The 57671-nt window shown below is 36.7% G+C and carries 44 protein-coding genes and 4 tRNA genes (1 of these 48 running past the window's edge); 28 read left to right on the top strand and 20 right to left on the bottom strand.

Translation table 11 applies throughout. The annotated features are described in order from the left end of the window. From ACFSAH_RS06570 to ACFSAH_RS06540, 7 genes are all read left to right on the top strand, one after another. On the top strand, positions 1-355 hold the final stretch of the coding sequence (locus ACFSAH_RS06570) for a T9SS type A sorting domain-containing protein (RefSeq protein ID WP_379661915.1). It extends 665 nt beyond the left edge of the window; only the last 355 of its 1020 coding nucleotides appear in the window; its start codon lies off the left edge, out of view; its stop codon occupies positions 353-355. A gap of 311 nt (positions 356-666) precedes the next feature. Next, complete coding sequence (locus ACFSAH_RS06565) at positions 667-4281, top strand: pectate lyase family protein (protein ID WP_379661914.1); 3615 nt, start codon at positions 667-669, stop codon at positions 4279-4281. Positions 4282-4611: 330 nt separating this feature from the next. After that, a complete protein-coding gene (locus ACFSAH_RS06560; protein WP_379661913.1) occupies positions 4612-6405 on the top strand; it encodes a response regulator in 1794 nt (597 codons plus the stop codon). A gap of 228 nt (positions 6406-6633) precedes the next feature. Next, positions 6634-8280 carry a glycoside hydrolase family 43 protein gene (locus ACFSAH_RS06555; protein WP_379661912.1) on the top strand — a complete coding sequence of 549 codons (1647 nt, stop codon included), beginning with the start codon at positions 6634-6636 and terminating at the stop codon, positions 8278-8280. Between the two features lie 14 nt (positions 8281-8294). Next, complete coding sequence (locus tag ACFSAH_RS06550; protein WP_379661911.1) at positions 8295-9293, top strand: pectinesterase family protein; 999 nt, start codon at positions 8295-8297, stop codon at positions 9291-9293. 248 nt (positions 9294-9541) lie between these two features. Then, positions 9542-10714 (top strand): heparin lyase I family protein, encoded by a 1173-nt coding sequence (locus ACFSAH_RS06545; RefSeq protein WP_379661910.1) that lies wholly within the window; start codon positions 9542-9544, stop codon positions 10712-10714. Between the two features lie 109 nt (positions 10715-10823). Beyond that, entirely contained in the window at positions 10824-11654 is an 831-nt protein-coding gene (locus ACFSAH_RS06540; protein WP_379661909.1) for an SMP-30/gluconolactonase/LRE family protein, read from the top strand. Positions 11655-11672: 18 nt separating this feature from the next. On the opposite strand, the gene rfbC is transcribed toward ACFSAH_RS06540, so the two are convergent. From rfbC to ACFSAH_RS06525, 3 genes are read right to left on the bottom strand one after another with little or no spacing between them, the layout of a single operon-like run. Then, a complete protein-coding gene (gene rfbC / locus ACFSAH_RS06535; RefSeq protein WP_379661908.1) occupies positions 11673-12221 on the bottom strand; it encodes a dTDP-4-dehydrorhamnose 3,5-epimerase in 549 nt (182 codons plus the stop codon). Continuing rightward, complete coding sequence (locus tag ACFSAH_RS06530) at positions 12222-12527, bottom strand: DUF4286 family protein (protein ID WP_379661907.1); 306 nt, start codon at positions 12525-12527, stop codon at positions 12222-12224. It abuts the gene before it with no gap. A gap of 27 nt (positions 12528-12554) precedes the next feature. Next, a complete protein-coding gene (locus ACFSAH_RS06525) occupies positions 12555-14366 on the bottom strand; it encodes a tetratricopeptide repeat protein (protein WP_379661906.1) in 1812 nt (603 codons plus the stop codon). Between the two features lie 335 nt (positions 14367-14701). Between ACFSAH_RS06525 and ACFSAH_RS06520 the strand changes: the two genes are divergently transcribed. From ACFSAH_RS06520 to ACFSAH_RS06510, 3 genes are read left to right on the top strand one after another with little or no spacing between them, the layout of a single operon-like run. After that, complete coding sequence (locus ACFSAH_RS06520; RefSeq protein ID WP_379661905.1) at positions 14702-16420, top strand: alpha/beta hydrolase family protein; 1719 nt, start codon at positions 14702-14704, stop codon at positions 16418-16420. A 2-nt stretch (positions 16421-16422) separates the two neighbouring features. After that, positions 16423-18099, top strand: coding sequence for a sensor histidine kinase (locus ACFSAH_RS06515; protein WP_379661904.1), 1677 nt, complete (start codon positions 16423-16425; stop codon positions 18097-18099). Position 18100: 1 nt separating this feature from the next. Continuing rightward, positions 18101-18787, top strand: a complete 687-nt coding sequence (locus tag ACFSAH_RS06510) for a response regulator transcription factor (RefSeq protein WP_379661903.1) — start codon at positions 18101-18103, stop codon at positions 18785-18787. 120 nt (positions 18788-18907) lie between these two features. On the opposite strand, the gene ACFSAH_RS06505 is transcribed toward ACFSAH_RS06510, so the two are convergent. From ACFSAH_RS06505 to ACFSAH_RS06485, 5 genes are all read right to left on the bottom strand, one after another. After that, entirely contained in the window at positions 18908-19762 is an 855-nt protein-coding gene (locus ACFSAH_RS06505; RefSeq protein ID WP_379661902.1) for an N-acetylglucosamine kinase, read from the bottom strand. 7 nt (positions 19763-19769) lie between these two features. Further along, the gene (locus tag ACFSAH_RS06500) at positions 19770-20162 is read right to left on the bottom strand and encodes a response regulator (protein WP_379661901.1); all 393 of its coding nucleotides are present in this window, start codon (positions 20160-20162) and stop codon (positions 19770-19772) included. A gap of 66 nt (positions 20163-20228) precedes the next feature. Then, complete coding sequence (locus tag ACFSAH_RS06495; RefSeq protein WP_379661900.1) at positions 20229-21533, bottom strand: TolC family protein; 1305 nt, start codon at positions 21531-21533, stop codon at positions 20229-20231. Then, the gene (locus ACFSAH_RS06490) at positions 21530-24637 is read right to left on the bottom strand and encodes an efflux RND transporter permease subunit (protein WP_379661899.1); all 3108 of its coding nucleotides are present in this window, start codon (positions 24635-24637) and stop codon (positions 21530-21532) included. The genes ACFSAH_RS06495 and ACFSAH_RS06490 overlap by 4 nt, the downstream gene beginning before the upstream one ends. A gap of 6 nt (positions 24638-24643) precedes the next feature. After that, positions 24644-25720 (bottom strand): efflux RND transporter periplasmic adaptor subunit, encoded by a 1077-nt coding sequence (locus ACFSAH_RS06485; RefSeq protein ID WP_379661898.1) that lies wholly within the window; start codon positions 25718-25720, stop codon positions 24644-24646. A 200-nt stretch (positions 25721-25920) separates the two neighbouring features. Here ACFSAH_RS06485 and ACFSAH_RS06480 point away from each other — a divergent pair, with 200 nt between their 5' ends. Beyond that, positions 25921-27657: a M61 family metallopeptidase gene (locus tag ACFSAH_RS06480; protein WP_379661897.1), complete on the top strand. Its 1737-nt coding sequence runs from the start codon at positions 25921-25923 to the stop codon at positions 27655-27657. A gap of 76 nt (positions 27658-27733) precedes the next feature. Here ACFSAH_RS06480 and ACFSAH_RS06475 read toward each other — a convergent pair whose 3' ends face one another. From ACFSAH_RS06475 to ileS, 3 genes are read right to left on the bottom strand one after another with little or no spacing between them, the layout of a single operon-like run. Then, positions 27734-28336, bottom strand: a complete 603-nt coding sequence (locus tag ACFSAH_RS06475; protein ID WP_379661896.1) for a lipoprotein signal peptidase — start codon at positions 28334-28336, stop codon at positions 27734-27736. 7 nt (positions 28337-28343) lie between these two features. Beyond that, positions 28344-28727 carry a TraR/DksA family transcriptional regulator gene (locus ACFSAH_RS06470; RefSeq protein ID WP_379661895.1) on the bottom strand — a complete coding sequence of 128 codons (384 nt, stop codon included), beginning with the start codon at positions 28725-28727 and terminating at the stop codon, positions 28344-28346. 4 nt (positions 28728-28731) lie between these two features. Next, complete coding sequence (gene ileS / locus ACFSAH_RS06465) at positions 28732-32130, bottom strand: isoleucine--tRNA ligase (protein WP_379661894.1); 3399 nt, start codon at positions 32128-32130, stop codon at positions 28732-28734. Between the two features lie 147 nt (positions 32131-32277). Between ileS and ACFSAH_RS06460 the strand changes: the two genes are divergently transcribed. The 10 genes from ACFSAH_RS06460 (at position 32278) to ACFSAH_RS06415 (ending at position 36028) form a co-directional block, all read left to right on the top strand. Then, positions 32278-32469, top strand: a complete 192-nt coding sequence (locus ACFSAH_RS06460) for a hypothetical protein (protein ID WP_379661893.1) — start codon at positions 32278-32280, stop codon at positions 32467-32469. 91 nt (positions 32470-32560) lie between these two features. Next, on the top strand, positions 32561-32836 hold the full coding sequence (locus ACFSAH_RS06455; protein WP_379661892.1) for a hypothetical protein: 276 nt from the start codon (positions 32561-32563) through the stop codon (positions 32834-32836). 26 nt (positions 32837-32862) lie between these two features. Next, entirely contained in the window at positions 32863-33588 is a 726-nt protein-coding gene (recO, locus tag ACFSAH_RS06450; RefSeq protein WP_379661891.1) for a DNA repair protein RecO, read from the top strand. A 199-nt stretch (positions 33589-33787) separates the two neighbouring features. Further along, positions 33788-33865, top strand: a tRNA-Val gene (locus ACFSAH_RS06445). A 56-nt stretch (positions 33866-33921) separates the two neighbouring features. Next, a tRNA-Val gene (locus tag ACFSAH_RS06440) sits at positions 33922-33996 on the top strand. Positions 33997-34041: 45 nt separating this feature from the next. After that, on the top strand, positions 34042-34293 hold the full coding sequence (locus ACFSAH_RS06435; RefSeq protein ID WP_379661890.1) for a GIY-YIG nuclease family protein: 252 nt from the start codon (positions 34042-34044) through the stop codon (positions 34291-34293). Continuing rightward, a tRNA-Glu gene (locus ACFSAH_RS06430) sits at positions 34274-34343 on the top strand. Before ACFSAH_RS06435 ends, ACFSAH_RS06430 begins: the two co-directional genes overlap by 20 nt. A gap of 45 nt (positions 34344-34388) precedes the next feature. Beyond that, positions 34389-34640, top strand: a complete 252-nt coding sequence (locus ACFSAH_RS06425; protein ID WP_379661889.1) for a GIY-YIG nuclease family protein — start codon at positions 34389-34391, stop codon at positions 34638-34640. Next, positions 34621-34690: transfer RNA gene (locus ACFSAH_RS06420), tRNA-Glu, on the top strand. The genes ACFSAH_RS06425 and ACFSAH_RS06420 overlap by 20 nt, the downstream gene beginning before the upstream one ends. 477 nt (positions 34691-35167) lie before the next feature. After that, positions 35168-36028, top strand: a complete 861-nt coding sequence (locus ACFSAH_RS06415; protein WP_379661888.1) for an OmpA/MotB family protein — start codon at positions 35168-35170, stop codon at positions 36026-36028. A gap of 70 nt (positions 36029-36098) precedes the next feature. Here the strand turns inward: ACFSAH_RS06415 and ACFSAH_RS06410 are convergent, their stop codons facing one another. The 5 genes from ACFSAH_RS06410 to hemW all read right to left on the bottom strand — a co-directional run bounded on the left by ACFSAH_RS06410 (position 36099) and on the right by hemW (position 40719). After that, positions 36099-36974, bottom strand: a complete 876-nt coding sequence (locus ACFSAH_RS06410; RefSeq protein ID WP_379661887.1) for a UbiA family prenyltransferase — start codon at positions 36972-36974, stop codon at positions 36099-36101. An 18-nt stretch (positions 36975-36992) separates the two neighbouring features. Further along, a complete protein-coding gene (locus tag ACFSAH_RS06405; RefSeq protein WP_379661886.1) occupies positions 36993-38228 on the bottom strand; it encodes a metallophosphoesterase in 1236 nt (411 codons plus the stop codon). A gap of 95 nt (positions 38229-38323) precedes the next feature. Continuing rightward, positions 38324-38722 (bottom strand): response regulator, encoded by a 399-nt coding sequence (locus ACFSAH_RS06400; protein ID WP_379661885.1) that lies wholly within the window; start codon positions 38720-38722, stop codon positions 38324-38326. 79 nt (positions 38723-38801) lie between these two features. Continuing rightward, positions 38802-39596: an SDR family oxidoreductase gene (locus ACFSAH_RS06395; protein ID WP_379661884.1), complete on the bottom strand. Its 795-nt coding sequence runs from the start codon at positions 39594-39596 to the stop codon at positions 38802-38804. Next, complete coding sequence (gene hemW, locus ACFSAH_RS06390) at positions 39586-40719, bottom strand: radical SAM family heme chaperone HemW (protein ID WP_379661883.1); 1134 nt, start codon at positions 40717-40719, stop codon at positions 39586-39588. Before hemW ends, ACFSAH_RS06395 begins: the two co-directional genes overlap by 11 nt. Positions 40720-40833: 114 nt before the next feature. On the opposite strand from hemW, the gene ACFSAH_RS06385 reads away from it, so the two are divergent. From ACFSAH_RS06385 to porN, 7 genes are all read left to right on the top strand, one after another. Further along, positions 40834-42507, top strand: a complete 1674-nt coding sequence (locus ACFSAH_RS06385; RefSeq protein WP_379661882.1) for a POTRA domain-containing protein — start codon at positions 40834-40836, stop codon at positions 42505-42507. Position 42508: 1 nt separating this feature from the next. Further along, complete coding sequence (locus ACFSAH_RS06380; RefSeq protein ID WP_379661881.1) at positions 42509-43480, top strand: DUF4271 domain-containing protein; 972 nt, start codon at positions 42509-42511, stop codon at positions 43478-43480. 12 nt (positions 43481-43492) lie between these two features. Beyond that, positions 43493-44260: a uroporphyrinogen-III synthase gene (locus tag ACFSAH_RS06375; protein ID WP_379661880.1), complete on the top strand. Its 768-nt coding sequence runs from the start codon at positions 43493-43495 to the stop codon at positions 44258-44260. Between the two features lie 322 nt (positions 44261-44582). Further along, the gene (gene porK / locus ACFSAH_RS06370; protein WP_379661879.1) at positions 44583-45935 is read left to right on the top strand and encodes a T9SS ring complex lipoprotein PorK/GldK; all 1353 of its coding nucleotides are present in this window, start codon (positions 44583-44585) and stop codon (positions 45933-45935) included. A 45-nt stretch (positions 45936-45980) separates the two neighbouring features. Further along, positions 45981-46787, top strand: a complete 807-nt coding sequence (porL, locus tag ACFSAH_RS06365) for a type IX secretion system motor protein PorL/GldL (protein WP_379661878.1) — start codon at positions 45981-45983, stop codon at positions 46785-46787. A gap of 39 nt (positions 46788-46826) precedes the next feature. Further along, the gene (porM, locus tag ACFSAH_RS06360; RefSeq protein ID WP_379661877.1) at positions 46827-48371 is read left to right on the top strand and encodes a type IX secretion system motor protein PorM/GldM; all 1545 of its coding nucleotides are present in this window, start codon (positions 46827-46829) and stop codon (positions 48369-48371) included. Positions 48372-48375: 4 nt separating this feature from the next. Beyond that, positions 48376-49263: a type IX secretion system ring subunit PorN/GldN gene (gene porN, locus ACFSAH_RS06355; protein WP_379661876.1), complete on the top strand. Its 888-nt coding sequence runs from the start codon at positions 48376-48378 to the stop codon at positions 49261-49263. Between the two features lie 36 nt (positions 49264-49299). Here the strand turns inward: porN and uvrC are convergent, their stop codons facing one another. From uvrC to porW, 4 genes are all read right to left on the bottom strand, one after another. Then, a complete protein-coding gene (uvrC, locus tag ACFSAH_RS06350; RefSeq protein ID WP_379661875.1) occupies positions 49300-51111 on the bottom strand; it encodes an excinuclease ABC subunit UvrC in 1812 nt (603 codons plus the stop codon). A gap of 96 nt (positions 51112-51207) precedes the next feature. Next, positions 51208-52269 carry an NAD(P)H-dependent flavin oxidoreductase gene (locus ACFSAH_RS06345; protein WP_379661874.1) on the bottom strand — a complete coding sequence of 354 codons (1062 nt, stop codon included), beginning with the start codon at positions 52267-52269 and terminating at the stop codon, positions 51208-51210. 166 nt (positions 52270-52435) lie between these two features. Beyond that, complete coding sequence (locus ACFSAH_RS06340; RefSeq protein WP_379661873.1) at positions 52436-54685, bottom strand: penicillin-binding protein 1A; 2250 nt, start codon at positions 54683-54685, stop codon at positions 52436-52438. A gap of 1 nt (position 54686) precedes the next feature. After that, complete coding sequence (gene porW, locus ACFSAH_RS06335; protein WP_379661872.1) at positions 54687-57500, bottom strand: type IX secretion system periplasmic lipoprotein PorW/SprE; 2814 nt, start codon at positions 57498-57500, stop codon at positions 54687-54689. Positions 57501-57671 lie beyond the last annotated feature (171 nt).

The following is a 57671-nucleotide window of genomic DNA, read 5'->3' as shown; positions in this document are numbered from 1 at the left end:
TACTTATACTGATTATAATGCTCTTTCAGGAAAGGCTTATTACCGTTTGAAGCAGTTGGATCATGATGCTAAATATCAGTATAGTGATGTGGTTGTGGCTGAACTGAAAAAGGGGCCTGTACTTTCTGTATATCCTAATCCGGCACAAGATGTATTGAATGTACAAATTGGGGACAAGAGTATAACTGCTTTACAGATTTTAAATACCCATGGCCAGAAAGTGCTTTCTATTCATGTTTCTGAAGAAGAAAGCAGTAAGGCTATTAATATAACTTCTTTGAATGCGGGGGCTTACATTTTACAACAGGTGGCTGGTACTATAGTTAAAGACCGGTATAAGTTTATTAAAGAATAGGTTATGCAGCCTTTCATTAATAAGATAGGAGTTCGATTATAAAAAAGCTATGAGCGTAGTGCCAAAAGAGATTGCTTCGTCATGTATTTGAACCATTTAGGTTATCCCAAACTTGTTTCGGGACCTTAAATACAGTTGTTTGGCTCTGTGAAGAGACCCCTGAGGTAAATTCAAAGCTTGCTCCAATTACTGGAGGAGACAACTAAGATAGTCTCATGGCTTTGTTATGCCTGTTGTTAACCTGTTTTGCAGTTCTTTTCTATTACAATTAGAACCTATTATATCAAATAAATCACTCAAAATAATCAAGTATGAAAAAAATCAGACAGTTAATCTATTTCTTATATTGTTTTGTGCTGTTAGGAATAGTAACACCCTTAAAGGCACAAGATGCTTATTGGACAGAAGGTTTTGAAAGTACCAATATAACCGGTTCATCGGGCAGTGCTTATACTACCCCTACGTCTATTACCACAGAGACAGGGAATTGGACATTTTACTATGCATATAGGGCAGGGAGTTTTTGTGAGGGATCAAAAGGCTTGCGCTTACTAAAAAGCCAAAATGCTTATGCTGTTACGCCTGTTTTACCGGATGGACTTAGCAGGTTAACTTTTAAAGAACCAGCCAATCAGGTACGCACTTTCCATATTTATGCTACACCTACAACTTCTGGCGATATGGACTGGAAGCTGTTAACTACTGTAGTAACTAATAGCAGTAATACCGCCTGTACCAATCTATATGAAGTAAATACATCAAATTATGCTTCTGTTATTGCTCCAGCTGCAATAAGGAGAATTAAAATTGTAAACGAAGGAACGGGTGATGCTAATTTAGATGTGCTTACTTTGTACAAAGCAACCCAGGGAGTTAGCTCTGATGTTGAAGTTTTGTCTTTCAAAATAAACGGACAGATAGGGCAGGAAAACATCAGTTATGGCAATGGAACAATAGATATAAATGTTGCTTCGGGAACTAATCTTAACACAGCGCCAACTGCTATTACATTATCCAGTGGTGCTACTATTACTCCGGCCAAAGAGGTTGTTCAGGATTTTAGTTCGCCTATAACTTATACTGTGCTGGCAGAAGATGGTACTACAACTAAAGACTGGGTAGTTACGGTACATCAGATTTTATCGTCGGAGAAAGAGATTACTGATTTTAAACTATCAGCAGATCAGATAGGTAGTGCTGCTGTTAATTCTGCATCAGCAACTATATTGGTAACTATGCCTATAGGGATTTCTGTTACTAACTTAATACCGCTTACACTGGGGGTTTCTGCCCATGCAACTGTTAATCCTGCTATTGGGGCAGCTCTTGATTTCTCTTCAAATGTTGTTTATACGGTAACTGCACAAGACGGTACCACTAAAAACTGGACGGTCTCTGTAGTATTTGTAGACCCTAATCAAACATTTACAACTTACGAAGCCGAAGATGCCGATTTTACAGGGAAAGTAGATACACAGCATGCCGGTTTCTCAGGATCGGGGTTTATTGATTTCTTATCGGGAGGAGATAATCAGATAACTTTTGCAGTCTGTCAGCAAACTACAGGGGTACAAACTATGAAAATCCGTTATGCCTTTGCAAAGGATGACGACCGTACGGCTGAACTTTATGTAAACAATGTCTTTATACAAAATGTATCTTTCCCTAAAACGGGGGCATTATTTACAGATTGGAGCGATGTGCTTGTTGCGGTAAATTTACAGGCAGGGGTTAACAATATTCAGTTAACCTGGGATTTAACAGATGGACCTAATCTGGATAAGATAGAGCTTTCTGGTGCTCCATGTACGTCGTATACTGTTAATGTAACCACAGATAATGAAGGTATAGTGAGTTTTTCTCCAAAAAGAAGAGGTAATAAATATTATGATGGTGAAGAAGTAACCTTATTGGCTGAGGAAAAAGCAAACCTTAAGTTTTTGCATTGGGGAGGTGATATCCTGGGTACAGAGAATCCTAAAACATTTAATGTAGATGGCAATAAAAACATTACCGCTCAATTTCAGCAGATACAAACTTATAAGGTAAATGTAACTGTTAACGGAATAGGAGAAGTAAGCTTATCTCCTGCAGGGGGCGAATATACTGCGGGTACAGAAGTTACCCTTACAGCAAAATCTATTCTGGGTTCAACATTTGAGAATTGGGGAGGAGCTTTGTCTGGTAGTACAGCTGTACAGGTAATTACTGTTTCTGATAATAAGAACATTATAGCAAACTTTAGCAGTGATGATATTCAGATTGATTTTAAAACACCTGTAGGTTTTGCAGCAGCTAATGGCGATGGTTTTAACGGGCCAACTACAGGTGGTGATGCTAACGGAATAGGTACAAAAAAAGATACGGTTTATATTAACGGACCATCTGAGTTTGATAAACTCTGCCAGATTCTGAAAGACAGAATAAAATATAAAGGAATAAGCAATAACCCTTTAACTATTGTACTGGAGACCGGTGTTTACCCAGATGTTCCTGCAAATGGTATTAGCGTTTGGGGAAATCACATGCTGGATATTCAGGAACAGGCTAACCTAACTATTATTGGAAGAAAAAACGTGGTATTAAACTTTGGTATCAATGTTAAACGAAGCCAGAATATCATTATCCGTAATATCACATTCCAGGATTATTATGATGACGGAATCAATATTGGAAATACCGAAACAAACCATATATGGGTAGACCACTGTACCGTGGGGCATCCTACAACTATGCCTGTTAACACAGAGCACCCTGATGGAGGTATTGATATTAAAGATGGAGCAAGCTATGTAACAGTATCATGGACTATTTACAGAAACAGCTGGAAAACAGGATTGATAGGCCACTCGGACAGTAATGGAGCTAAAGATATAGGACGCCTGAAAGTAACTCATTACGCCAATCATTATTTACATACCAATTCAAGAAACCCAAGAGTCCGTTTTGGCGAAGTACATGTTTTAAATTGTTTAGGAGAGAATATTATGCTATACGGCATTGCAGCATCAAATCTGTCACAAGTATATGCAGAAAATAACTTTTACCTGAATAGCCGGTGGCCAATGTATGCAGACAGAGCTTCGGCAGATTTTAATGCATTGTATCAGCCAGGTAACGATGCTACGTTTTCTTCAAAAACAGGAAATAAAGTAGCAACGGGGTTGAAACAAATAGGTAATGAATATGATGACTCTGGATTACCGGTAATTACTTCGAAGATAAATCCTGCAATGTTGAACCCTGGTGGACGGTCAGTAAAGTTTGATGAGTTTAACCCAGAGCAGGTTTTTGATCCAAAGACATACTATTCTTACACCGCTTTTCCAGCCTCGGCAGTAAAAACCCTGATACCTATGTTTGCCGGAGCAGATAAAATAGATTGGTTTCCTAACGAGACACTGCCTATTGAGTTTACAGACTTTAAAGCGCAGGTAGAGAAAAGTACAACAGGAGTACAACAGGTAAGGCTAAGCTGGAAAGTGCTTAATCAGGATAAAGCAGATAGGTTTGAAATAATTAAAATACAACAAGATAGAGAAGAGGTTGTACAATCTGTAAAAGCAGATGGAAGTGCGTTTTACACTGCTATAGATAAACAACCTTATGATGGTACCAGTTATTATAAACTTAGACAGTACGATAGAAATGGAGAGCGTTTTGAGAGCGACTTAAAAGTTGTTAAGATAGAAGGTTTAAGCAATCTGACTTTATATCCAAATCCGGCAGAAGACTTTGTAATGATAGGAGCCAACACAGGAAGCCAAATTAATATATATAGTATTGATGGTAAAATAATGCAACAGGTTAATGAGACCTTAACCAATCAGGTAAAAGTAGATGTTTCTGCCTGGAAACCGGGGGTTTATTTAGTAGAAGTTGTGTTTGAAATGAAAAAAGAAATCTTTAAGATGATTAAGAAGTAGAGTTAATTAATACATTTTAGTTTATAACAAGGGGTTGTATCAAAAGAACCTTGTCATCCCGAACGCAGTCAAAGGATCTCTTTAAGAAGTGCTTAGAAAAGAGATTTCTCGTCGCTGTACTCATCGAAATGACAATGTCCTTATTTTGATGCAGCCCCTTTTTTCGTTATTATCAAAAGATTATGAAGTACTTTTATGTCTGTCAGAAAGTTCCTGAAATCAAAGAAACATAATTATAGGAATAATAAAAATATTATGTTTTATTTACCAGATAAGAATTAATATATTGAAAGGTATAAGCTGGTTGGCTTTGCCTAATTTCAAGCAACAATGATTACACTCTCCAAAAAGATAGAGGGCTTTATAGGAAAGATGGTGTCACGGGAAACCGACCCGATAAACCAGGCCCGGGTACGTATGCTGTTTTATCTTCTTGTAGCTTATGCTGTATTTGGGTTAACATTAATGTTTGCGTATTTCTATAATTATCAGTTTCTGAAACTGATAAGGGCAAGTACTATCTTTTTCTTCTCTTCCCTTTTTATAGTATTTATGTACTATGCTAATGTATGGCGGGCATTGTCTCATGCCGTACTTATTTTAATGACATTATTGGGAGCCTGGGGTAATCTGTTAATTTTTGTGCATGGTATAAATGCAGCTACGCTGCAATATATCTGGATGGCATCTGCTTTGGGCTTTTTCATGAAAGGGCCAAGATGGGGGTGGTTCTACTCCACATTAAATTCGCTGCCCGTTATTATAGATGTGGCATTTACAGATAAAGATTACTTTTTATTAAAGGTTGCTCCGGAAGTTGTAGTAAAACCTGTTTATGTCTATGTATTGCTATTTGATTTCTTCCTGATTACCTTTCTGCATTATTTCTTCTTTAAAGCGTATAGCAAGAATATCAATAACCTTACCCAAACTAAGAACGAACTGAAGGAGACAAACCTAAAACTAAATGATACCATACAGAGTGTAAACGAGCTGTCTAATGCCCGTATGGAGTTTTTATCGACCATGTCTCATGAACTGAGGACACCGCTAAACGGAGTAATTGGACTTACAAATGCACTTATTGCACAATCTCCGAGGAAAGACCAGGAAGAAACCTTATCTGTGCTTAGGTTTTCCGCAGAGAACTTACTTCATCTGATTAATGATATCCTGGATCTCAATAAATTAGATTCGGAGAAGATGGAACTGGAATATGTACCTTTTAACTTGAATCAGTTAATAAAAAACATATACGCCAGCATAAAGATTAAAGCAGTAGAAAAACATATAGATATACAATTGCATCTCCCAGAAGAACTGCATGATAAATATTTGTATGGCGATCCAACGAGGCTTACGCAGGTTTTACTCAACTTATTGAATAATGCTATAAAATTTACCGAAAAAGGAATAGTAAGCATATCCTGTGAGATCCTTAACCAGACAAACGATAAAGTGAAGATTAGGTTTCTGGTAGAAGATACCGGAATAGGTATAGAGGAAAACCAACAAGAAAAAGTTTTTGAAGCATTTGTACAGGCTTCGCCAAGTATCAGCAGACATTATGGAGGTACGGGTTTGGGGCTCTCTATTGTAAAAAAGGTTTTAGCGCTTTATAACACTACTATAACACTGGAAAGCAAACCTAGCGAAGGCACCCGGCTTACATTTGATATAGAGTTTCCTTATACCACGGTGCTGTTGGTCCCCAGTTATATATTGCCAGAAGCTGTATTAACAGGACTTTCGAATTTAAAAGTGCTTGTTGTAGAAGATAATGCAGTCAATGTACTTGTTATGAAAAAGACATTGGAACAGCAAAACATTAAACCAGATATAGCAGAGAATGGGAAAATAGCACTGGATAAAGTTACGTCGAATAATTACGATATCGTTTTTATGGACTTGTTTATGCCTGAAATGGACGGTTACGAAACTACTAAAAAAATAAGAGAGCTTGCAGATAAGACCAAATCCAGCGTACCCATTATTGCCCTTACCGCCACTGTAAATGATAAGGTAATTAATGAAGTGTTAAGTGTAGGTATGGATGGCTATATAGCAAAACCTTTTAGGCCAGAAGATTTATTTGGGCAATTGCGGAAAGTAATGGGAAGATAGTTGGAGTCCGGAGTCCGAAGACCGGAGTTGGATTGTTTATAGTTCATCATTATTCGTCTTTCGTTTATCGTTCATCGTCTTTCGTTCATCATTCCTCGTTCAAAAGCTCCTCATTTAAAACGTTGCCGGCATCGATTGCGTAGATTTAGTCCCTGTATTTTTTAAGGGTTATCGCTTAATTCCTTAGACTTGTATTAATTGTAACCCTATTAATTACTAAGAGTCTAAATGGAAATCTTTAAGAAAGGACTTATTTTATTGACGTTGGCAACTCATCAGCTGCTTGCGCAAGAAGTAGAGAAGTCAGCAAACTATTTATCTAAGGTATGGTCTCCGGATTTAGGTAACGGGAAATATAAAAACCCCATTATAAATGCAGACTACTCTGATCCGGATGCCATTAGGGTAGGGGATGATTTTTATATGACCGCATCTAGCTTTAACCATGCCCCCGGCTTACCCATTTTGCATTCGAAAGATTTAGTAAACTGGACAATAATTAATCATGCCTTGCCACAGCAATACCCTACAGCTGTTTTTAATAAAGTTCAACATGGTAATGGGGTATGGGCACCTTCTATAAGATATCACCAAGGTGAATTTTATATCTATTATGGCGATCCTGATTTTGGAATCTATATGTTAAAAACCAAAGATCCAAAAGGGGATTGGAGTGAGCCGGTATTGATTTTTGAAGGAAAAGGATTGATAGACCCATGTCCTTTCTGGGATGAGGATGGTCAAGCTTACTTGTCTTTCGCCTATGCAGGAAGCAGAGCGGGGTTAAAAAGTGTAGTTTTAATTGCCAGATTAAACGAAGCCGGAGATAAAGTTTTAGATAAAGGAGTAGTGGTTTACGATGGTCACGAGCTTGATCCAACTATTGAAGGAACCAAACTGCATAAACGAAACGGATATTATTATATGTTCGCTCCTGCAGGTGGCGTATCTACCGGATGGCAATTGGTATTAAGGTCAAAAAGTATCTTTGGACCTTTTGAAAGAGGGGTTGTTATGGATCAGGGAAAATCTCCAATTAATGGCCCGCACCAAGGTGCCTGGGTTGATACTCAGACAGGTGAAGATTGGTTTATACATTTTCAGGATAAAGACGCCTATGGCAGGGTAGTGCATTTGCAACCTATGAAATGGGTGAATGATTGGCCCGTAATAGGTATAGAAAAAGGGAAAAAAGGGACAGGGGAGCCAGTATTGGAATACAAAAAACCAAACGTAGGTAAAACCTATCCTATGGCTAACCCTGCTGAATCTGATGAGTTTGAAACCCCACTTTTAGGCAAACAGTGGCAATGGCAGGCAAATCCGGATGGAACATGGTTAATGCCAGGTAACAACGGTGCTTTAAGACTATACACTAAAAAGATACCAGAGGGAACAAAAAATCTATTAGATGTACCAAATATTCTAACACAGAAGTTTCCTGCCGATAACTTTATGGCTACTGCCAAAATAAAACTGAAGGGTAACGAGAAAATAGATAACGAAAGAGCTGGTTTTGCTGTAGTAGGAGAGGATTATAGTCAGCTATTTATTAAAAATACCAAGCAAGGGCAGAGTCTGATTTTTGGTGTTTGTAAAAAGGGACTAACTACCGGTAAAGAAGTAGAACAACAGATTACTTCTATTAAACCAAATGAATATATTTATCTGAGAGTAAAGGTTACTGATGGAGGTAAATGTAACTGGTTTTACAGTTTAGATGATAAGAAATATACTGGGGTGGGAGATACTTTTGTAGCAAAACCAGGTAAATGGATTGGTGCAACATTAGGATTATATGCCATTAGAGATACACAAATCAATGATTCTGGTTATGCGGATGTAGATTGGTTTAGGGTTGAAGCTGTGAAATAAGAAAAATTTTAGATATGAAAGGTGTTATAAGTATCATATTTATGGTTTTTGCAGGGTTTATGGGTGTTGCGCAAACGACTGATAATAGGTTCGAACTGGTTGTAGCACAGGATGGATCAGGTGATTTTAAGACCATACAGGAGGCGGTAAATAAAGTTAGAGATCATGCAGAGAAACGGGTAACTATTTTTATCAAAGCTGGTGTTTATAAAGAGAAAATAGTTATTCCTTCTTTCAAAAGAAATGTGACTTTAAAAGGAGAAGATAAAGATAAGACAATAATTACTTACGATGATTTTTCTGGTAAGCCTTTTAGAGGAATAGATGTAACAGGAAATGCAAAATTTAGTACCTATACATCCTACACCGTTTTAATAGCTGCTAATGATTGCAGTTTAGAAAATCTTACCATAGAGAATGCTGCTGGACGAGTTGGGCAAGCAGTGGCTTTACACACCGAAGGAGATCGTATAGCTGTAAAAAACTGCAATATTCTGGGAAATCAGGATACTTTGTATCTGGCAAAAGCGGGAACCAGAAACTATCTCGAGAACTGTTTTATTAATGGGACAACCGATTTTATCTTTGGGGCAGCTACCGTCTATTTTTACAATTGCACTATAGAAAGCTTAACCAATTCATACATCACAGCAGCTTCTACGGTAAAAGAAAATCCATACGGTTTTGTATTTGTAAACTGTAAGCTGGTAGCTAAAGATGCTTCTGTTAGTAAAGTGTTTTTAGGTCGTCCGTGGAGACCTTACGCTCAAACTGTATTTATCCATACAGATATGGGAGCACACATTGTGAAAGAAGGATGGAACCCATGGAAAGGAGATAAGCAGTTTCCTGATAAAGAAAAAACGACCTATTATGCGGAATATGGAAGTTTTGGAGAAGGCGCAAAAGATCTTTCGCAAAGAGTGAGCTGGTCTCACCAACTTAAAAAGACCAACATCAAAAAATACAGTATAGAGAAAGTTTTAAACGGATGGATGGTTGATGGTCGATAGTTCATTGTTTATCGTTATTCGTTTAAAAAGAGTTCATCCATTCATAGTTCATCATTCATAGTTCATCATTCATCATTTATTGTTCATCGTTTATCATTCATAGTTCAAACGCTCATCATTCAAAAACAAGGTCAATAATTTAATCAAAATTGAAAGTAATTAGCATAATTTAGAAATAGGAAAAAGTCTTTTTGGGATAGCTTTGATTAAACTAAATCTTATTGTTATTGTCTTATCCCAAAAAAATTATGAAAACAAGAGTCCTATTTTTATTAATTGCTCAGTGCTTTGGATATTATATATCTGTTCAGGGGCAGGGTTTAAAACCCATCTTAACGCGGGTAAATGTTCAGGCAGATACTGCAAAAAAAGCAGATATAATAGATAACGAGTGGGTAGCAGTAGGGATTAACAGACCTTACGCCGTTCAGTATGATTATACTCACTTATTTAATGGTAAACCATCTTATCGGTTCGAGCTTAAAAACGAGGATAATTCTTTAGAAGGGTATGCAAAGGGTGATACCAAAGGAAGAATAGAGTTTTCTTATTGCTATGCTACGCATGATGATTTTGCAAGTCTTCCTGTAAAGAGTTTTGCTAATGCTCAGAAATTAAAAACCGTTTATCATTACGGAAAAGGAGCAGCTCCACAAGCCAGCTCTAAAAGCTATACATTTTCTATATATGTTCCGTCTGACTTGCCAGAGAATGTGTCTTCAATTTTTGCCCAGTGGCATGGTATGCCCAACCGGACTTTAGTTTCTACTCCAGAAGGGGAGATAAAGACTTTAAGTACGGAGGAGTTTATTGATTTGTATGATAAAATGATCTTTAAAAAGAATATTGCTCACGACAAAGTGGAAAAGAAAGATAAGGATGGAAACGTGGTGAAAGACAAGAATGGTAATATTGTATATACAGCGGGCAAACCTAATGGCTGGCTGGTTGAACAAGGAGGTTATCCGCCATTAGCTTTTGGTTTTTCAAAAGGATATTTTTATATCAAAGCCAATTCTGATAGTAAATGGTTAACAGATAAAACGGATAGAAATAATGCCGACCCTACCAAACATGCTATTATGGAAGAGGTAACATCGGATTATAAAACATCAACAATTGCTTATAAAATGCCTTTTAGAGAGTTTCCAAAGGATTGCTGGGTTACTTTTTTAATAGATATTGATTGGACAAAGTATGGCAAAGAGGCAAATAATGTGGTTAAACCGGGTAAGCTGGATGTGAATATGAACTATACACAGCGTGGGAAAATTGAACGTAAACATATTGTGAATAATCAAAAGATATTGATTGGTCGGAATGATGACGATGGTTATTACTTTAAGTTTGGTATTTACAGGGTAGGTAGCAGTGCTCCGGTATGGTATAATCTGGCAGGTTATAAAGAGCATACGAAATAAAAAGCTAAACAGACTGATTATGGTGCAGCTGATGTAAATATGGCTTAATAAATAGCTGGTTTAGTTTAGTACAGGTTTTGTATCTTTAGAGAAATCTATTAAACACGAAATGGAATTTAAGAAAACTTTATTGTCTACAGCATTTGGTCTTATAACTGTGTTTTCGGCCAATGCTCAACATTCTTTGGAGAAAGTATGGGAAACTAAAGAAACCATTCCGGTGCCGGAATCTGTTCTCATTCATGAGAAGACAAAAACTTTATATGTGTCTTTAATTGATGGTGAGGGAAATGTGAAGGATGGTATTGGAGGTGTGGGACAGTTAAATATGGATGGTTCTGTAAAAAACCTGAATTGGATAACAGGTTTAAATGCACCAAAAGGATTGGGAATGTATAAAGACAAAATGTATGTGGCAGATTTAGATGTTGTGGTGGTGATTGATATAAATAAGGGAAAAGTATTAGAGAAACTGGAGGTACCTGATGCTATTTTCTTAAATGATATTACTGTAGATAGTAAGGGGACCGTATATGTTTCTGATACCAGAAAAGGCTTTATTTATAAAATAATAGGTAACAAAGTGGAGCTTTATATGGAGAAAGTGAAAAGTGCTAACGGACTAAAGGCTATTGGGACAGACTTGTATGTGTTGGCCGGACCGGAATTATGGAAGATAAATGCAAATAAAGAAATAACTGTTATTGCTAAAGGATTTGAAAAAGGCGGCGATGGGATAGAACCTGTTGGTAATGGTGATTTTTTAGTAACCTGCTGGCCAGGTATCATATACTATGTTAAGGCTGATGGTACTTTTGAGAAAATGTTAGATGTACAGGGGAAAATGAATACGGCAGATCTTGCTTATGATGCAAAAAGTAAAATGTTGTATGTCCCTACATTTAATGCAAAATCTGTAGTGGCTTATAAACTGAAATAGAACTTTGAAAGTCCCTTTTTAAAAGGGACTTTCAAAGTGTTTAAAGTTACTCAGCTGTTTATCTTTATCTGATAAGATAACTTCGTTGTTATCTATCTTCCAGTCAATATTGAGGACTTTATCATCCCACATTACGCCAATTTCTGAGTTTTTATCATAGAATCCTGTTACCTTATAGGTAAATATGGTTTGATCTTCTAAAGTTACAAAGCCGTGTAAAAAACCAGGAGGTACCCAAAACATACGGAAATTGTCGCCGGTAAGTTCTACTGAATAATGCTGACCATAAGTAGGTGAGTCTTTTCTAATATCGACCGCAACATCCAGTACTTTACCCTGTATCACTCTTACCAGTTTTCCCTGCGCAAAAGGGTTTGCCTGTGCATGTAAACCTCTTAAAGTGCCTTTTTGTGAGAATGATTGGTTGTCCTGTACAAAGCTGTAGCTTATTCCAAATTCTTTAAAAAGCTTTTCGTTATAGCTCTCGTAAAAATATCCTCTATCGTCTTTCCAAACTTTAGGTTCGATAATAAGAAGATCTTTTATAGGGGTTTCAATAATATTCATTTAAGGTTGGGTAAGTTCTAAAACACTGGAGAAAACGACAATTTTCTCTGGAAACTGTTTCATTAATCTATGATGCAGTTCGGGTAAATATTCATTTCTGTAAACTTCCAGATCTGCAGGAGAGTGTGCCGTATATTGTGCGCAATAGGTTACTCCTTCGTTTACAGGTTCGGTTAGTCTGAAAAGTTTGGCGTCAGCAAATTTATTGGAAGCCAGAACAGCAGGCATATATATATCATGCATGAAGTTGTAGAAATCCTGATGAACGCTATCTTCTACAATAGAAGTGACATTAAAGATAATCATTCGGCAAATTTAAATTACTTTCTTGTATTACAGAATATCTCCGCGTAATAAACGATATCTTGTTCTGGCATCGGCTACAAAAAGACTTCCCGGAAAGTTGTTTATAAGCTGTTCGAAATATTGAATAGCCTTGTTTTTATCGTTCAGATTGTCCTGATAAATGATGCCTAGAGAATAAAGCGCATCATCTGCCCAGATACTTTCAGGGAAGTCGTTTATCAGCTTTAAGAAAGACTGTGTTGCCAGTTCAAAATTATTCATAGAGAGGAATATTCTGGATTTAGAGAGCATAACATCGTCAGTTAAAGATGTTCCCGGATAAATTAAGAGAATGCTGTCCAGTATAGGCAAAGCTTTTTCAAATTGTCTTTGTTCTCTAAAAAATTCGGAACGGGCGTACATATTTAGTGCTGTATTGGTACTGTCTTCTTCCAGATGTTCCTGAATAATCAGGCTTAAATCCAGGGCATCATTAGCGATAAGTTGAGACGTGGATGCTTTAAGAACATCCAGTTGCGCTTTAGCCCATTTGAAATCGCCATTATAAAAAGAAAGCCTGGCGTTCCTAAATTTAGCTTCCTGTCCAACCGGTGTGTTAGGGTTAGACTTCTCGATCTGGCCATATAGCAAAGAGGCCTCCCAGGGATTGCCTTTTAATATGTTTACATCAGCAAGGTCAAATTTAAGATTGCTAATTTCATCAGGCCTTAAAGCTTTGAATTCCAAAGCTTCCAATAATAGTTTTTCTGAGTTTTCGGTATCGTTCAGGTAATTGGCTTTAATCTTTGATAGTTCTCTGATAGCGAATAAGGTGCGTTCATTTTTTCCGTATTCGGCAAGTAAAGTTTCATAATCTTTTGCCAATACCAGAGCTTTATCTTTGTTAAGTCCACTTTTTTCTAATTGCAGTTTCTTTACGTTTAGTAATGCTATTTTAGCATTTACATAATAGGGAGAATTATTCCCTTTGGATAAAATGTATTCGAGTCCTTTTTGGGCATTTTCGAAATCGCGGTTATCCATCAATATAGAAATAATGTCATATACTTTTGAACCATTGCCATTTAAACGGCTGTCTAAAGCTATAAACTGATTCAGAGCCGATGGATATTCTTTAAGCTGCATATAAGTCCATCCCAGTAGCTCATAGAAGTTGGTAATTGCCGGGGTGTTTTTCTGCACTCTCTTAAGTAAAATGCCTTTTAGTGTTTTGTAGTCCTCATCATTTTCATAAGTTCTTGATAAATTCATCTTTGCAGTAGGCAGATAATCTTCTCTGCTTTCCAATAGATTAAGTATTTCCTGGGTAAGCTGGTCTTTCTGACGTAAATATCTATGCAGGTTAATGAGCTCGTAAGAGAATAACGAATGATTGTTTAGCGCTTTTCTGCCGTTTAAGAATACTTTTATGGCAAGTTCGTAATCTCTTGTCTCAAAAAAACTATTGGCCAGTTGGCTAATGGCAAATTCGTCGGCAGGTAAATTCTGGACAACATTGTTGAGTAGTTTATTGTATTCAGTATTGTTCCCCTTTTTCTGATATACTCTGGCCAGAGTTAGCAAATACTGGCTTTCTTTAGGATTATCTTTAACAGCCTTTTTAGCAATCTTTTCTGCCTCGTTAAAGTCATTTAACGCTAACAGGGTTTTTATATAATTATCAAGGATAATTTCCTTGAAATCGGTATCAAGATATAACTTCTCATATAGGGTTTTGGCCTGTGCGTAATTGCCATTTATAAAAAGTTGATTGGCAGTTCTAAAATTTTCCCTATTTTGGGAAAAGGAAGGTAATACTCCCAAAGATAGCACCAATATAATTGACAAGATTTTTTTCACAGTGTATTAAAATATAAAACTTTTTTAAATTGGTACTAACTTAACTTATTTGTTACTAAAAATATTGTTAAGCCATAAAAAGTTTTGGTTATTTTGATAGATTGTAAATAGGATACCACATATTATCGCAATTGGATTTTTTGGAGAAAAGAAGTAGGTTGTTATATCTGTTCACTGTGTTCTCATTAGTGATGGGGGGATGTATTGATAATTCTTCTCACAAAAGAATTGCGATTGAGACATTTTTTAAAAGATCCGAGTCGTCTTCTTTTAAAATATCACCGAATGGATTTTTAATTTCATTTTTAAAGTCTAACGAACGGGGCGAACTAAATTTGTTTATCAAGAGCCTGAAAACAAACGAAACTTATGCTTTAACTACCTTTGAAGGGAAATCTATAAGGGATTACTGTTGGGTTGGCGACCACTATTTAGTGATGATTGCTGAAGATATTGCCTGTAAGGAGTTTGGTCTTTATACTTCTACTGTTAATGGAAGCAGACAGGAAGAAATAGTATTGAGTAATACAATTAGTAAGCTGGATTTTATACAGAACAATAATAAAAGTGGCGATAAGGAGATTCTTTTCTGCATGAATGAGCGTACACCGGATAACACGGATGTTTACCGTTTAAATGTAGAAACATCGGTAAAACAAATGATTATTGAGAACCCGGGAAATGTGATTGAGTGGTATGCTGATGAAAATAATAATATTCGTTTAGCAAGAGGAAGTAAGGGGACAAATGAGGTTTGGTATTACCGCTCTGCTAACGCTAATGCTGTGTTTAAGCAGATGATGTCCAATTATTTTACGACCTCTATTCAGCCTATTATGTTTATTAGGAATAAGGAGCATAGACTGTATGCCCTGTCTAATATTGGTAGGGACAAATATGCGCTTGTTGAGTTTAACTGCGATGAGGGAAAGGAAGAAAAGCTGATTTTTGAATGTAAAAAGGCTGACCTGATTAAGGCGGCATTTTCCAAAAAACTGAATACTATTACCTACGTATCTACTAATCTGGATAAGCGTAAAACCTTTTTTCTGCAGGATACGACCGAAATGCATTACAAAAACATACGTAAGGCTTTAAAAAGTGAAATTATAGAAGTAAAGGATCATGACGAGGATGAGAATAACTATATCCTGTTTGGATATACTGATAAAACCCCCGGAGCCTACTATCTTTATAATCTCGAGAAGAAAAGTTTGCTAAAAATAGGAGAGGTAAACTCAGATATTATTAGTTCCGATATGGCCGATATGCAGCCTGTTAGTTATAAAAGCAGGGATGGACAACAAATACATGGATACTTAACTATTTCTAAAGCTAATGTCCATAGGAAACCACCTTTGGTGGTGTTGGTGCATGATGGACCTTATTGCAGAGATGTGTGGGGCTATAATGCTGAAGTACAGTTTTTAGCAAATCGTGGTTTTGCAGTCTTTCAAATGAATTTTAGAGGGTCTACCGGTTATGGTAAACAATTTTATGAGGCCGGTTTTGGACAATGGGACAAAGCTATCCAGAATGATATTGAAGACGGGGTTAAATGGCTGATGTCACAGAGTTTGGTTGATCCCGATAGGATAGCGGTTTATGGGAAAGGCTTTGGCGGTTTTTCGGCCTTTAACCAGTCTATACAATTACCCGGTTTTTATAAATGTGCAGTTTCCTATTCTGGATTTCTGAATCTGTTTACCTATATGAAAGGGATTCCTGCGTATTATAACCCGCATCATCAGATTATAGAAAAAGTAATAGGAAGTCCTATTAAGAATGTGGAGCAAATTAAAGCGGCTTCACCAATTTTCCAAAGTGATAAAATAGGTATCCCTATTATGATTTTTCAGGGAGGAAAAGATTCAAAGGCTAATGCAAACGAAACCAGCCAGTTTGTTAAAGAGCTTAAAAAACAGCAAAAACAAGTTACCTATATTTTGAAAGAAGAAGAAGGTCATCAAATCAGTAATCTCAACAATAAAGTCTATTTTTATAAACATTTAGAAAGCTTTCTGGAAAAAAATATGTCCCAGAAAATTCAGTAGACATGAGAGCTGATAAACTGAACTTCAAGAGAAATCTGCTTTTGATTATCATTTTTTTGATACTGTTGTCGGTATCTTTGATAGTGGCTTTAGGTCTGGGACATAACCTGATCAAAAAATATGTTGAAAGCGAGTTTTATTCGTTGAAAATAGATGTTCTGGAGGAAACAATGGAACCCTACGAAACTTTCTTTCAGCAAGCTATTCCTGAAGTTTCTTATTACCAGGGATATCTGGATTCTCTTTCTGCCTCTAATTATGCAGATTCTGTTCTGGAGAAATATCCGTTTGTAGATCATATGATTTTCTATGATTCCTATATCAGCGACAGGGGAATTACGCATGGTATAACCATTAGAAATCTAGGAATTGGTATTAAGAACATTTATAGGTTTGGGCGTAATCTACCGCCCGATTCTACAGTAATTTACCAAAGAAAGAAACCGGGAGAACTTAGTCTTAAAAATTCGGATGAGTTTAACAATATAGGACTTAAGGTAGCCTCTTTTATTGAGTCGGCAGATACCACTAAAAACTTTTCTAACGAAACTATATTTAAGGTATTTTACAATATTACTTCTAATCGTATTAGTTACCTGAATGTACCCAGGCGAGAAGAAATAGCTTTATTTCAGGATTTGATGAATAGTAAAACGGAAAAGGCTCCGGAGTACGAAATGGATCTCTTCTCGTTTGAACTTAATCCTTATAAACTTAGGATAGCTAATAAACACCAGAATATTTATCAAAAAACAACTATCAGAGAGTTGTCTTATGATCCTATTCTGGAGCATACTAATATTTTGCAGACCAGTATTCCCCTTTCAGGAGCTTTTTCTGATTATAAGCTTTATTTTTCTACAGATAAGAACTATTTACAGGGAGAGGTAAACCGAAGGTTTTTACCATTGGCGTTTGGGGTCTTCTTTATTTATTTTATTATCATATTCATTACTTTTCTTATATATAGGAATTTTAGTATCAGTCGTAAGCTTTTTAAGCTGCAATATGATTTTGTGAATAACCTCACTCACGAATTTAAAACACCGGTATCTGTTATTAAAATAGCAGGAAACAATATTAAAAGTGCGCAAAAGCTAAGTTTGGAAGAACAACGGCATTACGGAAAAATATTGGACGAGGAAGCGGATAAGCTTAATGACTTAATGAACAAGTTGCTTTCTTTTACCCAGATAGAGAATAAAACTATTAAAGTGAAACAGGAGGAAATAAATCCTGAAATATTTTCACAGAATATTATTGATGGCTACCAACTTAAATATCCTGATTATGAGATTGAGCTGGATATTAAGAAAAATGTGAAAACATTTTTATCGGATCCGGTGTTATTAACCAGTATTTATCAGAATTTAATTGAAAATGCATATAAATACTCGAAACCGGGTACTAAATACCTTAAAATTACCATATCAAGAAGCCGGAAAAATATAGTTTTCAGTTTTAAAGATAAAGGAATTGGTATCTCTCCAGCAGAGATGGACAACATTTTTAAGAAGTTTTACCGGATAGAGAGCGAGTACAATCAGCAAGGAAGTATTGGTTTAGGTTTGGCTTTTTGTAAAGAATTAATTAATTTAATGAAAGGAGACATTACTGTCAAGAGTAAAGAAAAGACAGGGTCTGAATTTAAGGTGGAATTACCCTATATAAAAAAATAAGATGTATAAAGACAATAAAGTAGCATTAGTTGAGGATGATGAAAACCTAAGGTTTTTAGTCGCTCATCGTTTAAAATCTGAAGGGTATACTATTGTAGAAACAGGAAGTGGAAGCGAAGCGGTGGAGCTGATTCTAAAAGAAGAACCTTTTGTTGTATTACTGGATTGGATGCTTCCGGGAATGCAGGGGTCTGAAGTTTGTAAGGAATTAAGGGCAAAAGGCTACGAGGGATTGGTTATTATGATGACGGCAAAAGCACAGGATTTGGATAAAATAGATGCTTACAATTTTGGTGTTTCGGATTATCTGACCAAACCTTTTAATATGGATGTGTTGGTGGCTATGTTAGATAATAAAAAGAAATTTGCTGCCAATGCAGATAAACATGAAATATCTAAGTTTGGTGATATGGAGCACCATCCACACACCCACTCTATTCTTAAAGACAATAAGAAAATAGAATTAACTATTCTTGAAAACAGGATTTTACTTTATTTTCTTAAAAATGTTAATCAGGTGATTAGTAGAGAGGATTTGATGATGGAAGTATGGGGTTATAATTCTGATGTGAATACCCGTACATTAGATATGCATATTGTAAGGTTAAGAAAAAAGATTGAAGAAAACCCAGATAGACCAGAGTTTTTACAAACAATAAGAGGTGTGGGGTATAAATTTAATGCTTAATCATACTTAGACTCAAAAAGTCTATAAAGTTCTTGTTTCTTTGCACCGTCTTTTGATAAGGGCGGTGCATGGTGTCGTTTATAAGAAGATATAGTTGTAGTACCGATTTCCCCTTTCCAACTAATCGAAGTTTTCTTTTTCTCTTACGTAGTTAAATAACTCTATAATAGGTTTTTCAAGAATAACTCCTATACTGACATCATTTTTTTTGCATACAATTCTTAGTATATCCTGAAATACAAAGGCTGTTGGACCAACGAAATTACAGTTTAACTCTTTGTAATTTTTGTAGGGGAATATATGTGTAATTACAAAATTGTTAAGCCCCTCTGTCACTATGTTTTTGCAATAAGGGTGTGTTATGTGCTTATGCAAAAAGTTTTTATGCAAAGCCAGATAAAAATTAGGTAAAGGTTTCTGATAAATATTCTCTATTACTTTTTCTTTAGTGATGCCAAATGTGTTAAAAAAGTCCTGAGCTAAATCATCAGGCATTTTGCCATATAAAAAATCGGTAATCAACCTCTTGCCGAATAAAGTTCCCGAGCCCTCATCGTCAAAAATATACCCCAGACCATGTACGCCGTCGTATAAATCTTTTCCGTCATAATAAGATATGTTAGAGCCCGTTCCCAGGATACAGTTAAGTCCCGGTCGATCTTTACAGGTTGCATAAGCCGAACCTAAAACGTCGTTTTCTACATTAACAAATGCATTTTTAAATTTAGTAGAGAGGGCATTAGCTACAGATTCTCGTCTGTCGGGGCTATTACAACCTGCTCCAAAGAAATGTATTTCTGTCACCTGATCTATATAAGGTTCAAGTTGCTTTATTCCATTAAGCACTTTTAATATCTCTTTCTCAGAAAGAAAAAAAGGGTTCATACCCGGGCTGGTAAACTCCAGTATATCCTTGTTTTCAAGCAATAAAATCCAATCTGTAATGGCAGAACCACCATCAGCAACAAGTAGCATTTCTATATTAAATATTCTTTAAAGTTTCTTCTGTTAAGGGTTTTCCGTAGAAATCTGAAACGTTGTTAAATTCTACAATCTTTTTATGGTCTGTTGGATCCAGAGAAGAAGATAACATAATTATTTTTACGTCTTCTATGTCCTGATGTGGTAATTGTTCAAATTCAACTAGAAAATCAAACCCCGTTTTTATGGGCATCCTGATATCTACAAAAATCACTTCAGGAATGTTCATTTTGTCATCAATCAGCTTTTGAAGAAAACGTATGGCGTCTTCACACGACTGCTCGATATAAATCTTTTCAGCAAAATCCGCTGCCACCATCACTTTCTGGTTAATTACATTGTCTATGTAATTGTCGTCTATCAATAGAACTGATTTGTATTTATATGATGACATATTATTTAAGATAGAGTTTATTTAAACAAATATAGAAAAGTTGAATTAATATTGAAATTACCGGATCTACAGATCTATATTTCCGGCAATCTCTTTTAATGAAACTTCTGCAAGCTTAGCCTGATATTGCGCGTCCATATACCTGGCATTTGCATTTACATAGTTTCGTTGAGCTTCTCTCAATTCCAGCGGTACTATGCTTCCTAAACGATATTTTTCTAGTGTAATATCCAGATTCTCTTTTGCTACATCAATATTACGTTGTTCAACAGCAACCAGTTTTAAGCTGGTTTGGTAATTTTGAAATGCGTTTAAAAGCTGTGCATTAATATTCTGGATTAACTTCTCCTGATTGATTTTTGAGTTTTCTACTTCCAATCGGGCATTTTTTTCGTTCCTATTCTGCTGTAGCCCATTAAAAATGTTGAGGGAAGCTGTTAAACCGTAGTTGAAGCCATGTGAATTAGACTTGATAGAAAAACCAGTAGGAGGAGATGTTGTTTTAGCAAAGTTATAACCCGATGTTAGGGCGACGGTTGGATACCTGGCTCCTTTAACTTCTTTTAAATTAAGTTCGGCAATTTTCTGATTAATAACTGCTGTCTGTAAAAATGGATTTTGAGAATCTGTTAAAGTTTTCAGATTCTGATAATCCAGATTCTGATCAATAATAATAGTATCTGCAACCTGAAAAGTTATATCTAAGCTACGGGCAAGCAGTTCATTCAGTTTAGTTTTGCTGCTAGAGAACATATATTCCTGTTTCAATAACTGAGAGCTGTCTGCACTTAAATCAACTTTAGCAGCCAATAACTCTAGTTTTGATCCCTTGCCCATTTTATATCTGCTATCTGCATTTTTTAATCGTATATGCGAAACTTCCAGTGCTGTATGGGTTGCCTGTAATTGCTGTTTTTGACTAACAAGATCGAAATAAGCGGCTATAATATCAGCAATAGTGGTTTGTACACTCAATTTTACATTTAGCTCTCCCAGCTTATCAAACTCTTTCAATCTGTCGTAATTGGTAAACATTTGTAAGCCATCAAAGATTTTCCAGTTTAAACCGGCTCCATAGTTTAGTGCAGTGTTTTTAGCATTGGTAGCTGTTCTGCTTCCGCCGGCGGTAAGTTCAACATCAGAGCTGGTAATGTTATTGACATCGGTAAGGTTTCCGGTAACTGTAGGCATCATGCCCCACACACCATAGCGTAAGTTGTTTTTACTTGTTTCTGCTGTATTTTCGCTCAGTTTAATATCGTAGTTATTTGCTAAGCCAATTTGTATGGCTTCCCCCAAGGTAAGCATCTCCTGAGCGCTGACACTTATTGCTGATAATATACAGCATATAAAGACTATTATCCTGTTCATAACGAAGAGTTCCTTTCCGCCAATTCAATTTCTTTGGCTGCCAGTTCGGCCTTACTAACTTTATGTTCTTTGGACCAATAAGAATAAATAGCAGGGATTACAAATAGTGTAAGTATTAACGAAAACATTGTTCCACCAATAATAACTGTTCCCATGCTCATTCTACTTTTTGAAGCAGCTCCTAATGCCATAGCAATAGGTAGTGCGCCTAATGCAATAGCTAAGCTGGTCATGAGAATAGGTCTTAAACGGGCTACTGCCGATTCTCTGATGGCTTCTGCAACGGTTTTTCCTTGTTCTTTTAATTGATTGGCAAACTCAACAATTAAAATACCATTCTTGGTTACTAGTCCAATAAGCATAATGGTTCCAATCTGACTGAATATATTCCAGCTTTGACCTAAAAACCAAAGGGAAAAGAAAGCTCCTGCAACTGCAAGAGGAACCGTTAATATAATAATTACGGGATCCATGAAACTTTCAAACTGTGCCGATAGAATAAGGTATACAAGCAATAATGCCAATCCAAAAGCGAAGATGGTATTAGAGTTACTTTCTGCAAAATCTCTTGATTCTCCTGAAAGATCGGTAGAGAATCTTTCATCCAGGACTTTGTCTTTTGCTCTTTCCATAGCGGCAATACCATCGCCCATTGTTTTACCCGATGCCAAACTTGCTGAAACTGTAGCTGAAGCAAAACGGTTGTTACGGAAAAGCTGCGGAGGACTACTTTTTTCCTCTATATTAACCAGATTGTCTAACTGTATTAATTCGCCTTTGTTGTTTCTTACAAAAATAGAGGTTAGAGAACTTGGGGAATCACGCTTGTCGCGATCAAATTGACCAATAACCTGATATTGTTTACCGTTCATGATAAAGTAAGCAAATCGCTGGGCGCTTAAAGAAAGTTGTAAGGTTTGGGCAATATCCAATACAGATACACCTAAATCCTGAGCTTTGTTTCTGTCTATGGTTACACTTAATTCGGGTTTGTTGAATTTAAGGTTCACATCGGTATTTACAAAAGTTGGATCTTTTGAGATCTCGGCCATAAAAGCAGGAACTTTTTCACGAAGCTCTTCAAAATTATTAGCTTGTATAACGTATTGTACAGGTAATCCTCTTACCCGTCCTACAGATATGGTAGGTTGTTGTATCACAAAAGCTCTTGCTTCGGGTAGTTTTTTGGTGATTTTTGTTAACTGCTGAGCTATTGCCTGTTGTGAACGGTGACGGTTCTCTGGGTCAACCAATCTCAACCTGATGGTACCTGTATTTGTAGCTCCTGAACCCGAAAAACCGGGTGCAGTTATCGAAATATGGCTGAGTATTTCGGGAACCGAATCCTGAATGATTTTATTTACCTTTTGTATAAAGTGGTCTGTGTATTCAAAAGAAGAACCTTCTGGAGCTGTAATAGTGAGCGTAATGCTGCTTCGGTCGTCTAAAGGAGCTGTTTCTTTCGGTAACATCCCCCATAGAAAGCCAATCATTGCAAAACACAAAATAATTATAGGAAATGCCAGCCACCTTTTATTCATAAACTTGTTCAGATATTTTTCATATCCTTCGTTCATTTTTACAAAGTAGGGTTCGGTCTTATTGTAGAAATTGGTTTTCTTATGCTCGCTTTTCATAAGATAAGCGTTAAGCATAGGAGTTAAGGTTAATGATACAAATGCAGATATAAGTACTGCGGCACCAATAACCACTCCAAATTCTCTAAATAATCGTCCTACGAAGCCTTCCAGGAAAATCACAGGTAAGAAAACTGCTGCAAGAGTTATGGAGATAGAAATAATAGCGAAGAAAATTTCATTGGAACCTCTTATGGCTGCCTCGAATGGGGACATCCCATCTTCTACCTTTTTATAAATATTCTCGGTTACTACAATCCCATCATCAACAACCAGACCTGTTGCCAAAACAACGGCCAGTAAAGTAAGTACATTAATGGAAAACCCCATCAGGTACATGATAAAGAATGTAGCTATTAACGATACAGGAATATCTATTAAAGGTCTAAAGGCAATGCTCCAATCCCTGAAAAAGATAAATATAATGGCAATAACCAAGACTAGCGCAATAAGTATTGTTTCTGCAACTTCGGTCACAGATCGTTTGATAAAAAGGGTGTTATCAAGAGCAATACTAAGCGTATAATCTTCAGGAAGTTCTAGTTTCAGGTCGTCGTACCTTTTATAAAACTCTTTAGCAATTTCGAGATAATTAGCTCCAGGTTGTGGTACTATAGCCGTGGCCACCATGGGTTTGCCGGATGATCTTAGGATGGTTTCTTCATTTTCCGGACCAAACACTGCAGTACCTACATCTTTAAATCTGATGATATTGGTGCCGTCATTTTTAATGATAAGATCTTCAAATTGTTCTTCGGTACCTAAATTACCTGCTGTTTTTACAATAAGCTCCGTATTGTCACCAGATATTTTACCGGAAGGGAGTTCTACGTTTTGTTTTTCTAGTGCATTTCTGACATCAAGTGGAGTTAATGCATACGATGTCAGTTTTTCGGGGTTTAACCATAATCGCATGGCATATTTTTTCTGCCCCCATATTTGTACACTGGATACACCCGGAATAGTTTGTATACGTTGGGCAACCACGTTTTCTGCAAAATCACTAACCTCCAAAATATTTCTTTTGCTGCTCTGAATTGTCATCGAGATGATAGCATCAGAATTGGCATCGGCCTTAGATACAATAGGTAAACCATCTATGTCTTTAGGTAAGTAACGAGCTGCCTGAGAAACTTTGTCTCTGACATCATTTGCCGCCTCTTCCATGTTTTTGTTGAGGTTAAACTCAATGGTAATTACGCTGCTTCCCTGGTTGCTGGAGGAAGAGATGTTTTTAATACCGTCTATACTATTTATGGATTTTTCGAGAGGTTCTGTAATCTGGGACTCGACAATGTCGGCATTAGCCCCGGGATATGATGTTCTTACAGATACTACCGGAGGATCTATGGAAGGATACTCTCTAACCCCCAGAAAGGTATAGCCAATAATACCGAATAATATAAGTACCAGGTTCATCACTATGGCAAGAACCGGTCGTTTAATACTGGTCGTAGATATACTCATAAAGCCTTACTGATTTTTCTGTACTATTTTAACTTTAACTTCCTGATCTGGAGCCATGGACATTAAACCGGATATAAGTACCGTATCTCCTTTATGAAGACCAGAGGTTATTAATACCTCTTTGTCAGTTCTGATATCAGTATAAACATCAACAGCTTTTGTTCTTCCGTTTTCTACTTTATATACTTGCTTACCCTTTAGTACAGGCACAATGGCTTCTGAAGGAACTAAAATAGCATCGTTAATGGTTTCTAACGGAAGCTGAATATTGGCAAAAGTACCCGGTAAAAGCTCTCCACTTTCATTTTCTGCTTTAGCTCTTAATAATAAGGTTCTTGTGTTAATGTCTATGGCGGGTTCAATAGCGTAAATGGTAGCTGTAAATAATCTGCTATTACCAGCTACAGAAAAACTTAAATGCGTTCCTGCTTTAACTCTTCTTGCATATTTCTCGGGTATAGAAAAGTTAAGTTTTACAGGGTTTACGCTTACCAGATTGGCAATATCTGAGGTAGGTGTGATGTATGCCCCGGCAGATACACTCCTCAAACCTATTTTTCCAGAGAATGGTGCCCGAATTTCTGTTTTTGATAATTGTGCTCTGATAAGTTGTGTCTGCGCTTTTAACGATTTTAACTCAGCTAAGGAATTATCATATTCTTCCTGACTTATGGCCTCTGATTTTAATAGTTTACTAGCCCGGTCTTCAACTTCCGAAGCCAGATTTTCTTTAGTAAGTGCTTGTTCCAGCTGTGCTTTTAACTCCCTGTCGTCTATTTTAATTAAAACAGCTCCTTTTTGTACAGTTGTGCCTTCGGCAAAATTAATCTCGCGAACCAGCCCAGATATTTCACTTCTTAATTTTACCTGTTCGTTAGGTTCAATAGTGCCAGAGACTGTAATGTTATTGTAGAACTTTTCTGGTTGTATTATAATAGCACTGATTACAGAGGATGAACCGCTGCTTTTTGATGAATCACCTTTGGTGTTTTTTTCTTTTTTGGCGTCCTGCGATATTCTGTTGTAGATTAGATATCCAAAGACTAATACGAGTAAAATGTAAACAAAATACTTTATCTTCATTGTGTTAGGTTGTTGTAGGAAAGAAAATAAGTTTAGTGGATTGCATGGGATAAATTAAAGTCCGGTATCAATCAAGTTACAATAATAATTAACTTGGACTGCTATTCAGAGATAAAGTTTAATTTTGACCGGATTTAAACAGGATTTTTATGCGTTTTAAATTAATATTTCTAAGTATCATAACAGTTTTAGTTTGTAAGATGTCAGATAGTTTCGCTCAAAACAGCCCTAAGATAAGATTTACTTTGTCTTTTTCACAACCACAGACACATTATATTAACGTAGAAATGCACATAGATGGTATTTCTAAAGAAAATTTAGACGTATTTATGCCCGTATGGGCTCCAGGGTCTTATCTGGTTAGAGAGTTCTCTAAAAATGTAGAAGGTGTGGTTGCAAAGGGAATACAAGGAGAAGAACTTGCAGTTAACAAAATCAGAAAAAATGGCTGGAGAATTGAAACTAAAGGTAGTAAATCTGTAACACTGAACTATCAGGTATATGCTTTTGAAATATCTGTCAGGACAAGTTTTGTCGATAAAAATCATGCATTTGTTTCTCCTACTGGTGTCTTTATGTATGTGAAAGAATCGTTTAATAACCCGGTTACCGTAAAGGTAATTCCACATCATAGTTGGTCTAAGATATCAACGGGGTTAACACCTGTAAATGATAAAACAAACGAATTTGTAGCTAAGGATTTTGATTGGTTGTTTGATTCGCCCATAGAAGTTGGTAATCAGGATGTTTTTGAATTTACCGCTGCCGGCGTAAAGCATGAAGTGGCTATGGTAGGGGGTGGAAACTACGATAAGGTTCGTCTGGCAAAAGATATGACGAAAATAGTAGAAGAAGCCACTGCAATATTTAAAGAAAATCCTAACGATAGATATGTTTTTATTGTGCATAATTATAAAAATGGTGGTGGTGGATTAGAGCACCTGAATTCTACTGTTTTAGGAGCTAAGCGCATGGAATATGATAAGGAAGAAACCTATGCTGCTTTTCTGGGCCTGGTTGCTCATGAATATTTTCACGTTTGGAATGTAAAGAGGTTACGCCCTGTTGCTTTAGGTCCGTTTGATTATGATAATGAGAATTATACTACTGATTTATGGATAGCTGAAGGCTTTACGGCTTATTACGATAATCTGGTTACCAAACGGGCAAAATGTATATCAGAAAATCAATACCTGCAATTGTTGGCAGATGATATAGAAACTCAGATTAATTTACCGGGAGATAAAATACAGTCTGTTGCCGAGTCGAGTTTTGATGCATGGATTAAGTATTATAGACAAAATGAGAATAGTTCTAACTCTATGGTATCCTATTATACGAAGGGATCTTTACTGGGCCTTATCCTGGATTTGAAAATTCTGGATAAAAGTAAAGGAAAACACTCTCTGGATGATGTTATGCTAAAGGCCTATAACCAATTCTATAAGACCGAACAAAGAGGTTTTACGAGTGATGAGTTTAAAGAAACATTAGAAAGTGTATTGGGCAGTAAACTGGATGATTTTTATACAGATTATGTATACGGGACAAAGAGTATTGACTATGCTACGCTGTTAGATAAAGCTGGTTTAGAGCTAATGATTAACCCGGGTAATGATAAGCCTGCTTTGGGTGTTTCCGTTAATAAAAGTAATATAATAACCAAGGTGGTGAGGGATGGCTCTGCCTGGCTAGGAGGTTTAAATGTAAATGACGAACTGATAGCTATAAATGGCATACGGGTAGATGAATTATCTAAATTGGTACAAGGCTATAAAGTGGGTGATAGTTTAGATGTTTTGGTAAATAGGGATGGGGTTATAAAAACTTTCAACATGAAGTTGCTGGCCGATAATAGTAAAAAGGTACTTCTTGTAAAGAAAGGTACAATGTCTAAACAAGAACAAGCCATCTACAATAAGTGGTTACGGATGTAAGAAAATGATATAATATAAGAAAGGCCAGATAATTAAGTCTGGCCTTTCTTATATTATTTGTTGTTAAAGAAAGAATTTATTCTTCTACCACTTCGCTGTTTGGTGAAGGAACCTCTTTAATTTCCTCTTTAAAGTAAACCTTTTGGTTAAACAATATAATCATTACCCCAATAGAGATAGCGGCATCAGCAATGTTAAAAACAGGTCTGAAGAAAATGAAATCTTCGCCACCCCATACAGGAAACCATTGTGGGAAATTGCCTTTGATGATAGGAAAGTAGAACATATCTACCACACGACCATGAAAAAGCTTTTCGTAGCCATAGATTAATCCATAAAAAACAGAGTCAATGATATTACCCAAAGCACCCGCAAAAATAAGTGCTACGGAAAGTATAAGTCCTCTGTGGTATTTATGTTTAATCAGATGATGCAGTCCATATCCAATACCGGCAACAGCAATTATCCTGAATAATGATAGGGCAAGCTTTCCTGCTTCGCCACCAAATTCCATCCCAAAAGCCATTCCGTTATTCTCTGTAAAGTGAATAATGAAAAAGTTTTTGATAATGTGAAACTCCTGCCCAATGTACATGTTCGTTTTAATCCACGTTTTCAACAACTGATCGGCAATTAATACGAGCAGGATGAGTATAATAGGTTTAGTATAACCCTTCATTATAATGTTAGTTCTGTTTTAGTTTAGCCTCCATACTTAATGTGGCATGAGGTACGGCTCTTAAACGTTCTTTCTGAATAAGTTTACCTGTTTCCCTGCAAATGCCATAAGTTTTATTTTCAATTCTAACCAAAGCAGCTTCAAGATTTTCGATGAATTTCTTTTGTCTTGCTGCCAATTGATTAATTTGTTCTTTCTCTAATGTTGCAGAACCATCTTCTAATGTTTTGTATGTACCGGCTGTATCATCGGTACCGTTAGCATTAGGATTGCTTAATGAATTTGCCAATAGGGCAAGCTCTTCTTTTGCACTGTTCAGTTTTGACGTAATTAGCTCTTTGAACTCTTGTAGTTCTGCATCTGAATAACGGTTTTTCGCAACATTTTCCATAGTCCTAATTTTTCTTTAGTAAGATAAATAATTTTTCGCTCTCTATTTCTATGCTGTCACCTTCTTTAATATCCGATAGTTCTAATTCTTCGGAAAGGGTCTCTGCACAAATATATAATTTATTTTTATCTACAGAATTAGCTATCAGAGGGCTACTTTGTAATGTTACCCGTATTTTATCAGTAACCTCAAAACCTTTTTCTTTTCTAAGATTTTGAATGCGGTTAATGATTTCACGAGCAATACCTTCCTCTTTTAGCGTTTCGGTAATGGTAACATCTAAGGCGACTGTTAATCGTCCTATATTGGTTACCTGCCATCCCGGTACATCTTCTGCTATAATTTCAACATCTTCAACCGAAATATCAAATGTTTGTCCATCAACATCAAAAACAATGTGTTTGTTTGTCTCTAATGTATTTATTTCTTCGTCGTTGAGGTTAACCAGGTAGTTACCAACGGCTTTCATATTTTTTCCAACTTTTGGTCCTAAAGACTTAAAGTTTGGTTTGGTTTTTTTCTTAATAATGCCAGCCGTATCTGTAATATACTCAATTTCCTTGATATTTGTTTCAGATAAAATAAGCTCTTTTACATTTTCTACCTTATCCTGAAAACTGCTGTCTAATACCGGTAATAAGATTTTATTGAGTGGTTGACGCACATTGATACCTACTTTTTTACGTAGAGATAACACCATTGATGAGATGTCCTGCGCAAGTTGCATCCTTTCTTCCAGCTCCTTATCTACCAAAGCAACATCGTCGTACTTAGGGAAATCTGTTAAATGTACAGATACTACGTTTTCTTTCTTGGTTTCGTTATTAAGATCATTAAATAACCTGTCCGAGAAGAACGGAGCTATAGGCGACATTAACTTGGTGATAGTGGTTAAACAGGTGTAAAGCGTCTGGTATGCAGAAATTTTGTCTTCCGAATAGTCACCTTTCCAAAAACGTCTTCTGCTTAAACGCACAAACCAGTTACTTAAATGCTCATCTACAAAATTCTGAATCGCCCTTGCAACTTTGGTTGGTTCAAAATCTTCATAGAAAGCATCAACATCTTTAGTTAATGTATTTAATAGAGAAATAATCCAACGGTCAATTTCCGGGCGGTTTTTAATGTCAATTTCCGCTTCGGTGTATTTAAAACCATCGATGTTGGCGTATAATGCAAAGAAAGCGTAGGTGTTATATAGTGTACCAAAGAACTTTCTTCTTACTTCGTCTAAACCTTCAATATTGAATTTTAGATTGTCCCAGGGCGATGCATTACTAATCATGTACCAACGTGTTGCATCTGCGCTGTATTGTTCTATGGTTGAAAAAGGATCAACAGCATTGCCCAATCGCTTAGACATTTTGTTGCCGTTTTTATCCAGTACCAACCCGTTGGAGATAACGTTTTTAAACGCTATTCCCTGATTGCCTATGCTTAAGTTTACTGCTTTTATTTCCGGAGAGCTTTCGCTCAATAAAGCTGCTATAGTGTGTAGGGTGAAAAACCAACCCCGTGTTTGGTCTACTCCTTCTGCAATAAAATCTGCAGGATAAGCTTTGGCAAACTCTTCCTGGTTTTCGAAAGGATAATGCCATTGTGCATAAGGCATGGCGCCCGAATCAAACCAGACATCTATTAAATCCGGTTCACGGAACATTTTCTCTCCTTTTGAAGATACCAGTACAACATCATCCACATAAGGGCGGTGCATGTCTTTTAATCGGAAACCTTCTTGCATAAATCCCACTTTTGCGGCCTCGTCTATTTTTTGGTTAAGCTCTTCAACAGAACCAATGCAAATTTCTTCAGATCCGTCTTCAGTTCTCCAAATAGGTAACGGTGTTCCCCAATATCTGGAACGTGAAAGGTTCCAGTCTACCAGATTCTCCAACCAGTTGCCAAAACGGCCTGTTCCGGTCGATTCCGGTTTCCAGTTAATGGTCTTGTTAAGCGCAACCAGTTTATCTTTAATAGCTGTAGTTCTAATAAACCAACTATCTAACGGATAATAAAGAACCGGTTTATCTGTTCTCCAGCAATGTGGGTAACTATGCTCGTATTTTTTAACATCAAAAGCTTTGTTGTCTTCTTTTAATTTGATGGCAATCAACACATCTGTTGGTCTGAAATCTTCGGCATTACGTTCCTCGTCAGAATAATATTCCTCTTTAACATATTTGCCCGCAAAATCTGTAACCTCGTCTACAAATTTACCCTGTTTGTTAACCAAAGGCAATTCATTTCCGCGATCATCTCTGATCATAATAGACGGAACACCATTTTCTCTGGCTACTCTAAAGTCATCGGCACCGTACACAGATGCGATATGCACTATACCGGTACCATCATCCGTAGTTACAAAATCGCCAGGGATTACTCTAAATGCATTTTTCTCTATTTCTTCATTACTTACATAAGGGAGTAACTGGAAATAGCGTAAACCTATTAATTCCTGCCCGGTAAACTCATCGGCAATTTCCCATGGAATTAATTTATCGCCACCTTTATAATCCTGAAAAGATAGGTTTTGTGCTTCTACTTTGAAATGTTTAGCGATTAAATCTTTGGCTAAAACCACGCTTACAGGTAAGTGTGTGTATTGATTGAATGTTCTTACTTTTACATAAGTAATATTAGCCCCAACAGCCAAAGCACAATTAGACGGTAATGTCCAAGGGGTGGTTGTCCATGCAATAATAGCGGTGTCTTCTTCGGCTGTTTCGAAAAGACGGGCAGTTAACGGATGCACCTGATCTTTTTTTAACCTAAACTCTGCAACAATGGAAGTGTCTTTTACATCTCTGTAAGTCCCAGGTTGGTTAAGTTCATGCGAACTTAATCCGGTTCCTGCGGCAGGAGAGTAAGGTTGCACGGTATAACCTTTGTAAAGAAAACCTGCTTGGTGAAGTTGTTTCAATATCCACCAAAGTGTTTCTATATAATCGTTTTTGTAAGTGATATATGGATTTTCAAGATCAACCCAGTAGCCCATTTTTTCGGTAAGGTCATTCCACACATCTGTATATCGCATCACCTCCTTTCTACAGGCGTCGTTATATTCCTCAACGGAGATTTTAATGCCAATATCTTCTTTAGTGATGCCTAAAGATTTCTCTACAGCAAGTTCAATAGGAAGTCCATGGGTGTCCCAACCACCTTTTCTTTTAACCTGAAAACCTTTAAGTGTTTTGTATCGGCAAAAAATATCTTTAATAGAACGGGCCATTACATGGTGTATCCCCGGCATTCCATTTGCAGACGGTGGACCTTCAAAAAAGGTATATGGTTTTGAATCAGGACGATTAGTAATACTTTTTTCGAAAATGCTATTGTTCTTCCAGCTCTCTAAAACTTCTTTTCCAATCTGCGATAGATTGAGTTGTTTATATTCTTTATACATCAGCTAATTATCTCCAAAATTTAAGGTTGCAAATTTAGGAAATTTGAAGCTTAATTTCATTTTTGTTTTGAAAATTAAGAGTTTATGTCAAAATTTATAAAAAGAAGCAAATGCGCACAGGGGTTTAAGTTTGAATTTTAGGTAGATATGTTAAAGAAAACTTTTTTAGTTTTGAAGCTGGCCATATTGGTTATTCTTGTAGGGGTAGTTTTTTATGTTTTCGAAAGTTATTTGGGAAAATATATTCTGGGAGCGGGATTAATGATGTTGGCATTCGCTACTGTGCTTTACATTATATTCTTATTCAGGAGATATGGTGACAAAACACCTGTCGATTAAATAGAGGTTTTTAGGTAATTAATTTTAAAAGTTGATGATGATGAGGTGTTATGCTTGTTTAATGTTGATGTTTTTTCTGACATCCTGTTCCATGCAAAAGGTCAGTAAAATATCTTCTGATAACGTAAAACTGGGAATGACTAAAGAAGAGGTTATTGCTATCTTAGGGAAGCCTTATAAAGTGTCTTTTAAGGAAAATGATCAAGGAGTTTTCTGCGAAGAAATGTATTATAAAGAACAATTGTGGAACGCAGGTTATTACTGGATAACCAGTGTTTTGCAAATGGAAAACAATAAACTGGTATTGTTAAAGCAAAATGAAGAAGAGTATTACAGAACGGTAAGCGATAAACCGGAACGCAAATAAAATAGCAAGGCTAACCGTTTAGGACTATGTTGCATAAAACCAGAGGAATTGTATTGCGTGTTACCGATTATTCGGAAAGCAGTGTTATTGTTAAGATTTATACAGAAAAACTTGGTGTACAATCTTATCTGGTGCAAGGTGTAAAAAAACCTAAGGCAAAAATAAAGATGAATATGTTGCAGCCCCTTCACTTGCTGGATATGGTGGTTTACCATAAGCCCAATGTGGGGTTGCAGAAAATATCTGACGCCAGAAGCTTTCCAATTTTGTCGGATCTACCATACAATATTGTCAAAAGTTCTATCGCTATTTTTCTTAATGAAATCATTCATAAATCTGTAAAAGAACAGATAGATGATGCGTTATTATTTGAGTATATCTATAGTTCAGTAGTGCTTCTGGACAATACAGAAGAAAGTGTCTCCAATTTTCATTTAGTTTTTTTAATGAAGCTTTCCCGGTTTTTGGGATTTTATCCAGATGTAAGTTATGCCGATACAAGTAGCTATTTCGATTTGAAAGAGGGAGCCTTTGTACGTTATCAACCACCACATGTGTTCTTTATTGAGCCAAAATACCTATCTGCTTTTATAGAAATGTTAAGATTGCCCTTAAGGGATTTTGGTCAATGGAAAATAGATGCTGCAACTCGTAAATATTTGCTTAATAGTGTGTTGGGTTATTTTTCTCTACACGTCGATAGTTTTGGAGTGATGAAGTCGCAAGAGATACTGGAAGAAGTTTTAGGATAATTCAAAAAAAATTTTGGATTTATCGAATAAGGTTTTACTTTTGCAGTCCCCAAAAGGGAGTAAGTTCTTTAAAAGCAAAACAAAATTAAAAGTATAATAGTACTTAGCTGGTTCAGAGCATTCCGTCTTTCAGTCGGAAGGTGGGCACTGATTCAGACTGAACTTAACACTTTTTAATGTTTATAAATAAAAAATAAATGGAGGCTTAGCTCAGCTGGTTCAGAGCATCTGCCTTACAAGCAGAGGGTCACTGGTTCGAATCCAGTAGCCTCCACCATTTAAACTTTGTTTTGCATGAGTTTAGTTTTTAATTACTAAACACAAAAGATATTAGGAGGCTTAGCTCAGCTGGTTCAGAGCATCTGCCTTACAAGCAGAGGGTCACTGGTTCGAATCCAGTAGCCTCCACTAAAGCACCTTTGTTGGTGCTTTTTTTGTTAATGACCAATTTTGATGTTCACTGTTTACGTATTATATTCCCTTACAGCTAATCGTTATTATATTGGAGTTACGTCTGATGTAGCAGGGCGTTTGCGTCGTCACAAGAGTAACCATAAAGGATTTACGGGTAAATCCTCAGATTGGCAATTGGTTTATACAGAAATTTATGAAGAAAAGTCAGAAGCAATGAAAAGAGAGAGGGAATTAAAGTCCTGGAAGAGTCGTTCTCGTTTAGAAGCATTGATTAGCTCCGCTGGTTCATAGCATCCCGCTTTCATGCGGGAGGGTCACTGGTTCGAATCCAGTAGCCTCCACTAAAGCACCTTTGTTGGTGCTTTTTTTGTTAATAGTCAATTTTGATGTTCACTGTTTACGTATTATATTCCCTTACAGCTACCCGTTATTATATTGGAGTTACGTCTGATGTAGCAGGGCGTTTGCGTCGTCATAACAGTAGCCATAAAGGATTTACGGGTAAAGCCTCAGATTGGCAATTGGTTTATACAGAAATTTATGAAGAAAAGTCAGAGGCAATGAAAAGAGAGAGGGAATTAAAGTCCTGGAAGAGTCGTTCTTGTTTAGAAGCATTGATTAGCTCCGCTGGTTCATAGCATCCCGCTTTCATGCGGGAGTGTCACTGGTTCGAATCCAGTAGCCTCCACTAAAGCACCTTTGTTGGTGCTTTTTTTGTTAATGACCAATTTTTGATGTTCACTGTTTACATGTTCTGTTTTTTTAGACTTAGTGTATTATTTAATAGGAAAAGTGATTTCTGATAAAACTTCAAAAAACTGCTAAAACTAGTTTGATTTACCCAGAAAACGACTTCTTTTTCTGCTATGGTGATGCTAATAGCCTCCTTTTTCTCTAAAAGTCTAAAATCAACAAGGTGAGAGAAGAGTATGAGAAGGGTTGAAGATGCTTTAGAGATGTGTTGAAGTATAGTTGAATAAGAGGTTTTTAACTAACTAGGCTTAGTGTGAAAAACGCCTTGGTCTGGGAGTGCTTTTTATTGGTGTTTAGTTATTATGGTTCACAGCTTAAGGCGACTTTAAAGCTCTCTTATAAAAAGCACTATTATCTAAAACATTTCTCATCAAAAAGCGTTGTATTAATCTAAAACCAAAAATGAGATTATATGAAACGTTACGTTCCATTATATGCTATTATAGCAGCTGCTTTATTAACACAAAGTTGTGTGAGTAATAAAAAGTATAACGAATTGCAGTCTAAGTATAACGATTTGGAGTCGAGAAGCAGGGCGCTTAATCAGGATTTTCAAACCAGTCAGCAAGGACTATCAGGTTCAACATCAAGGGTGAAAAGTTTGGAAGAACAGATTGCTTCAGAAAAAGCTAATTCAGAGGCATTGCAACGGGCATTAAATAAATGTTTGTCGTCCAGTAGTCAGGGAAATATGAATATTTCGAAACTAGTAGATGAAATTAATGCTTCTAATAAATATATTCAGCATTTGGTGAATACAAAGAATAAAAGCGACTCTTTAAATTTGGTGCTGACCAATAATTTAACACGTTCTTTAAGCAGGGAAGAACTGCGGGATGTAGATGTTCAGGTACTTAAAGGTGTAGTTTATATTTCTCTCTCAGATAACATGCTTTATAAGTCAGGAAGCTATGAAATATCTGACAGGGCAGATGAGATATTGGGTAAAATAGCAAAAATCATTAATGATTATAAAGGTTATGGTGTGCTAATAGAGGGAAATACAGATAATGTACCTATCTCGCAAACGAACATCCGTAATAATTGGGATTTAAGTGCGCTCAGAGCTTCTTCTGTAGTACAATCATTGCAAAGTAAATATGGTGTAGACCCTAAAAGACTTACTGCTGGCGGACGGGGAGAATATAATCCTATAGCCAGTAATGCTACAGAAGCAGGAAAAATGAAAAATAGACGTACACAGGTTATCATTACTCCTGAACTGAATCAGTTTATGGATTTAATAGATAAAGCACCAGAAACGAAAGAGTAGCTATTAGAGTTTATTATATAAAAAGGGAAGCTTTCTTTAGGTATTTATATACATCTGGAATCTTCCCTTTTTATATGATGAAAGAAAATATATAAAGGATAAAGTATTGCAGGATCATGGTTCCGTCCATGAAAAAGAAATAGTAATACTCGTTTTTTTTAAAGTTAGATCTAAATATTAACCATCCGGTTAAGGCTATGGTTGCTGTTAATCCGAAAAAATTCAAGTCAAAGCCTTTGTTAAACATAAACAATAACACAACGTATATCAACAGCAAAAGCTGACAGAATAAATAGGCTTTTCTTTCTCCCAATAGGGTAGGGATTGTTTTAAGCTCATTTGCTCTGTCCTGATACAAATCTCTGATGTCAAAAGGAACAGTGATAGCTGTAATAAACAAAAATCGTTTAACGGTTAAAATAAATGTATCTGACAGGCTGATTGGTGTAAGATTGCCTGCATTAAGTTCCAGAATAGGGACGGTGACACAGCTTACTGCCCAAACCAGCGCAATCAGGAATAGTTTTAACCCGGGTATATTCCTGATGCCAAATCTCCTCTTTTTTGAGGTGAATATAGGTAATGAATATCCTATGGATAAAAGACCCATAATACATAAAGTAGCCTGCGATTGAATGTTTAGTGCAAAGAATAAGGGGGTTAATGATAAAAATGCCACCAGGGTGATCGCCCGACAAAAACTTTGATGCCAGTAAATCCATCTTATTCGCCTGAAGCGAGACCTTTTTTTGATAGCCTTCCTTTGTATGAGTATACTAAAGTTATAGGTGACCAGCGTAGAAGAGAAAAGGAATGCCAGTATTATTGGATTGGGTGATGAGTTAAGGAGATGATAGGTTACCAGGCCTTGTGCTACGGCGCACAGGCTGATGAATATATTGCTGAATATGAAGAAGTCTATTATTTTACGAACATAATATTTCATTAAAACATTAAGGGTTTATTAGCCTTTCTTTAATTCAAATATCGTTATTTCGGGTAATATACCAACCCTCCCCGGATAACCTAAAAATCCGTAGCCAACGTTAACAAAAAGCTGTTGATGCCCTTCCTGGTAAAGTCCATCCCATTCATCGTAAACATACTGGATAGGACTCCATTTGAAATGTTCGCTTTCAATACCAAACTGTGCGCCATGGGTATGTCCGGAAAACATAACGTCAATGTCCGGGTATTCTTTTAATATTTGTAATCGCCAATGCGATGGGTCATGAGATAAGAGTAGTTTTATAGGTAAGTCCTCCGTGTTTTGTACGGCTTCTGACATTTTTCCGAATTTAGGAAAACGACCACCGCCCCAGTTTTCTACACCCAGAATTCCTATTTCTTCGTTATTGACTTTAATGCGTTTGTTGGTGTTATTTAACAACTGCCAGCCCATATTCTTGTGAGTTACCTTTAAATCATCAAGATTTTTAAGTCTGTCTGCCTCGCTGTTCCATTTGGCATAAGTGCCATAATCATGATTTCCAAGAATAGAAAATACGCCTAGGGGAGCTTTAACTTTTGCAAAGATATCCTGATAGTCTCGCATTTCTGATGCCTTGCTGTTTACCAGATCTCCTGTAAAGAAAGCAATGTCCGGTTTTTCATTTAAAAGCATTTCTACTCCTCCCAAAACAGCTCTTTTGTTGTAAAAACTACCGGAGTGAACATCAGAGATCTGGGCTATTTTAATGCCGTCAAACGAAGAAGGAAGGTTGGGTAATATAAGAACTTGTTTTCTGACTCTGTAATCGTAAGCGCCTTTAGCAATACCCCAGGTTAATGTCCCAAAAGGAATAGCAGCTAATGCAACACCTGCTTTAACCAGAAATTCGGAACGGGGAATGGTATTTTCTTCTTTAGCTTCTTCTGGTTGAAGGTCTTTTTTGCGTAGCTTTTTGATAAATCTGCGTAAATCGTCTATTAATAACAATGGCAAGAAAAAGAACTTACTGGAAAAGGTAATGAAAAAAGCGACCATAATGGTAGTTCTTAACCAGGAATAAATATTGAAAAATACGCTCAATGTAATGCCTAAAAACAACAATAGGCTATAGCTCCACCATATAGCGGTAAAAGCTTTTCGTCTTTTTGTACTCCAATTTTTAAAGCCGTTTAAAATAGCTTTGTATATGTAGTAGTCAAAGGTTAATAAAAGCAGAGCCAATAATATAACCGATACTGTTTTTCCCATTTCCGTAATTTATAACATCATGAAATCTAATCGACTACAAAGTTAAGGCATATCAATGGTTATAGAAATGGCTTTAGGTTGGGTAGATGTCATTTTTAAGGTGTGAAAATCTCAATAAGTATATCCAGATTAATAGGTTTGATGAGATATTTAGTTACTTCAGGGATATTTCCAGCTTTTTCTAAATCATCAGGGTCTATAGATGAGCTAACCATGTATAATTTGGTGTTCTTTCTGTGTTCGGGAGCAAATTCTTTAAACTTTTCCATGAATTCCCATCCACTCATTAAGGGCATGTTAATATCTAATAAGATAATCTCGGGAAAGTCTTCACCCTGTTTAATACTGGCTTCCAATTTACTGATGGCTTCTGTAGCACTATTGAAAATGGTAAGCTGTTCACACAAGCTCTTGATCTGTAAGAGTTTCTTTATTCCAAAAATATAAATATCATCGTCGTCAATTATGAAAGCATTGCGGATTGGTGTGTTCATTAGGGGCTCAGCAAGTAATTTTTAATTTTGTGTGTGCTAAATATACTCAAAATATTTATAAAATGTGGGCGGGGTTAAACTAAACTACCGCTCTTTTTTTCAATACCTTATGAAGGTAAGACGGAGATAATCTTTTTAGAAGAACAGCCCATTTTTCTTTTCTGGCAATGATAATTTCTTTTTTACCTTTTTTTACAGCAGTCAATATCTTTTGAACACACTCTTGTACAGGGATGCCATTTAATTGATTTTGATCCATTTTATCATATAATGTACCGTTACCCATAACAGAGTTTTTGGTGATTTCGGTGTTGATAAAGCCGGGACATACAATAGAAATCTGAATGCCTTTATCCTCTACTTCATATCTTAAAGATTCGAAATATCCATGTAGGGCATGTTTTGAAGCAGAATAAGATGTTCTAAACATGGTTCCAAATTTACCCACTACGGAGCTGATAACTACTATTGAGCCACCGCCATTCTCAATCATCTGTGGGATTACATACTTGCTTAAAAGAACCGTTCCCCAGTAATTGGTGTCAAAAATTTTCTCCTCTATTTCTGGTAAAGTATCTAACCCAAGAGATCTTTGGCTAATTCCCCCGCAATTGAATAGAAAATCTATTTTGCCATATATTTTTATAGCCTCAGCAGCTTTACTCGCAAGATTAGCTTTGTCTTCTAAGTCTAATGGTAATATATGGGTATTAATCAAATCCGTTTTTAGAGATTGCTTCAGCTCATACAGTTTTTCTCTCTTTCTGGAGGATAATATCAATTTAGCCCCTGCTTTTTTTAACTGTACGGCCAGCTCCCGTCCAATTCCAGACGAAGCCCCAGTTATCCATACAACTTTGTTTTTAAAACTCATCTTCTATAAATAATTCCGAGGAAATGTAATCTGCATACAGTTTTCCTTCGGTTGTTAAACAAATGCTTTTTTCGGTTTTGTTGACCCAGCCTTTGTCAATAAATTGCTGGGTGTATTTTATTATTTCGGGATAAACATGGCTAAATTCTTTTTCCAGTTTGCTTATCTGAATGCCCCACATAGTACGTAACGAAGTCATAATATACTCGTTAACCCTTTCTCTATTTGTTAAGATTTCTTTTTCTGCCGGAATTTCTCCCTTTGATAAAGCCGTAATGTAATGTGCATTGTTGGCGATATTCCATTGACGGGTACAGCCATCAAAGGAATGTGCAGACGGACCTATTCCAAGATATTTTACACCTTTCCAGTAATTAGTATTATGCATGGAATACTGAGCGTCTTTTGCGAAATTAGAAATCTCATAATGTTCGAAACCTGCATTCTGTAGTTGAGACGTAAGCGTTAAAAAGTGCTGTGCGCTTTGTTCGTCGTCCATTTTGGGTTGTTCGCCCTTTCTGATAAAAGCGGCGAGTGCGGTTTTAGGTTCAACCGTCATCGAGTAACAGGAAATGTGTGGGATGCCCATTCCAATACTCTTGTTTATATTGCTTAACCATTTCTGTTCACTTAATAAAGGATAGCCATAAATAAGATCGATGGTGAGATTTTCAAAACCTGCATCCTGTGAACCTTTAATGCAAAACTCAGCTTCTTTGGAGTTATGAGCCCGGTTCATCCATTTAAGATCTTTGTCAAAAAAGGATTGTATACCTATGCTGAACCGATTAACCGGTGTAGAGCGCAAAGCTCTGATTTTTTCAGAGGAAAGATCATCAGGGTTGGTTTCCAGGGTAACCTCTTTCAAGGCAATTTGTTTATTCACAGATGTAATCCGATCTATAATCCTGTTAATCTCATCCGCAGATAAAACCGAAGGGGTGCCACCACCAAAGTAAATGGTTTCGATACACTCGTTTTCCAAAAAGTTTTTTTGAAGATCAATCTCTTTCAGCAGAGCGTCGAGCATTTCGTCTTTATATTTAAAAGAAGTGCTAAAATGGAAATCGCAGTAATAGCAAGCTTGTTTGCAAAACGGAATGTGAACATAAACCCCAGCCATGCTGCAAATCTAATCAATTACTCGTTTTTAATGTTAGCTTACATACAATTCTGAAATTAATATTGTAAACTCTATTTTTACAGCATGTTTAGGTTGCTGGTTTTTTCCCTATTGATGCTACTGAGTAAAACTCAGTATGCGCAATCTGCATTATGGAAATTAGAAATCAGTGGTTTGCCAAAATCAGAATTTATCAGCTATACAACGGCTTTTCAAGATTCGGTAGCTGTAATTGATGAAATTAACAGAGTGTATGATGCGCTCACTTCCAAAGGATATTTTTATGCTATTGTTGACCAAAAAACATGGGAAAAACGGTTCTGTAAAATACATTTTGAAATTGGACAGCCCTATAAAATTTTAGATATAACTAACGGTAATGTAGCAGCAGCTGCATTATATGATACAAAGTTCAGGGAGAAAGCCTATAACAACATTCATTTTGATCTTATTCAGTTGCAACAACTGAAAGAAAATTTGGTGCATTGGTACGAAAATAACGGATATCCGTTTGCCAAAATATGGTTGGATAGTTTTCAGCTTCACCAGAATGCGCTCTCCGTTAAGCTTTATGCAGAACCTGGAGATAAAATTTACATAGACACCATCAAAATAGTTGGTTCGGCAAGTGTAAATACTTCATTTCTTTCTTCCCATATAAGTATTAAACAAGGCGATATATATAATGAAGACAAGGTGAAAAGAATTGATGACCGTCTTAGTCAGTTGCCTTACCTGAAAGTTGTAAAAAAGAAACAGATTGATTTTATAGGAGATAAAGCGCATCTCAATATTTTTATAGATAAAGAAGGTGCCAATCAGTTTGATGGATTAATAGGTTTTTTACCCAACCAAACTACAGGAAAGCTCCAAATGAGTGGTGATTTTAAATTGAAACTACAAAATGTTTTTAAAGCAGGCGAGAGTCTGGCATTCAATTACAGAGGACTTCCCCAACAAGTTCAGGAACTGGATTTGTCGGCCAAATATCCTTATCTTTTTGGTACGCAACTGGGCATAAAAGGCGATCTGGCATTTTTTAAACAAGATACTACTTATCTAAACCTGAATACCAAATTTTCCTTTGTGTACAATTATAGTCCGCAACGTTCAGTGAGTTTTTTTGTCGAGAATTTTAATGGAACTAAATTAGCCGAGCAGAACCTTGGAGATACTCCGTTGGCAGATATTAATACCCTTTTTTATGGGGTGGAGAGCGAGCTATATAAAGTAGATAATGGGTTAATGCCTTTAAAAGGATATAAATTATATGCTTATTTCGGTGCGGGAAACCGGAGAGCAACAGAAGAAATTATAGCGCAGCCAGAACGCTTATTGGTGAAATCCAGCCAGTTTAAAGTGAAAACAGATCTGAACTATTACCTTAAGGTTTCTAAAATAAGTGTATTGTATCTGCACAATCTATCTGCGTTACTGACCGGAAAAGATTTGTATGAAAATGAAATTTTCCGGATTGGAGGGTCTAAAACATTGAGAGGGTTTGATGAACAGCAATTTAAAGTTTCATCTTTTTCTGTACAAACAGTAGAGTACAGGCATTATATTGAAAGCGCTTCTTATGTAAATGTTTTCTATGAACAAGCTTTTTTAAAGCAATTAACTCTCAATGAAAGTAAGACTATATTGCCTTTTAGTTTTGGAGTAGGCGCAACATTTTCTACAAAAGTAGGTTTGCTTTCTTTTAACTATGCGCTAGGAAAACAACAAAATATTCCATTAGATTTGCAGAAAGGCAAAATTCATTTTGGTATAGTAAGTTACTTTTAACATGATCTTCAAATCGCTTTTCGCAGTCATCTTTCTGTTTTTGGTACTGGTTCCCTCTACGCAAGCGCAGGTAGACTCTGCAAGAGCTGAAACATCCGATACCTTAGTAAAAACAAAAAAAGTATACCGGGTAAAGGTAGATTCTGCCGCTTTGGCTCAGGCACAACACATGAGAGATTCGTTAAGATGGGCATTTTTACGTCCTGACCCCCATCGTGAAAACCTTTTCGTGAAAGAAATGCTCGAAAAAAATATTATTGAAGACGTGAGTTTTTTATCATTAGGACAACAAAGCATAGTAAAAAAAGGAAACCTCGACGAAGGGAAGCCGATTAAAAAATATCCGGCTTGGGAAATACTTATTCTTATTTTTCTAATTGTATGTTTTGGTGTATTACGCTTTGTATTTGGGAAAAACATGGCAATGGTTTTTCAGGCATTTTATGATGATAGAATTCTGTCGCAGCTAAATAAAGAAGAAAATATATTCAGCTCCTGGTATTTTTTGTTTTCCTATGTGCTTTACTCTCTTTTTATAGGGCTTTTCCTCTATATATTGTTTAATAGATTTGGCTTTTTACCTACAGTAGAAGGATTTAATTTATTTGTGTTGGCATCATTTAGTTTTGCCATTGCATTAGGTGTAAAAATAGTAGGATTAAGGTTTTTGGGCTTTTTTTTCAATGTACAACGTGTAACAAGAGAATATATTAACTGTATTTATCTTTCTTTTTTTAATGTTTCTTTGCTGTTTATACCCCTGATAATTTGCCTTACATTAACCTCAAATAGTAACTATTGGGTGCTGTGGGGAGGTATTTTATTTGTGGCTTTAGGCTTTGGTTTGCAACTGCTTAGAGTAGTTGTTCACATAATGTCTAGCTATAAACTTTCAAAGTTTTATTTATTTCTGTACCTTTGCGCCTTTGAATTATGTCCTATCATAATACTAATTAAAGCTCTTAATATATAAAATATATATTTTATGCACTCTCAATTGGAAGATAGAAAGACTAAAGTGAAAAGTATCCTGGTAACATTACCAGAACCAGAAAGCCAGAAGTCGCCTTATTACGATTTAGCGGCAGCTTTAAATCTTAAAATAGATTTTAGGTCGTTTATACATGTTGAAGGTGTGCCTGCCAAAGATGTTAGAAAAGATAAAATTAATCTGCCAGACTTTAGTGCAGTGATTTTAACGAGTAAAAACGCTGCTGATCATTTTTTTAGGGTATGCGAGGAAATGAGATACGAAGTTCCCGCAGATATGAAATATTTCTGTATATCAGAATCCATAGCCCTTTACCTTCAAAAGTACATACAGTATAGAAAGCGGAAGATTTTCTTTGGAAAGCAAACAGCAAAAGATCTGGCAGACGTACTAAAAAAACATAACGGAGAAAAGTTCCTTTATCCATGTTCAGATGTTGCTGCAGAGGCAACGGAAGTTTTTTTAAGAAATCAGGGTATAGACTTTACACCAGCTGTATTGTTTAGAACAGTCGTATCAGATTTGTCAGATCTGGCAGATGTTTTTTACGATGTGATTGTATTCTTCAGTCCGTCAAGTGTACAATCTTTATTTACAAACTTTCCTGATTTTAAACAAAATAAAACCAGAATAGCTGCTTTTGGTAATACCACGCAACAGGCTATTTTAGGTGCAGGATTAATCCTGGATATTCCCGCTCCAACGCCAGAAGCGCCATCTATGACCATGGCCATAGAGCAGTATATAAAGTCAATAAAATAGAAAACAGCTGAAAAGCATAGTGAAAACCGCAAGTATTTTTCGTATTTGCGGTTTTTTTTTGAAACAAAAAAAAAACATAGTCGTAATACATTTCATAATGTGTAATGAAAAAATACCCTATATTTGGTATTGGTTATAATGACATTATATTTATAATTTAGTGTTTTGCAAAAAGGCAATATTTGATTTGTATGTTTATAATAATTTAATTTTGCTTTTTTACATTTGCTACGTATTGTATTTTAAACAGAGATTAAATTAATTCTTTGTGAATGGGTGACGATATTTCACACCATAACTTATAAAAAATAGAAATAGGAGAATGAAGACAATATACTCGTCGATACTATTAGTTTCAATAGCATCATTAATAGGGTGTGGAGGTGGAACATCAGGGGGGAGAGGAGAATTAACAGGAGTGAAATCATCAAAAGCAGTCAGACAGGAAATACCTTATGGTATGGTTTACATACCAGCGGGAACATTTGTCATGGGCCAGGTAGATCAGGATGTAACTATATCTCAGTTCCCACAGAACAAACAGGTTACTATTTCAGCATTTTATATGGATGAAACCGAGATAACAAATAGCGAGTACAAGCAATTTGTATACTGGGTAAGAGATTCTATAGCAGTGAAAAGATTGGGGACGGGTGCTGATAAGTATATGCTAAAAACAAAAGGAGCTACCAACTCAACGCCAACATATATAGACTGGAAAAAAGTACAGTCAGGTAAAGGTATCTGGGGTGATAAAACAATTGCCGAAGAACTGGATAAAAATATGTACTATCAGGATAATGAGCGTTTCTTCGGGAAAAAAGAATTGAATGTAGAGCAGTTGAGATACGACTATGAGTGGATAGATTATAGGAAAGCTGCAGATAACCGGGGTGCAAGAAATCCAAATATGAATAAAAATGGACTTTCTGTAACCAGAGATCAGTTTATAGTAAAAGAGGAAGTTTATGTATATCCGGATACTCTTGTATGGATATCAGATTTTACCTATTCCCAAAATGATCCAATGACCAAAGGTTATTTCTCTCACCCATCATTTGCCAATTATCCGGTAGTGGGAGTTAGCTGGAAACAGGCCAAAGCATTTACTGTTTGGAGATCACGCCTAAATGAAGCCTATAAAACAGCGAGAAAATTACCGGCCAGATTAGATTATGATTTACCTACCGAGGCACAATTTGAGTACGCTGCCCGTGGAGGAAGAACAGGTACAACTTATCCTTGGGGAGGACCATATATCAGAAATGCTAAAGGGTGTTTGCTGGCAAACTTTAAACCCGGGAGAGGAAACTATATTGATGATGGAGGAGCATTTACTGTTTATGCAAAATCATATTTTCCTAATGATTATGGTTTGTATAATATGGCTGGAAATGTTGCCGAGTGGACAAGTTCCATTTACAACCCAACAGCAGTAGCTTATGTAAATACATTGAATCCTTCTTTTGACAGAGCCGTTCAGGATGGCGACCCAGACTACGAAAAAAGAAGAGTCGTAAAAGGAGGTTCATGGAAAGATATTGGATATTTTCTGCAAAACTCAGCAAGGTCTTATGAATATCCGGACTCAACTCGCTCATCAATAGGCTTTAGGTGTGTAACACCTTTTGTTGGACGAGACATTAGGGATAAGCCTAGTAGAATGAAACCTTAACAACTAAAACAAATAACAATCTAAATTCTTTGACGCAACATCATTATGGCTGGAAAGAAAAAATTTAAAATTACCCTGGATGCTATTGTATCATGGGGAGCAACCGTGGTAATCATCGGAGCATTATTTAAGATTATGCACTGGCCTGGTGGCGGTATAGTAATATCCGTAGGGTTATTGGTAGAGGCTTTGTTGTTCTTTATTATGGGCTTCAAACCACCTCACCCTGAGCCAGAGTGGGAAAAAGTATATCCTCAACTGGCCGAAGATTATAAAGGAGAATTGCCAGACATGAATAAAGCTGTTAAGCTAAATGAGCTTGAAATAAAAGGTAATGTTAGCGGCGGCGGCGGTTTGCCAGATTTACAGGTGAGCGATGAGTTTATAGCGAAGGTTCGTCAGGGCCTAGATAATTTTAGTAATAAGATTGCTTCTATATCCAGTGCGGCAGATGCTTCTGTTGCAACGGCAGAATTTGCTAATAAAATTTCTGCAGCAGCCGATAAAGCAGAAAACTTGGGACAGGCTTTCGAAAAAGCAAGTGCAGGAGTAATAGAAGTTGCACAGGCTTCTACAGCATCTAAAGCGTATCACGAACAAATAAGCAACTTAGGGAAAAACATATCAGCATTAAATGCAGTATATGAATTGGAACTAAAAGACTCCAGTGAGCATCTGAAAACTATGGGTAAGTTTTACCAGAATCTGTCTCAAACCATGGAAAACTTTAACGAATCTTTAGAAGATTCCAAGCAGTTTAAAGAGGAAGTGGGCAAGCTTTCTAAAAATTTGTCAAGCTTGAATGCGGTATATGGTAATATGCTTTCGGCAATGAACCAACCACGAGCTTAGTTTTTTAATTTTATTTGTTGAACTTTTAAACGTTAAAAAATGGCAGGTGGCAAGGAAACGCCAAGGCAGAAGATGATAGGTATCATGTACCTGGTGCTAATGGCTATGTTAGCATTAAACGTATCTGATACCATATTGAATGCTTTTTCTACCTTAAATAATAGTTTGGTAACCTCTACGGAGTATGTAAGTCAGAGTTTGGATCAGGCAGTAAATGCTTTTGAACAAACCAAGCTTAAAGAAAATCCGGAAAGAGCAAAACCTATTTTAGATAAAGTAAATCAGGCTAAAGCAATTACAGGTGATTTATTTGACTATGTAGAAAAGCTGAAGAAAACGCTGGAAACAGAAGGTGGTGGTAGAGATCCCGAAACCGGAGAGTTGAAAAAAAGAGACGATTTGGATGTCTCTCCACGTATCATGATCAACCAGAAAAAAGGAGCTGAACTGAAGAAGAAAATCAATGACACCAGAGAGAAATTATTGGCATTAGTTGATCCTAAAGACAGAGAGTCAGTGGCTTTTTCATTGGAAGCAGTAGATCCTAAAAAACCGGCGACTGATGGTACAAAGAAAAATTGGGAAGAGAGTAACTTTGGAGACGGAACACCTTTAACAGCCACTATTACCATTTTATCAAAGGTACAAACCGATGTTAAAAATGCAGAAAACGTAGTAGTAAGAAAGTTCCTTTCTAAAATGGATGAAGCATTGGTGACGCTGGATGCATTTGCAGCAGTAGCTGTAGCTCCATCGTCTTACGTAATTCAGGGACAACCATATACCGCCGAAGTATTCCTGACAGCGTACGACTCTAAACAAAATCCTGATATTACTGTAAACGGCAGTAAATTATCTACACGTGACGGAAGAGGGGTTTATACAATTAATACCAACAGTGAGGGCGAGTTTAAATGGAAAGGTACCATTAGAGTACAGCAGACAGATGGAACTATTAAAACTTATGAGACACCAGAGCAAAGCTATACAGTAGCCAGACCATCGGCAGTTGTATCACCAGATAAAATGAACGTGTTTTATATTGGTCCTGATAATCCGGTTTCAGTATCAGCACCTGGTATTCCTAAAGAAAAGCTAAAAGTTAGCATGACCGGAGGAACACTCTCAGGTTCAAATGGCAAATACGTAGCAAAAGTTACCGGAGGTACAGAAGCGGTGGTTACTGTTTCGGCAGAACTTGCACCGGGAAAACCTCAGGTATTAGGAACTACAAAGTTTAGAATTAAAGACGTGCCGCCACCTATTGCTACTTTCGGAGGAAAAGCATCAGGATCAGTGAGTGCTTCAACAGCTAAAAGTATAGGTAAGTTAGAAGCAGAGTTAAAGAACTTTGATTTCGATTTTAAATATAAGATCAGCAGATATACCGTATATGTGCAAAAACCGAGACAAGATGCGGTTATTTTGCAGTCTAACGAAGAAAATTTTGCTGGACAGGTTAAACAGGTTGTAAGCAGTCTTGCTCCCGGAGATATTATTTATTTCTTAGATATTTCGGCCATAGGCGAGACAGGAAGAACGGTAAAACTGGAAACACCTGTGAGCATTCAAATAGGAAGGTAAAACGATGATAAAGAAAGGAATATTTTCTGTTTTAGTAGCACTTTTAGCGATAGCACAGGTTAATGCGCAAAGTGTTAAAAAGAAAAAGGCAGTGATAAAGTCTGTACATGATTTTGCAGACTCGGTTAAGTTTGATAAAAACATTTCCAAGGATAGCATAAATTGTGCGCCGGCTTTACCTAAAGTAAAAGCCGATGATGTGACCTATAGCAAGCGTATCTGGAGAGATGTATTCTTTGCTGAAAACTCAAATAAATACTTGGTAGCTGCAAATCCTAAAAAGAATATTATCAGAATTATTCTGGACGAGGTACGTTCTGGTAAAATGGATGGCTATAATAATGATAGTTTTGAATTGGAGATAGACAGTGCCAGTATAGACGGAGCATTAAATACCCTGGGTATTCTTAGTGATGAAGAGTTTAGTGATTATGAAAAGAATGTTAGGTTTGGTTTACGTATTGTAGAAGATTGGTATTTTGATAAAAACAGATCAGAGTTTAAACCTTTTGTTGTTGGTTTAGGCGTAATCGTTCCTAATACTATTAACCTCAATACCGGACCAACATTGCCGGGACAGTCAGGACCTGGAGGTGGTAATCTGGGCGACCTATTGTCTAATATGCAGCCAATCGTATGGGTTAACTATCCTTCTGTAAGAGATAGATTGTGCAAGTATATTGTAGCACATCCAAATGATAAGATAAATTATAGTTTTGATGACATTATGCAATTGCGCTTTTTTACCAGTGTAATTACTAAAGAATCTACACCGGAAGATCTTAGAATTAAAGACAGAAGAGATCTTACTACCGGAATAGATAAACTGATGGAGGCAGAAAGAATCAAAAATAGTTTAATGCAGTACGATCAGGATCTTTGGGAGTATTAATAGATAGCACAGAAATAGTATAAAACAGGCTCGGGTTTAATTATCCGGGCCTGTTTCGCTTTTAAAAAAATCTATTATGGCATTGGCCTGTTTCAGGTTAACAACCTCCAGAAGTTCATGCTCTAACGCTTGCTTTATTTTTTTGACAGATTTAAAGTGTTTTAACAGTTTTTCGGCTGTAGTTTTGCCAATACCATCTATCATTTCCAGTTCAGTGCGTAAGGTACCCTGATCTCTTTTCTTACGGTGAAAAGTAATGCCGAAACGATGGGCCTCATCTCTCAGGTGTTGTATAACCTTTAAGGTTTCAGATTTCTTATCTAGGTGTAGTGGGTATTGATCACCGGGGTAATACAATTCTTCCAATTTCTTGGCAATACCAATAACGGCAAGCTTCTCGTATATACCCAGCTTCTTTAAGCTTTTTACAGCAGAGGATAATTGGCCCTTTCCTCCGTCAATAATTATCAATTGAGGCAAAGGTTGCTCTTCCTCTAAAAGTCTTTTATAGCGTCTAAAAACAGCCTCTTCCATGGTGGCAAAGTCATTGGGTCCTTCTACTGTTTTTACATTAAAATGCCGATAATCTTTTTTAGAAGGTTTAGCATCCTTAAATACAACAATGGCCGAAACCGGATATTTCCCATGAAAATTGGAGTTGTCAAAACATTCAATATGTCGTGGCAATTCAGACAAATGCAAATCTTTCTGCATTTTGGTTAAAAGTCGTTCGGTTCTTATTTCCGGATTCAGTTTCTCGTACTGGTCTATCTTATCCTTTTTAAAGAATAGTACATTTTTCAGCGATAAATCAAGTAAGTTTTTCTTTTCTCCTGATTTAGGTACCGTGAATTTAAGCTTGTCGTCTTTTATTCCCAAATCAAAAGGAACAATAATCTCTTTAGAAGTACTGTTATACCTACTTCTGAATTCAGATATGGCAAGCATTAACAATTCATCATCAGACTCGTCCAAACGCTTTTTAATTTCAATAGTCTGCGTTTGTATAATGGTGCCATGCATTACTTTTAGGTAGTTTACAAAAGCAATTTTTTCCTCAGAGGCTATACTGAAAACGTCTACTTCCGTAATGGATGAATTAACAATGGTAGATTTACTTTGGTAATTTTCAAGAAGCTCATACTTCTTCTGAAGTTGATGGGCCAGTTCAAAATTAAGTTCTTCTGCCGCCTCATTAATTTTTGTTTTCAGCTGTTTAACAACTTGTCCCGTTTTTCCATTAAGTATATCCTTAATTTCGTTAATAGAGTCGAGGTAATCATTTTCTGTTTGTAAGCCTTCGCATGGAGCCTTGCAGTTCCCTATTTGATATTCCAGGCAAGCTCTGAATTTTCCGGCAGCTATATTAGCTTGTGTCAGGGCCAGATTGCAGGTTCTTAACTGATAACTATCTTTGATTAAATCGAGAATAGAATGCATCATCGCCACCGATGGATAAGGACCTAGATATTTGGAACCATCTTTAACCAATCTTCTTGTAGAGTGTATACGAGGAAAACGTTCGTTTTTAATCACAATCCATGGATAGGTTTTATCGTCTTTTAGCAAGACGTTATACCGGGGTTTGTGCTTTTTGATCAGACTATTCTCTAATAACCAGGCATCAACCTCAGAATCTACAATCGTAAACGTAACATTTCTTATTTTACTAACCAGTACTTTGGTTTTAGCGTTAATTTTATAATTGTCTTTTATAAAATAAGAACTTACCCTGTTTTTTAAGTCTTTGGCCTTTCCAATGTAGATAATCTCACCAGTTTCATCATAATACTGATAAATTCCGGGTTTGTGTGGTATATTTTTTAGAGCAGCTTTATAGTCAAACATGAATCCTGTGATAGCACTAAATATAATACAAAAATAAGCAGATTGCGCCGTATCTACTAATTACAATAGAATAATACCCTGTAAGTTTAGGCGTTGTCAGAAAGTTTCTGTTGCTGTTATCAGTTCCGTTAAGATGTTGCCCGTAGAATCCTCGCTGAATTTGTGGATAGATTGTCCTGTCCATATACTGGCAAAGTTTGGGTTTTCCTGCATTTTGGCAGCCTTTCTTAAAACCCCTGTAAGTTTATTCTGGTAAGGATAGGGAAGTATGTATTCTGTAGAATCAAGCGTTTCAATAAACAAGTTTTTAATTCCCTGGGCAAAACGACCGGAAAAACTTTTGGTGAGTACAATGTCTTCTTCGTCAATTTGCTTTAAGCGGTCCTTTTCAAAAGCCTTTAAAGCACTTTCTTTAGAAGCTATCAGCAAACTTCCAACCTGAAAACCGTCAGCTCCCAATGTTTTTGTAGCCAGTAATGTTTTAGCATTGTAAATGCCGCCAGCGTATATCAATGGAGTGTTTACAGCGTCACTTACTTGTGCTAAAAGGGAAAGGCCTCCTATTTGTGGAATTTTTGTAGAGGCAAAAGTGCCACGATGTCCACCTGCCTCAATTCCTTGTACGCAAATAATATCAATACCGGATTTTTCCAGAATAATAGCCTCTTTTACAGAAGTACAGGTACCTATTAACAATACTTCATGTTTTTTTAATCGCTGTATACTTTCCGAGTCCAGATTACCAAAGGTGAAACTTAGTATTTTACATCCCTCAGAGATAATAGCGTCTATCTGTTGGTGGTAACTACTGATGTTCAGTTCATCAATGTCAGGAAAAATCACATCCAAATCATGCTGAAGGGATATTCGTTCTAAAAAGACTTTAGTTTTTTGATATTTCTTTCTGAGTGTATCTGTAATAGGAGGGATGCTATGGGTAAAGATATTAACCGCAAAAGGTTTGTTGCTAAGCTTTCTTGTGTTGCGGATGGTTGTAATACATTGCTCTGCATCAAGATCTCCCAGAGATAAAGATCCCAGGCAGTTTACGCTTGATGCAGCAGTTACCATTTCTGGCGTGGTTACTCCAAACATGGGGGCCTGGACTATAGGAAACATAATGCCCAGCCTTTTTGTAAGCTCATTTGTCCACTCCATAATTTTTATTTTTTTAGGTCAACCTTTCAGAACTGTCTTTTGTGTTTTTTAGAAAACAATTTCTATGGTATCGCAATCAAAATAAACCAACTGGCTACTTGTTAAAAAACAATCTGCCTTATTTTAAGATGCCTGAACAAAAGGACTGAGTCAAAAATAATAAATGCTAGAAACCCAGTCTGTCATCCAGATTTTCGGAAGAAGACGATCCTCCTTCTCTGCCCTCAGAACTTTGACGGTATTGATTACAATCAAGGGTAATGGTTACCCCGCCCGGAGGTTGTTCAAAATCACCCTTTGTAATACCCAGAGAACTATCTGCATACACCTTTTTGATAAAGCCGGCAAATATAGGTAATGCGGTATTGGCACCTTCTCCTAAGCCTGTGCTTCTAAAATGTATAGCCCTGTCTTCACAACCTGTCCATATACCTGTAACCAATTGAGGAGTGATAGCCATAAACCAACCATCAGAATTATCATTGGTAGTACCTGTTTTTCCACCCACCGGGTTGGTAACCCCATAGCGATAACGTAATCTGGCTCCGGTACCCTGTTCAACCACCCCTTTTAGCATATAAGTCATTACGTAGGCAGTCTGTGGATTTAATGCCACCACCACTTTGGGTTTACGTTCAAACAAGACATTGCCATTTTTATCTTCTACGCGTAGTAAGTAAGTAGGTTCTGTCCATATACCATGATTCACAAAAGCGCTGTAAGCACCTGTCATATCGTAAACAGAAGCTTCAAAAGATCCCAGTGCAATAGAAGGGTATGGAGGTACATTGCTGGTAATTCCCATTCTTTTAGCCAATGCGGCCACTGCGGTTGGGCCAACCTGTTGCATAACCCATGCCGTAATGTAGTTCTGAGAAAGTGCCAGAGCCTGTCTAAGTGTTAAATAACCTTCTTTGGCAACATGTCCTCTTGGTGTCCAGGGTTCGCCATAACCTGTAACCGTATAAGGGACGTTGTTGACTTGGTAACATGGAGAATAGCCATTATCAATACCTACAGCGTACGTAAAAGGTTTAGCTGTAGAACCCACTTGTCTGGTTCCCATTTTTACCTGGTCGTATTTAAAATGCTCAAAGTCTATGCCGCCAACCCAGGCTTTAACCTCACCTGTTTTAGGGTCCATACTCATCAAAGAGTTTCTCAAAATCATTTTATAATACTTAATGGAATCTATAGGTTTCATCAAGGTGTCAATATTACCTCTCCAGCTAAATATTTCCATTTTGGTAGGTGTCTCAAAGTTTTTCTGGATTTCTTCGTCAGATAGTCCTTCCTCTTTAAGTGCCTTATACCTGTCAGATCTTCTTATTCCCTGTTTAATCAGGTTTTCATTTCCTTTAAAAGGGTCTCTGCCTTTCCAGTGCTGGTTAAATTGATTTTGCAGCGTTCTCATGTATTCCTGTTGCGCTTCTTCTGCATAGCGCTGCATTTTAGAATTTATGGTGGTGTAAATCCGTAAACCATCTCTGTCCAGGTCATAATTGCTGCCATCTGCTTTAGTAATAGACAGCTCTTTGAAGGTTTGTTGAATGTCTTTTTTTAGAACCGCCCTAAAATAGGTAGCTAAACCTTCGCTGTGACTGGACGGATTAAACTTGAGGTTTAAAGGAGTCTGTTTTAGACTTTGTGCCGTCTCGTCACTAATAAAATCCTCCGAAGCCATTTTTTGAAGGATAAGATTTCTTCTACCCAAAGAACGTTCAGGGTTACGCGTAGGCGAGTACATACTTGTACCCTTTAAAATACCTACCAATACCGCAGATTCTGCCGGATCTAATTTTGCAGGAGTGGTACTGAAATATGTTCTTGCTGCAGAGCGTATGCCAAAAGAATTATTACCAAAATCTACCGTATTCAGGTACATGGTTATAATCTCTTCTTTAGTATAGTTGCGTTCTAATTTTACGGCAACAATAAGCTCCTTAAGTTTCTGGGGAATTCTTTTTAAAGTAGATTTCTCCCTGCCCTCATCCGAAAAAAGATTAAGAGCCAATTGTTGGGTAATCGTACTGGCACCTTGTTTCTTCCCAATAAGGTTATAAAAAAATATAGTAAAAGTTCTTTTAAAATCTATCCCCGAGTGATCTAAAAACCTAACGTCTTCTGTAGCCATCAGCGCATTAATTACATTAGGCGAAATATCTTTGAACCGTACATTAGACCTGTTTTGGATGTAATAGGTTCCCAGTTCGGTTTTATCCTCAGAGAAAATTACCGAGGCCAGATTACTTTTAGGGTTTTCCAAATCCCTGAATGAAGGTAACTCTCCAAAAATTCCGAAACCGGTAGCTACTATTATTAAAGTTACAAACAGCACACAACTGATAATAAATATCCAGAAATACTTACTGTACCTTTTTATGTCTTCTTTGGAGAGGACCGTGTTTTTGCGCATCTTATTTTATAAAATTTAAATACTGATTCAAGCTTTCTGTATTGTTGATTAAAAGCAAGTTTGGGTCAGAGATTACAAAAGTCTCGTATTCCCCTTTTTTAAGTCCCAAAATTTCTGCCAAAGAAGGCGAAATTTCAGCAAGAGCCTTTTCTGCCTGATCTTTGTTTAAAAAAGGACCTTTTACAATAATCAATTTATCTGAGCTATCAATCGTTCTTATCGTCAGATTTACAGAGCCTGGTGCAAAGTTACTATAAAAATGTTTTGTTAAAGCAGCAAAAGGTTTGGCTACATTAATTGTTACATTTTTGACATCTATGACTATTGCATGCCTGATTCTGATATTGTTGCTAAAATTAATCAACTTCGGTTTCTCTGGTTCCTTCACAGCTTTAACCTCTTCTACAGCAGGTATATTCTCTGTAGCCTGTTCCAAAGTCTTTAGCGGAGTTTCTGCTGTTTTTGGTGTTTCTTTCCCGGCTAGCTGAGTTTCTTTAGCTGCCGGAAGAGCTTTTGGCGCTGGTGTCTGTTTTTCTTTAGGTACATCAGGCACAACAACAGGTTTGTCATTTACCTTATTCTTTACCAGTGGCGGAATGATCTCGTTCGGGTCGTAGCTGATTAACGCGGTACTTCTATTGTAAAATGCGTTTTTATTATTCTCTATAAAAGCCAATTGTTTCTTGATTTGACCGTTTATTAACGTATCATCAGGATATCTTTTTTGGATATTCTGAAGCTCATTGACAAATACCCCCGGTTTTTCCGTATAACCAATCGCCAGTGCTTTCAGGTAAGCAAAGCGCGAAGCCTGCTGGGGGAAACTTTGTAAACGGCTCTCCATTCCAGAGATCTGAGAAATAGCATCTTTGTATTGTTTCCCCTGAACTAAATTATAGATAGATTCGTACTGATTGGATAATCGTCTTTCCTCAGCTTCTTTTTCCTTACCAAAATCCGGATTTATGAGCGTTTTAGCATAAACACTTTCAGGGAAATGCTTGATTAACTGTTGTCTGTAAAAATCAGATTTATTAGTATTTATTTCGGAGTATAACCTGTATAGTTGATAATAAATCTCTGCAACCTTTGGATCCGGTAATTTATAGTCACTCAAAGCCTGCTCCAGCTCCTGTGTGGCAGCCTCATTATCATTTAATTGCTCTTTATAAAACATGGCAATTTCATAACGGGCATTTTTAATTTTATTAAGTGAGATATCTTTTTGAGCCTGAGTAGTAGGTACCTGTTTCAGAAAATTAGCCCTTAAAGAATCAATATTAGCCGTATTATTCTGCGGTAAATTTAACGGAACGGTAGCCCCGGCAATGTTGTGGTCTACAGAAGCATTAGATACCCCGGCACTTATTCGCCAGTTATCTGCCAGTTTCCTGTCGCCCCATTTTTTCTTAAACTCGTTTATACCCTGCGATATGGCTGTCGTATTATCAAAGTAGAAAGTACCCGAAGACTTTGTTTGCAGCGAATTGCTTGTAGGGTTAAAACCAGGGATATTACTGGTGTTGTCATTGGTAGAGGCCACAATAGTTTCCTCTTTTATTTTTTGTTTTACAAAATCCTCCCTGTCAGCCTCACTCATATCGGCCAGTGTCAACAGCTCACGCTCATGGGTAATAATAGTAAGTCTGTCGGCCAGGTACTGAAGGTTTTGAGCCATTAACGATACGTTTTTATACGAAGGATACTCTTTAGGTAAAGTTTGTAGCGTACTGTCGTAATATAACTGTGCCTGACTATAATTGCGTAACGTATCAAAGTTAATTTCGGCCAAACGCAGGTAAGAAAGCGCTTTTTGTTGCTGACTTCCCGGTTCGGTATGTGCTGCTACCTGATAAAAAGAAATAGCCTCATCCAGTTTACCCTTGTCTTCATAAGCTGCGCCAATCTGATAAAAAATCTGGTCTTTAAATTCCTTGTTCTTATCTTCTTTTAGCATTTTATGCAAAGTGGCAATTTTATCAAACTGGGCGCCATTGGCAGACTCTTTAAGCCTTATTTGCGAAAGATTGGCATTAAAAGACATTTCAAAAGAAGCATTGCTCTTTACAACTTTGCCGTAACTGCTGTAAGCACTTTCAATATCGCCTTTGGCCTCCTGTATCTGTGCCAGAATGTAAGACCATCTTATTTTTGAATATCTGTTTTTACTGAAAGAAATAGCCTTTCTCAGATGAGTTTCGGCCTCAGGAAGTTTATTTTGCAACAGATATGAGTTAGCCAAAGCAGCATTAAGCTCAGACCGGTGGCGCTTAACGTTCATCTGATATGCCCGTTGCAGTACAGAGTCAGCCTCTTTGTTCTTATCCAAAGCAAATAAAGAGCGGGCATGCCAAACCAGTGCGTCAACCGTGTTTGCCTGATCTTTAGGGAAGTTCTGGGAAACATAACTAAAATATTCGGCAGCATTAAAGAAATTGGTTTTGTAGTATTCTGCCTTGGCGAGTAATAAAAAGGCATCGTCCACCCAATTGCTCTCATATTTTTCAAGCGCAATTCTGTTCGCTTTAGCAATTACCTCATTTAATTTGTCGCTACCAGCATCAGCATTATTCTGATTGGGAACAATAAAAATTTCTAATCTCCGGTTAAAATCATCTTTATATGCATCCCTAACTTCGTCTTCGGCACTTTGTAACAAAACAGACGCATTATAATAAATATTGTAATGCGCAGTTAGATTCTTCATGAAAGATACTTTCTTATCTGATTTTTTTTTAGAAGCACAGGCAGCAAGCAACAACCCTGTGAAGACCAGAAGAATATAAGAGATAGATGATTTTTTAAAAACTTTCAAATCGATGATTTTTTAAATTCTAACTAAATACGGGCAAAAATATTTTATATTGTCATATTTAAAGAAGAACTTGTTTAAACTTTATTGATTTTCTTAATTTTTCTGAGGAACAAGGCACAAAAAGCCATCCAATGCATTGACATCCAGTTTTGAGCAGAGGTCTCATACCTG

This window comes from Pseudopedobacter beijingensis, assembly GCF_042678145.1.
Classification (GTDB): domain Bacteria; phylum Bacteroidota; class Bacteroidia; order Sphingobacteriales; family Sphingobacteriaceae; genus Pseudopedobacter; species Pseudopedobacter beijingensis.
The sequence above is the reverse complement of the archived record's forward strand: the minus strand, read 5'-3'. Positions and strand labels throughout refer to the sequence as shown.

Excerpts from the sequence above, each read along its gene's own strand:
- ACFSAH_RS06405 (WP_379661886.1), bottom strand. The coding sequence starts at position 38,228 with ATGGGAAAAACAGTATCGGTTATATTATTGGCTCTGCTTTTATTAACC.
- ACFSAH_RS06415 (WP_379661888.1), top strand. The coding sequence starts at position 35,168 with ATGAAACGTTACGTTCCATTATATGCTATTATAGCAGCTGCTTTATTA.
- ACFSAH_RS06565 (WP_379661914.1), top strand. The coding sequence starts at position 667 with ATGAAAAAAATCAGACAGTTAATCTATTTCTTATATTGTTTTGTGCTG.
- ACFSAH_RS06485 (WP_379661898.1), bottom strand. The coding sequence starts at position 25,720 with ATGAAGATAAAGTATTTTGTTTACATTTTACTCGTATTAGTCTTTGGA.
- ileS (WP_379661894.1), bottom strand. The coding sequence starts at position 32,130 with ATGTATAAAGAATATAAACAACTCAATCTATCGCAGATTGGAAAAGAA.
- ACFSAH_RS06395 (WP_379661884.1), bottom strand. The coding sequence starts at position 39,596 with ATGAGTTTTAAAAACAAAGTTGTATGGATAACTGGGGCTTCGTCTGGA.
- ACFSAH_RS06410 (WP_379661887.1), bottom strand. The coding sequence starts at position 36,974 with ATGAAATATTATGTTCGTAAAATAATAGACTTCTTCATATTCAGCAAT.
- ACFSAH_RS06495 (WP_379661900.1), bottom strand. The coding sequence starts at position 21,533 with ATGAACAGGATAATAGTCTTTATATGCTGTATATTATCAGCAATAAGT.
- ACFSAH_RS06490 (WP_379661899.1), bottom strand. The coding sequence starts at position 24,637 with ATGAGTATATCTACGACCAGTATTAAACGACCGGTTCTTGCCATAGTG.
- ACFSAH_RS06545 (WP_379661910.1), top strand. The coding sequence starts at position 9,542 with ATGAAAACAAGAGTCCTATTTTTATTAATTGCTCAGTGCTTTGGATAT.
- ACFSAH_RS06400 (WP_379661885.1), bottom strand. The coding sequence starts at position 38,722 with ATGAACACACCAATCCGCAATGCTTTCATAATTGACGACGATGATATT.
- ACFSAH_RS06345 (WP_379661874.1), bottom strand. The coding sequence starts at position 52,269 with ATGGAGTGGACAAATGAGCTTACAAAAAGGCTGGGCATTATGTTTCCT.
- ACFSAH_RS06470 (WP_379661895.1), bottom strand. The coding sequence starts at position 28,727 with ATGGAAAATGTTGCGAAAAACCGTTATTCAGATGCAGAACTACAAGAG.
- ACFSAH_RS06380 (WP_379661881.1), top strand. The coding sequence starts at position 42,509 with ATGATCTTCAAATCGCTTTTCGCAGTCATCTTTCTGTTTTTGGTACTG.
- ACFSAH_RS06475 (WP_379661896.1), bottom strand. The coding sequence starts at position 28,336 with ATGAAGGGTTATACTAAACCTATTATACTCATCCTGCTCGTATTAATT.
- porN (WP_379661876.1), top strand. The coding sequence starts at position 48,376 with ATGATAAAGAAAGGAATATTTTCTGTTTTAGTAGCACTTTTAGCGATA.
- ACFSAH_RS06505 (WP_379661902.1), bottom strand. The coding sequence starts at position 19,762 with ATGCTACTTGTTGCTGATGGTGGTTCTGCCATTACAGATTGGATTTTA.
- ACFSAH_RS06560 (WP_379661913.1), top strand. The coding sequence starts at position 4,612 with ATGATTACACTCTCCAAAAAGATAGAGGGCTTTATAGGAAAGATGGTG.
- porL (WP_379661878.1), top strand. The coding sequence starts at position 45,981 with ATGGCTGGAAAGAAAAAATTTAAAATTACCCTGGATGCTATTGTATCA.
- hemW (WP_379661883.1), bottom strand. The coding sequence starts at position 40,719 with ATGGCTGGGGTTTATGTTCACATTCCGTTTTGCAAACAAGCTTGCTAT.
- ACFSAH_RS06510 (WP_379661903.1), top strand. The coding sequence starts at position 18,101 with ATGTATAAAGACAATAAAGTAGCATTAGTTGAGGATGATGAAAACCTA.
- recO (WP_379661891.1), top strand. The coding sequence starts at position 32,863 with ATGTTGCATAAAACCAGAGGAATTGTATTGCGTGTTACCGATTATTCG.
- ACFSAH_RS06480 (WP_379661897.1), top strand. The coding sequence starts at position 25,921 with ATGTCAGATAGTTTCGCTCAAAACAGCCCTAAGATAAGATTTACTTTG.
- uvrC (WP_379661875.1), bottom strand. The coding sequence starts at position 51,111 with ATGTTTGACTATAAAGCTGCTCTAAAAAATATACCACACAAACCCGGA.
- ACFSAH_RS06455 (WP_379661892.1), top strand. The coding sequence starts at position 32,561 with ATGCAAAAGGTCAGTAAAATATCTTCTGATAACGTAAAACTGGGAATG.
- ACFSAH_RS06500 (WP_379661901.1), bottom strand. The coding sequence starts at position 20,162 with ATGTCATCATATAAATACAAATCAGTTCTATTGATAGACGACAATTAC.
- ACFSAH_RS06550 (WP_379661911.1), top strand. The coding sequence starts at position 8,295 with ATGAAAGGTGTTATAAGTATCATATTTATGGTTTTTGCAGGGTTTATG.
- porM (WP_379661877.1), top strand. The coding sequence starts at position 46,827 with ATGGCAGGTGGCAAGGAAACGCCAAGGCAGAAGATGATAGGTATCATG.
- ACFSAH_RS06540 (WP_379661909.1), top strand. The coding sequence starts at position 10,824 with ATGGAATTTAAGAAAACTTTATTGTCTACAGCATTTGGTCTTATAACT.
- ACFSAH_RS06460 (WP_379661893.1), top strand. The coding sequence starts at position 32,278 with ATGTTAAAGAAAACTTTTTTAGTTTTGAAGCTGGCCATATTGGTTATT.
- ACFSAH_RS06555 (WP_379661912.1), top strand. The coding sequence starts at position 6,634 with ATGGAAATCTTTAAGAAAGGACTTATTTTATTGACGTTGGCAACTCAT.
- ACFSAH_RS06385 (WP_379661882.1), top strand. The coding sequence starts at position 40,834 with ATGCTACTGAGTAAAACTCAGTATGCGCAATCTGCATTATGGAAATTA.
- rfbC (WP_379661908.1), bottom strand. The coding sequence starts at position 12,221 with ATGAATATTATTGAAACCCCTATAAAAGATCTTCTTATTATCGAACCT.
- ACFSAH_RS06435 (WP_379661890.1), top strand. The coding sequence starts at position 34,042 with ATGTTCACTGTTTACGTATTATATTCCCTTACAGCTAATCGTTATTAT.
- porK (WP_379661879.1), top strand. The coding sequence starts at position 44,583 with ATGAAGACAATATACTCGTCGATACTATTAGTTTCAATAGCATCATTA.
- ACFSAH_RS06530 (WP_379661907.1), bottom strand. The coding sequence starts at position 12,527 with ATGATTATCTTTAATGTCACTTCTATTGTAGAAGATAGCGTTCATCAG.
- ACFSAH_RS06425 (WP_379661889.1), top strand. The coding sequence starts at position 34,389 with ATGTTCACTGTTTACGTATTATATTCCCTTACAGCTACCCGTTATTAT.
- ACFSAH_RS06340 (WP_379661873.1), bottom strand. The coding sequence starts at position 54,685 with ATGCGCAAAAACACGGTCCTCTCCAAAGAAGACATAAAAAGGTACAGT.
- ACFSAH_RS06515 (WP_379661904.1), top strand. The coding sequence starts at position 16,423 with ATGAGAGCTGATAAACTGAACTTCAAGAGAAATCTGCTTTTGATTATC.
- ACFSAH_RS06375 (WP_379661880.1), top strand. The coding sequence starts at position 43,493 with ATGCACTCTCAATTGGAAGATAGAAAGACTAAAGTGAAAAGTATCCTG.